Here is a 57,671-nt window from a genome sequence, read left to right as displayed (position 1 = left end):
TGGACTATGTTCAGGAGCCGAAATCAACTAGCCGCCTAGAGCTAACAGCCAACTACTTAGAAAAATAGTTAGAGTGGTGATTTTTTTATTGGCTGCCTAGCTACGATGCCAAATCTATAGCGAAAAAGATGTACTGTGCGAGCTAACAGTCAACTACTTAGAAAAATAGTTAGAATGGTGATATTTAAACTGGCTGTTTAGCTGCGACAGCAAATAAAAAGCATGTGGCTACGACTTAGCGTTACGCGATAGAAAAAATTCAAGGTGAGTGGTTTGTGCTGCTCACCTTTTTGTTTATTAGCTGCTCGTACAACAGGCGTGCAGAGGAGAAGAATCATGAGTCATCCAATTGAACAGTTAGAACAGATCATGGCGACGCTGCGTGACCCCCAGAAGGGCTGTCCGTGGGATCGTAAGCAGACGTTTGACACCATCGTACCGCATACCATTGAAGAAACGTATGAGGTGGTGGACGCGATCCATAATCAAGACTGGTCGAATCTGAAAGAAGAGCTGGGTGATCTATTGTTCCAAGTGATTTTCTACAGCCAGTTGGCGAAAGAGCAGGGATTGTTTGATTTTTCTGAGGTGGTAGAAACCGTTAATGAGAAGCTGACTCGTCGTCATCCTCATGTTTTCTCTGGTGTTGAGTTTGAGTCAGATGAGGCCATTAACGCCAATTGGGAAGCAGAGAAAGCAAAAGAGAAGGCTCAAATAGGCAAATCAGAGCAAAGTATTCTAGACTCAATACCAAATTCTCTACCTGCTTTAATGCGTGCTACAAAGATACAAAAGAAGTGTGCACGCTATGGATTTGATTGGGACTCACTCGGGCCAGTCGCTGACAAAGTACGTGAAGAGTTAGACGAAGTATTGCAAGAGTCGATGCTTGCTGACAGCCAACACGAGAACGTTGAGCTTGAATTAGGTGATTTAATGTTCGCTGTGGTCAATTTAGCACGACATCTGGATACCAATCCTGAGGTCGCTTTAGCGAAAGCGAATCTTAAATTTGCTCGTCGTTTTGCTGGTGTGGAAGAAAAAGTTTATCAAAACGGAAAAAAATTATCAGATTATAGTTTGGATGAATTAGAACAGTTTTGGCAAAAAATTAAGCAGGAATAGCGAGATATAGCGCTGTAATTGAGCGTAATTGGGATAAATTTGACTCATCCCATTTACAAGTTTAATTAATCTGAATCATTCACTTTGATTTGAAGCAAAAAATAATTAATAGTGGTGTGATAGATTTCACGTTGTGGCGGTAAGGGGCTTCTGGTATATTTGCATCCCGTCCAGAAGAAATCCATTTTCCCTCATTCAACCAATTTCAGGTTAAACATGACGACAAATTACATTTTTGTTACTGGCGGGGTTGTATCCTCTCTAGGTAAAGGTATTGCAGCAGCATCTCTTGCAGCTATTCTTGAAGCTCGTGGTCTTAAAGTGACTATGATGAAGCTTGACCCTTACATCAACGTTGACCCAGGCACTATGAGCCCAACTCAACACGGTGAAGTGTTCGTAACAGAAGACGGCGCAGAGACAGACCTAGACCTTGGTCACTACGAGCGTTTCATCCGCACTAAGATGACTAAGCGTAATAACTTTACAGCAGGTCGTGTTTACTCAGACGTTCTAGCTAAAGAGCGTCGTGGTGACTACCTAGGTGCAACTATCCAAGTTATCCCTCACATCACAAACGCAATCAAAGACCGCGTGATCAATGGTTCTCAAGGCCATGACGTAGCGATCGTTGAAGTTGGTGGTACGGTAGGTGATATCGAGTCACTACCATTTATGGAAGCGATTCGTCAGTTAGCGGTTGAAATCGGCCGTGAACGCGCAATGTTCATGCACCTAACTCTAGTTCCTTACCTTGCAGCAGCAGGTGAAGTGAAAACTAAACCGACTCAGCACTCAGTAAAAGAGTTGCTATCAATCGGTATCCAACCAGATATCCTAGTTTGCCGCAGCGATCGTATGATCCCAGCAAACGAGCGTAAGAAGATTGCGCTATTCTGTAACGTGCAAGAAAAAGCCGTTATCTCAATGAAGGACGTAGATTCAATCTACAAGATCCCTCAACTTATCAAGTCTCAAGGTCTAGACGACCTAGTTTGTGCTCGTTTCGGTATCAACGCACCAGAAGCGGACCTTTCTGAGTGGGAACAAGTAATCTACGAAGAAGCGAACCCAACGGGCGAAGTAACTATCGGTATGGTCGGTAAATACATCGAACTACCAGATGCTTACAAGTCAGTAAACGAAGCATTGAAACACGCAGGCTTGAAAAATCGTCTAAGCGTCACTATTAAGTATGTAGACTCTCAAGATGTAGAGACTAAAGGTACTGAAGTTCTAGAAGGTCTAGACGCAATCCTAGTACCAGGTGGCTTCGGTGACCGTGGTATCGAAGGTAAGATCCGTGCAGCACAATATGCACGCGAAAACAAAGTTCCTTACCTTGGCATCTGTCTAGGCATGCAAGTGGCACTGATCGAATACGCGCGTAACGTTGCGGGTATGGAAGGCGCACACTCAACAGAATTTAATAAAGACACTAAGTACCCAGTGGTTGGTCTAATCACTGAATGGGTAGATGCAGAAGGTAAAGTTGAAGAACGTACTGAAACATCTGACCTTGGCGGTACAATGCGTCTGGGTTCACAGCTATGTCACCTAGAGAAAGGTACTAAAGCTCGTGAACTATACGGTAACGCGACGATTCATGAACGTCACCGTCACCGTTACGAAGTGAACAATAATCTTCGTCCGCAAATCGAGAAAGCAGGTCTGAAAGTATCAGGTCTATCAGCGGACAAGAAACTAGTGGAAATGATTGAGAACCCAGCTCACCCATGGTTTGTAGCGGCTCAGTTCCACCCAGAGTTCACTTCGACTCCTCGCGATGGTCACCCATTGTTTGCAGGTTTCGTAAAAGCTGCGGGAGAAAACTCGCGCGGTGAATTGAAGTAAGAAGTAAAAAGGATACGGGCAGTTGCGAAGGTTTGCGACTGCCCTTTAATTTCGACATTTATATTTATACGAGAGGAAACATTAATGTCTAAGATCGTTAAAGTTCTAGGTCGTGAAATCATCGACTCACGTGGTAACCCAACTGTTGAAGCTGAAGTACACCTAGAAGGCGGTTTCGTTGGTATGGCAGCTGCTCCATCTGGCGCTTCTACTGGTTCACGCGAAGCTCTTGAGCTACGTGACGGTGACAAATCACGTTTCCTAGGTAAAGGTGTTCTTAAAGCTCTTGAAGCTGTAAACGGCGCAATCGCTGAAGCTCTAGTTGGTAAAGACGCTAAAGACCAAGCTGCAATCGACGCAGTGATGATCGAACTAGACGGTACTGAAAACAAATCTAAGTTTGGTGCTAACGCAATCCTAGCGGTTTCTCTAGCAAACGCTAAAGCAGCAGCTGCTGCTAAAGGCATGCCTCTATACGAGCACATCGCTGAGCTAAACGGTACTGCTGGTCAGTTCTCTATGCCTCTACCAATGATGAACATCATCAACGGTGGTGAGCACGCTGACAACAACGTTGACATCCAAGAGTTCATGATCCAACCAGTTGGTGCTAAGACTCTTAAAGAAGCTCTACGTATCGGTGCAGAAGTATTCCACAACCTAGCTAAAGTTCTTAAGTCTAAAGGCTACAGCACTGCAGTTGGTGACGAAGGTGGCTTCGCTCCAAACCTTAAGTCTAACGCTGAAGCTCTAGAAGTTATCGCAGAAGCTGTTGCAGCTGCTGGTTACGAACTAGGTAAAGACGTTACTCTAGCTATGGACTGTGCAGCATCTGAATTCTTCGACAAAGAAGCTGGCATCTACAACATGAAAGGCGAAGGTAAAACTTTCACTTCTGAAGAGTTCAACCACTACCTAGCTGACCTAGCTAGCAAGTTCCCAATCGTTTCTATCGAAGACGGTCTAGACGAGTCTGATTGGGCTGGTTTCGCACACCAAACTCAACTTCTAGGTGACAAGCTTCAACTAGTTGGTGACGACCTATTCGTTACTAACACTAAGATCCTAGCTGAAGGTATCGAGAAAGGCATCGCTAACTCTATCCTAATCAAGTTCAACCAAATCGGTTCTCTAACTGAGACTCTAGCTGCAATCAAGATGGCTAAAGACGCAGGTTACACAGCTGTAATCTCTCACCGTTCAGGCGAAACTGAAGATGCAACTATCGCTGACCTAGCGGTAGGTACTGCTGCAGGTCAAATCAAGACTGGTTCTATGAGCCGTTCTGACCGTGTTGCTAAGTACAACCAACTTATCCGTATCGAGGAAGCTCTAGGTGAGCGCGCTCCTTTCAACGGTCTTAAAGAAGTTAAAGGTCAATAATTTAGATTTCTAAGTTATTAGCTTAACGCTTTGAAACGCTCCACCTCGGTGGGGCGTTTTTTTTGTGCTGAAGAACTGAGAATTGGGAACGCTCCGCTTACGGATATGGGAACGGCTTCGCCTTACGGAGCGCTTTGCTCCGGGATTTGCGAACGGGCTTCGCCCTACGGAACGCTGCGCTTACGGATATGGGAACGAGCTTCGCCCTACGGAACGCTGTGCTTACGGAATACGGAATCGAATTTAGTGCTAGCGTTAAGTTTGTCATTCCATAGAGTGCGTTAGCACGAGTAGGGAATCTTGTATTTGGTGAAGTTTAAGATAGATCCCCAATTCACGGGTGAGGATCGTAAGGTTTGAGGCACACTCTCAATTAGTAAAAACCATTGACTCAACTTGTTCTCTAAAAGACAAAATATCCCGCATCCCGCATCCCGCATCCCGCATCCCGCATCCCGCATCCCGCATCCCGCATCCCGCATCCCGCATCCCGCATCCCGCATCCCGCATCCCGCATCCCGCATCCCGCATCCCTATGCGCTCGCTATCGTCTCAACCCTGCGCTTTTCCATCTCTTCACGAATCGCGGCACCTTTAAAACCATCAGCGATGATCTCTTGTACTTGCACGCTTAAGGCAGCTTGAAAAGCGGCTTCGAAAATCGCTTTTTGTGGATAGTCGATATGCTCAAGACCTTTGCGACCTTGATGATCGGCCATGCAGCAAAGCAAGATATCATTGAGGCGTTCTGGCTTGCGCCACACATCGAATTTGTTGAGGATCTTGAGCTTGGTTGCGGGTTTTAGTTCAGCCGCTCTATGGATATTAGAGTGCTGCTCACACACCATTAGCGCGAGATCGCGATACTCGTTGGGCACACGCACGCGCTCACATAACGATTTAATGATTTTAAGCCCGGTATGGCAGTGCATTTTATGGCTTGGCCATTCGCTTTGTGGCGTAACGCCTTTGCCTAAGTCATGCACTTGAGCGGCAAATCTTACCGAAGTCGATTCAGAAAGCAGTGAGGCTTGTTTCGCCACCATTAAGGTATGAACACCAGTATCAATCTCTGGATGCCACTTCTCGGGCTGCGGTACGCCAAATAGACGGTCAATTTCCGGCAATACCACTTTGAGTGCACCACATTCGCGCAATACCGAAAGGAACACTTGCGGATCTTGCGTCGATAGGGATTTATGCCACTCTTGCCAAACGCGCTCTGCGGTGAGATGTTCAAGCTCTCCATCCGCAACAATTTGAGCCATTAATGCCATGGTTTCTGGCGCGACGCTAAAGCCGAGATGTGCGAGCTTAGCGGCAAAGCGAGCGACGCGAAGCACTCGCAGTGGGTCTTCAACAAAAGCCGTTGAAACATGCCTTAGAATGCGATTGTTTAGGTCTTGTTGACCATGATAGGGGTCAATGATATTGCCTTGCTCATCTTGCGCCATCGCATTGATGGTGAGGTCGCGTCGCATGAGATCATCTTCTAATGTGACGTCAGGTGCAAAATGACATTGAAAGCCAGTGTAACCTGAACCGGTTTTTCGCTCGGTTCGTGCCAGCGCATGTTCTTGCTTATTCTTTGGGTGCAAGAATACTGGGAAGTCTTTCCCCACTGCCGTGTAGCCTTTCGCCAACATTTGTTCAGGGGTTGCGCCAACGACAACCCAGTCTTTGTCATACACTGGGAGATTGAGCAGTTGATCGCGTACTGCACCGCCAACAAGGTATTTTTGCACTTTGTTCTCACTCACTATCATCATTGCCTATTGTAGTAGGCAATGGTACTTTCGTTACCAATAAATTCCCAGCGACTAGTGTCATGTATAACCATCATTTCGGATTTGTTGAGCTACCTTTCTCGATTGTTCCTAACTCACGTTTTCTCTATTTAAGTCAGCGTCATAAAGAAGCCATTTATCACCTGCAAGCTGGGCTAGGTGACGGTGGTGGCTTTGCTATGCTGACTGGTGAAGTTGGTACGGGTAAAACCACAGTATCAAAAGCAATGGTGAAGGCACTCGATAGCTCGACCCAGATAGGCTCGATTCTCAACCCGACGTTTTCTAGCCTAGAGCTTTTACAAGCGATCTGCGATGAGTTTAGCTTACCTTATGTTGAGCAAGCTTCGATTAAGCAACTGACTGATACGATCAAACAGTTTTTACTTGAGAGTTACCGTGATGGTAAACAGACTTTAGTTATCATTGATGAAGCTCAGCACCTGTCTGCCGAAGTGCTAGAACAGCTCCGTTTGCTGACGAACTTAGAGACGGAGCAGAGAAAGTTACTTAAGGTACTTTTGATTGGCCAGCCTGAATTGCAGCAAAAATTACAGATGCCGCAATTGCGTCAGCTCGCTCAACGTATTACTGGTCGCTACCATTTGCTGCCTTTAGACAGTAATGAAACCGCCAAGTACATCCAATTTCGTTTACAGCTCGCAGGAGGCAATAGTGAACTCTTTTCTGCCAAATGCTTAAAGCTCATTGCTCAAGCGACTTTGGGTATCCCGCGCCTGATTAATTTGGTGTGTGATGCGGCATTGAAGCGTGCCTATCAAGTTGGCGAACAACAACCAAGCACACAGTCAGTCAATCAAGCGTGTGAAGAGGTCATGAGTTTTCAGCCCGCTTTCTATCAGGCTCATGTGACCAAGCGTCCTCAGGCTAGTCAGAAGTTGAAGTATGCCGCTTCAACTGCGCTAGGTCTGGCATTAGCTAGCGCGAGCTGGTTCTACTTACCCGGTTATATTTCTGCGCCAATTCAAGCGCAGCTGCAGCAGACCTACCCTGAGCAGCCTTTGGTGGTGGAGCGCAAAGAGGTGTTTCCTAGTGAATTAGCGGAATTATTAGAGAGGCCGTCATCACTCGCTGATGGATTAAATGAGCTCTATTATGCGTGGGGTTACCGTGCCTCTGTGGTCGACAAAATGTGTGAAACGAGTGATAGTTCTCGATTTGATTGTGCGAGTTTACAAGGTGATTTCGACCAATTATTGGAGCGTAATTTACCCGTCGTCTTAAGCTTAGAGTTTAAAGGTGAACCGCGTTTTGCTGTGTTGTACCGAGCGACGCCAGAAAGGGTGCAGCTATTAATTGATAGTCAGCGAGTTGAGTTCGAACGCCGTTGGCTTAATCAGATATGGCATGGTGATTATCATCTTATCTGGCAGCGCTTGTGGACGGATACGCTTAAGCCTGGTGTAGTTGGTAATCAAGTCATCAGTTTAGATGCAGAGCTTTCAAAGGTGCTCGAATTGCCTGCGTCCGCTGAGAACACTTACGGTAGTGATCTAAGAGATAAAGTGAGTATGTTTCAGCGTTGGCAAGGCTTGAGTGTTGATGGTATTGCAGGAGCAAAGACTCTCAGACGACTCGAGTGGTTAGCTCAGAATGACAGCGCACCACATTTAACGGTTTTGGAGGGTATCTAATGGCGAACTTAATTCAATCGTTAGAAGAGTCGCAGCAAGGGTATCAAGCTCATCATTCTCGTCACGCTAGCTTTCAGCCGACCCAACAGATTAAAGCTGGTGGCGGATGGGGCAAGTGTGCAGCCTTAGTTGTCTTACCTGTCATGACTGCTTCCCTTGTTGTTTCAGGGATGACATATATTGAAATGCGGAATAATTGGTTAGCGGAGAATGTTGGTGGAGTGGAAGTCGTTGAGTTTTCTCAGCCGATCCAAGCACTGAGTTATCCTGACGTTGGAGTCTTGCGAGATACCCAACGAGAGTTAGTCGCACCGGTAACAAGGATTCCAGCCTCTGTCGCTTCAACAGCAGCGATACAACCTGAAGCTGCGCTTATCAATGCATCATCGAGCGCCGAAACTGGACCAGCGGTTGCTTCTGACGAGCAAGATGATTTGTTAGAGGGGATTGATTTCTCAACGTTATCACCTGATGTTGCCCAGCTCCTTCAGTCAGCAATGGAATCAGAGTCATCCGCCTCAACGTCAGACGATGTGTTCGCTCAGTCACTGTTAACGAATGATGCGAATCTGTGGGCGGGGCGTTTACCGGCTCTAAACTTTCAAACTCATGTTTATTCGTCAAATCCGAACAAGCGCTGGGTGAAAGTGAATAACACCGAATTCCAAGAGGGGAGTTGGCTGGCGGATGGGGTGAAGTTGGTGTCGATAGAACCGCAAGCTTGTGTTATCGAGTTTGATAACCAGCGCATCCAAGTTCCAGCGCTGTATGATTGGCAAGGTTAGCTAGAAAGTAATAAGGTCACCAAGTGGTGACCTTATTGATATCTGCTTATGCCCAGCCCGCTGGAGAGCGTTTTCTGCGTGGGATTACATGTGGAAGAATTAAGCCTAACAGTAAACCGATACCTGCAACGCCACCACCGTAAGTGAAGTACTTCATCAGTAGGTCATCTTTTTGCGTATCTAGCTTAGCGCGCAGATCACGAACTTCTGATTGCGATGCTAGTAATTGCTGATTCATTTCTGAGTTGCTTTTCTTCAACTGAGAAATCTGGCTGTTACTTGTTTCCAGAGAATCTACTAGTCCAGCTTTTTCTTTATCAGCATTCTCGTTCGCGTTTGCTAATTTCGCTTTTACTTCAGTCAATTCTTTTTCAAGGCGCGGTAAACGCGTGGTCATACTTTCTTGTGCAGTCACGAATTTGCTCGATACCCAACCTTTACGGCCGCGGTTATCAACCACTTCGCTGAAGCCATTTTCTTTATTAGTAGAAAGCAGTTTTACTTTTTCACCTGCATCCACGCTGCCAATGATTCGGTACTGATTACTCGGACCTGAATGCATGTAGGTAAATAGATTATCAGAGATATAGCGATCTTGCGCCATTGCAGAAGGTGCTGCAATGATTAGCGTAAAGATCATTAGAACCAATTTTTTCACGGTAAATCCTTTAACAGTCATCAAGCTTTCAGGGAAGGGGTAACCCCGAAGAGCAAATAGTATGAAGTTTCTTTTTATGGTGCAACAAAGAAGGGAGGCTAAGCCTCCCTTTCTGCGTGTTTGAGTCAATAATGACAGTCAGCTTACATTTCACTGACTTATATTTGATTAACCAAACGAGGCCTGAATCGCATAGAAGAACACAACAGCAAGCAATGCACCTGCTGGTAGAGTCACAATCCAAGAAGCGACGATGTTACGAATAACACCCAAGTTTAGTGCCGCAATACCACGAGCAAAACCTACACCAAGAATCGCACCTACAAGTGTTTGTGTCGTTGAGATTGGTAGACCTGTACCAGAGGCAAGTACTACTGTACATGCTGTCGCTAGCTGAGCTGCAAAGCCACGGCTAGGTGTCAATTCTGTAATACCAGTACCAACTGTCGCCATTACTTTATGACCTAGGGTCGCTAGACCAACGACGATACCAAAACCACCTAGTGGAAGAATCCACCAAACGATTTCGCTTTTACCAGTAATTGAACCCATGTGTTCTACTGTTGATACAACCGCTGCTAGTGGACCGATCGCGTTGGCTACATCGTTTGAACCGTGAGCAAATGCCATAGCACACGCGGTGATAACCATTAGTACGCTGAAGATGCCTTCTACGCCGGCAAAGCCGTGATCATCTTCGCGGTTAGCAAATTTCTTCTGGATGTAGAAGTAACCGCCAATCATAACAAGTGCAGAAACACCCGCGCCCCACATCCAAGCTTCGGTGTTGCTTAGGTGTAGACCAACGTGTTTAAGGCCCTTCTTAATTGTTACTAGCGCGATCACCATCGTGGTGATGAACATGTAAACAGGCACAAAACGCTTAGCGTTGAACAGTGGTTTCTCTGTATCGAAGATCAATCGTTGCGCGCTAACAAAAATTACGTAAGCGAAGAAACCAGAGATAATTGGTGTAATGATCCAGCTGCCTACGATACCTTGAACACTGCTCCAGTCTACTGCTTCTGTACCTACTGATACGCACGCAAAACCGATGATTGCACCGATGATTGAGTGAGTTGTTGATACCGGCCAGCCCATATATGACGCAAGCAGTAGCCACGTACCAGCCGCAAGAAGCGCTGACATCATGCCGTAAACAAGCACATCTGGTTGAGAAGCAAATAGAGAAGTTTCAATAACACCTTTACGGATTGTATCGGTTACTTCGCCACCGGCTAGATAAGCACCAGCAAATTCGAAAATCATCGCAATGATGATTGCTTGTTTAACAGTCAGAGCTTTGGAGCCAACTGACGTACCCATCGCATTGGCCACGTCGTTTGCACCAATACCAATTGCCATCATGAAGCCAAAAATGGCCGCAACAATAATCAGGACAGTGCCATAGTTCGCAAGGATATCCATCGTAATACCTAGTTGTTTGATAATAATCGGAGCCAAATTTTAAACACGAGAAAACCCCTTAAGCGTCGAAATACTCATCGCCTAACTGGGGTGTGTCTTAAAGATGTGCTCGTTATTGAGTTAACTTACATTTATGAGCGGGAAAGCATTACTTCTAATCGAGCACCTACACGCTGTGCTTGATCGGCAATACCGCCTACCCATTCTAAAATCTTGTACAGGAACATCACGTCGATAGGGTTCAGATCTTGCTCAATCGCCATTAATTGTTGACGAAGTTGGATCTGCATCGCATCGGTGTCATCTTCGATTTTATCTAGTTGATTAATCATTTCTGCAACTAGAGTAACTTCGCGACCTTTGAATCCTGTTTCTAGCAGTTCATCCAATTCGCTGATCACTTTTTGAGCTTGCTGTGCTGCGTCTAAACAACGCTTCACGTAAGCAATAAAGTTTTCTTGAAGAGGAGCAGGAATAGCGAGTTGGCGGCCATAAACGCGACCGGCAATGTCTTTTGCTAGATTTGCAAGTTTGTCTTGCTGTGTCAGTAGTTCCAACATGTCACTACGATCTACAGGCATGAACAAACCTCGAGGAAGTTTGATACGAATTTCGCGCTTGAGTACGTCCGCTTCTTTCTCTAGATGAGAAATTTGTGCACGAATTTCTGATGCTGTTTCCCAGTCACCTTGAGCACAAACCTCAAAGAAATTAACTAGGTGAGAGCAACATTCGTTAACGCACACTACGTGACGCTGCAAAGGCTTAATAGGGGACTTTGCAAATAACCCCATAATTGTATTTACTGGCATGGTCATTCAACCTACTAAATATAACCCATAAGTAACAATACACCCTTTACGGGCGAAATGTTGTGCGATGGCTATAAAGGCGCGCATGGTAACGCATTAAATCCATCATTAAAACTGTTTTAGATCATCAATTGAGCGATATTTCACTCTTGCCGAGTACGAAATATAGCAATATCCTGTCTCTATCTGCTTTGAAAGGTATAACTATGGAAACCGAGATAGAACTGAAGTTTTTTGTTTCTCCAGATTTTTCAGAAACTTTACGCCAAAAAATTTCTGAAGCAAAGATACTTCAGCATAGCTGTCGTGAGCTGGGTAACACTTATTTTGATACACCAGAAAACTGGCTAAGACAGCATGATATTGGTCTGCGCATTCGCCGTTTCGATGAGGTTTATGTTCAAACGGTAAAAACGGCAGGGCGAGTCGTTGCTGGTTTACATCAACGCCCTGAATACAATGCTGAACATACAGGCAATGAACCTGACTTATCTCTGCATCCTGGTGATATTTGGCCAATGGGCAAAGACATCGACACGCTACAAGCTGAGTTATCGCCTCTTTTCTCGACTAACTTTACGCGTGAGCAATGGCTCATTGCGATGGCAGACGGCAGCCAAGTGGAAGTTGCTTTCGATCAAGGTGAAGTTATTTCCGGAGAAGAGAGAGATACGATCTGCGAAGTAGAGCTTGAACTAAAATCGGGCCAAACTGATGCGTTGTTCACGTTGGCGCGCAGTCTAAGTGATACAGGTGGTATGCGCTTAGGAAACCTGAGCAAAGCGGCTCGTGGTTATCGTCTTGCACTTGGCTACAGTGGCGATGAAGTAAAGGCAATGGAGCTGGTAGCGACAGATAAGAACGACACAGTTGAGTCTTGCTTAATCACGTCACTAGAGCATGCGTTATCTCACTGGCACAATCATGAGCAAATTTATTCTGAACGCGAGTCGATTGACGCTCTGCATGAAATAAAGAACTCTATCAGTTTCATTCGTCAGACCTTGACCATCTATGGTGCGATTGTACCTCGTAAGGCTAGTGCATTGATTCGTCAGGAACTTAAATGGTTGGAACAAGAGCTTGAATGGATTAAGCAGTATGACTATTTAGAAGATCTGTTAGAAGATAAAGGGCATGCATTACGTAAACTTGATGCTCGTAAATTCTTAATTGCTGAGTTGAGTGAGATTCAACGTGAATTGCCTTCACGTGAAGATACCTTGGCGCAATTTAATTCTGCTCGCTATACCGCTTTACTATTAGATTTAAGTCGTTGGATCTTAACTCGTGGTTGGCAACCTTTCTTAGATGATAAATCGCGCCAAGCGATGGCACAGAATATTCAGCCTTTTTCGGTTGAACAACTTGAGCGTACTTGGCATGAGTTAATGGAAGCGTTTCCGCCAGAAAAAGTCATGGCTCCTCAGGATTACATTGAACAGCAATATCGCTTGATGCGTAACCTGTACACTGGCGTTGGTTTTGCTAGTTTATATGATGCAGTTGAACGAAATAGCTTCCGTTTACCATGGGCTGATTTGCTGCAAGGGATTGATGATCTTCTTACTTTAAAACCATTGGAAATGATGGTCGAGAGACTTGAAGGGGAAGAGCGTGAACAATTGGAACGCTGGTTGTTCCGCCAAGAAACATCAATCTTGCACGCGATGGAACAGACTCGCGTAATTTGCATTGAAGCGGAGCCTTATTGGCAAGAATAGCCAGATGAATGGTGTAAAAAAGAGAGCCTAGGCTCTCTTTTTTTATGCGTAGCGTTTTCTGCTGGTTACTTGTCGAGAGATTTGAGAGACGAGCCTTGATGCAGTTTGTCTATGTCCTTACTCATTTTTCTCTCTAGCTTTTCAAGGCGTTGCAGAATCACTTGCTGTTGCTCTAGCAGCATCAGCATCTGCTTTTCCTTCTGCTCCGCTTTTAACGCCTGCATTTTGCTGGGTGACGTGATCACTGACGTAATCAAGCCCGAGATCATACCAAATAATCCGACCCCACTGAGTATGACTGCCGCAGCAACGACTTTACCTAATTCAGTCACAGGATAGTGATCGCCGTATCCCACAGTGGAAATGGTGACGAGTGCCCACCAAAGCGCATCTCCTCCGGTTTTTATATTGGCTTCAGGGGAGTGCCCTTCAGCAAACAGCATGACACTTGAACCAAGGGTCAAAAGCACAACCAGCAGTAGCAGAATTGAAGCAATAGTCGTTTCTTTGCGGTTACTGAGAAGTTGCTGAATGATATTTCGGCTAGAGCGAATGACTAGAATGACTCGCAAAATATGAAAAATGCGTGCGAAGCGTAAAGGTTCGATCATGGGCACACTAGCAATGAAATCGATCCAATGCTTTTTCATAAAATGAGCTCTATCTTCGGCACGGATCAAATCAATCGTAAGTTGTAGAAGAAAAATACTACAAACAATGAAGTCTAAGCCGATAAGAATATGACGTGTCTCGGAGTTTATTGGTAAAAACAATAGGGCTGAGATCACAAATAGCGCCATAAAAGAGAGAATTAGTGACAGCAAGCTCATCGGCTTGGTTTCGTCTTTGTTATCATTTCTTTTCATACGAAGCTCGAAATAATTATAGGTGCTAATACTAAAGTACCACTTTTTTAAAGGCACTTTCCGCCGATGTAGAAAGAATATATGACTTAGTGGAGAACTAACAATGACGACAATGGCATTTAAGCCATGGGAACGAGTGATTACGGATATTCGTCTCGTTCCTAAAATGGCCATGCTGATGGTGTTCAGTACCTTACTGATCGTCGGCAAGCAATTATGGGACGCTGAAACCTTCTACAACTCACTTCTTGCTGCGACAAGTAATGATGCCGTCGCACGAGAACATTATGAAGCATACTTGGTTGATGTAATTTGGCAAACAATTGCCTTAATTGGTGTTTTTATTTTTGTTCTCCTGTTTGCTGCACGAATTATGTTACGTCAAACCAATTACTTAAATGAAGCCATTAAACGCATGGCGAGTGGCGATTTAAGTACACCTGTTCGTCTTGAATGTCGTGATGAGTACGGTGATGTTGCTCGTGAATTAGAGCGAACAAGAACTCAATTACAAGACCTAATCAAAACTCAAGTGAGTTCTTCTCAAGAACTTTCTGGCTTAACGGAAGTAATGACATTGAGCATGTCAGAAACCAAAGAGTCGGCAATGGAAGAATTTCAAGAGATCGATCAACTCGCGACAGCGATGAGCGAAATGACCTCTACGGTACAAACTGTGGCAGACCATGCGCAAAATGCTTCTTCACTAACAGAGAGCGCTTCGAGCCAAGCGGCAACTGGACAGCGTTTCGTGCAAGATACAGTTGGGAAGATTAGTGAGCTTTCTCAAGATATCGCGGCATCAGCGCAAGCGGTAAACCAAGTTGAAGAAAGTGTTGAAAAGATTGGCAGTGTGGTTGGGACTATCCAAGGTATCTCTGAGCAAACGAACTTGCTTGCATTGAACGCTGCGATTGAAGCTGCGCGTGCCGGAGAAGCGGGTCGTGGCTTTGCTGTGGTAGCGGATGAAGTACGCAATTTAGCACAGCGCACTCAGCAAGCGACGGTAGAGATTCAAGATATGATTTCTCAACTGCAAAGTAGCGCAAATTCAGCTGTGGAGTTGATGGAGAAAAGTGTCGTTGAGGCAGCCGAAGGTGTTGAATTGGTCACCAATGCGGGTAGCGAGTTGGATGGCATTGTTTCACAGGTCAACCAAATTAATGATATGAACTTCCAAATAGCGACGGCGGCAGGTCAGCAAAGTAGTGTTGCAGAAGAGATGAGCCAAAATCTTACTAATGTGCGCGAACTGGTGGAAGCTTCGGTGACCGTTGTCTCTGAATTACTCGAAACGTCTGAAATTATGCAGAGAAACGCTGAAGAGTTAGATAAGAAAATTACCGCATTCAAAGTGTGATCTCACAGAGTGACTCAATAAACGCCTGCGAATTGTTTGCAGGCGTTTTTTATTGTCCAAAGTTTGTTATAACTAACTGAACAAAATCAAATAGGGCTGTGCCCCTTCGCTAATCAAGCTTTTCTCAACAAGGAAGAATCATGCCGTTGCCTTCATCTCTTACTTCGATATCGCAATCTGCCTTGGCCAACTTAGAGCATTATCCATTTTCGCAACATTGGCCTGAAGAGGTTGTTCAGCAATTGGAACATGTCGCGGGCTTGAGCCAGTTTGTCATTGAAATTTTGGCAAAAGATGAGCAATTGTGTAATGAACTGCCAGCCATGCTCGAGCAAAAGGAGCGGCATAGTCTTTATCGTGACGTTCTTGCTGCGCAGTTATCTCATTGCAGCGATGAAATGAGTGGGCAGCGGGTATTGAGGCAGTTCCGCAATCGAGAAATGGCTTACATTGCTTGGCGTGACTTTTGTGGTAGTTGGTCCCTTGAAGAAAGCTTAGAGCACCTTTCTCAACTGGCTGAAGCGATGATCTTCGAAACTTATCAATGGCAATATAAAGCCTGTTGTGAGTTATGGGGAACGCCTTGTAATGAGCAAGGTGAAGCGCAGCCGATGTTAATCATTGGTATGGGTAAGTTGGGAGGTGGTGAGCTCAACTTTTCTTCCGATATCGATTTGATTTTTACTTATCCGGAAAACGGTGAAACGCAAGGCGCTCGCCGAAGTATTGCTAACGCTCAATTCTTTACTCGTTTAGGACAGCGCATTATTAAAGCGCTCGATCAGCAAACCTTTGATGGTTTCTGTTATCGCGTTGATATGCGTATTCGTCCATTTGGTGATAGCGGTCCATTAGTAATGAGTTATGCCGCGCTTGAAGATTACTATCAAGAGCAAGGACGTGACTGGGAACGCTACGCCATGATCAAGGCGCGCGTTATGGGGCGTGAAATGTACCCAGAGTACCAAGAGTTGCGTCAGATGTTGCGTCCATTTGTATTTCGCCGTTATATCGATTTTAGTGCTATTCAATCTTTGCGCCGTATGAAGTCGATGATCAGCAGCGAAGTGCGTCGTCGTGGCTTGAGCAATAACATTAAGCTGGGTGCGGGTGGTATTCGAGAAGTGGAGTTTATTGCTCAGGTCTTTCAGTTGATCCGAGGCGGACGTGAACCAAGCCTGCGTCAGCGCGGTTTACTGGTCACTTTAGATGCGATTGACGAGCTCGAATTACTGAGCAAACAAGAAGTCGTCCATTTGCGAGATGCGTATAAGTTCCTGCGACGTCTTGAGAACTTATTACAAGCCATGGCAGATAAACAAACACAAACGTTACCTGATGGCGAGATTGAGCGTTTGCAACTTGCGGTCGCAATGGGCTTTCAAGATTGGTCACAACTGCAGCAGCAAGTTGAACTAAACATGACCAATGTGCACGCAGTGTTTACTCATTTGATCGGTGATGATGAAGAAGAGCAGAGCGAGGTTGCCAAACACTTCAGTGAGTTGTGGGACATGGCGCAGCACAGCGATGTAATTGAAAACATCCTCACCAATGATATTCAGGTCGCTGAACCGGAAAAGATGGCGCAAACCATCATCACTTTCAAACAGGACTTAGCAAAGAAAACGCTAGGGCCGCGTGGGCGAGAAGTGCTAAATCGCTTAATGCCGAAAATATTCCAAGCGATCTTCGCTCATGCGGATGCTGAGTTTGGTTTACCACGAGTCCTGCATTTGTTGCATCGCATCGTGACACGTACCACTTACTTAGAGCTATTGGATGAACATGGCGCTGCTTTGACTCAACTTGTGCGTCTATGTACCGCGAGTCCAATGATTTCTGAGCAGCTTGGGCGCTACCCAATTCTGCTTGATGAGCTGATTGACCCACAGCATTTGTATAACCCAATTCCTCTTGAGTCATATCGTACAGAATTGCGCGATTATCTTGCTCGTATCCCAGAAGATGATATGGAACAGCAGATGGAAGCGCTGCGCCAGTTTAAGCAGATTTGTATCTTACGCATTGCCGCTGCGGATATCGCGGGTGTGTTGCCTGTGATGAAAGTGAGTGACCACTTAACTTATTTGTCGGAAGCGATTGTTGAGTGTGTGGTTAACCAAGCTTGGCTGCAGATGGTGGCGAAATATGGGCAGCCTAACCATCTTAAAGATCGTGAAGGTAAAGGCTTTGCGGTCGTTGGTTACGGGAAAGTTGGTGGGTGGGAGCTTGGCTATAACTCCGATTTAGATATCGTGTTTATGCACGACTGCCCAGTGAGTGCTTATACCGATGGTAAGAAAGATATTGATGGCCGTCAGTTCTATTTGCGTCTTGCACAGCGCATTATCCATATTTTCTCAATCCGTACTGCATCGGGCATTCTGTATGAAGTGGACACTCGCTTACGTCCATCGGGCGCTTCGGGATTATTAGTCAGTCCAACGGATGCGTTTGACGAGTACCAACGCACGGAAGCATGGACTTGGGAGCATCAAGCATTGGTGCGCGCGCGTATGATCTATGGTGATGAACCGCTACAACGAGCGTTCCATGAGATCCGTCATGGGATCTTATGTCTGCCACGTGAAACCGAAGAGTTGAAAAAGCAAGTGGTTGATATGCGTATAAAAATGCGCGATCACTTAGGTGGCAAAAAAGCCGGTCGTTTTATGTTGAAGCAAGACCCCGGCGGGATTACGGATATTGAGTTTCTCGCGCAATACTTGGTGCTTAATTACAGTCATGATAAACCAAAGCTAACGCGATGGTCGGATAACGTGCGTATATTCGAATCGCTCATCGCTCAGGGGATCATGGATGAGTATCAGGCAATGGCGGTAACCAACGCCTATACTTCGATGCGTGACCAAATCCATCACCGTAATTTGCTTAACCTAGATGCCGATGTTGCTGATGATAAATTTACTCAAGAGCGCCAATTAGTCGTGGACGTCTGGCAGCAGTGGTTAGTATCTTAGTGGTTAGATAATCAAAAGGTTTTGACCCTTCTGGCGCTATGATAAACTTTGCCCAGAATTAAATAGTGGAGTTCCATGATGAAACCAATCCTACCTGACTACAGTCAAGCGGGTGTGCTAATTGTTGGTGACGTAATGCTAGACCGTTACTGGTATGGTCCAACCGGTCGTATTTCGCCAGAAGCACCTGTTCCAGTAGTGAAAGTAGAAAACAACGAAGAGCGTCCTGGTGGTGCTGCTAACGTAGCAATGAATATCGCCTCACTAGGTGGACACGCACACATCGTGGGTTTAACAGGGATTGATGAACCAGCTAAAGTGTTGAACGAAACGTTATCAGCACTAAAAGTGAAATGTGATTTTGTTTCACTACCAAATCTGCCAACCATTACCAAGCTTCGTGTATTGAGCCGTGGTCAGCAGCTCATTCGTCTCGACTTTGAAGAACCGTTTGAAGGCGTCGACCCAGAGCCGATCCTCGATCGCATGGAGCAAGCACTGCCAAAAGTCAAAGCCGTAGTTTTCTCCGACTACGCTAAAGGTGCGCTAGAGCATGTGCAGCAATTTATTCAAAAAGCTCGCGCAGCCAACGTCCCAGTATTTATCGACCCGAAAGGTGCCGATTTCGAACGTTACCGTGGTGCGACACTGCTGACGCCAAACATGTCGGAATTTGAGCATGTGGTTGGTAAAGTGAAATCAGAACAGGATCTGGTTGAAAAAGCATTGGGACTGATCGAACAGTTTGATTTTGAAGCGCTATTGGTAACACGCAGTGAACATGGCATGACATTGATCCGCCGTGGTCAAGAGCCATTCCATCTGCCGACTCAAGCAAAAGAAGTGTTCGACGTGACGGGCGCTGGTGATACTGTGATTTCTGTATTGGCGGCTTCTGTATCAGCGGGTAAACCTCTTGATCAAGCGTGTGCGCTCGCAAATGCGGCGGCAGGTGTGGTCGTGGGTAAACTGGGTACTTCAACGCTATCAACGATTGAATTGGCGGAAGCGATTCATGGTAGCCATGACACGGATTTCGGCGTAATTGCTGAGTCAGCCTTGATTGAAGCCGTCAAGAAGGCGCAAGGTCGTGGTGAGAAAGTTGTCATGACTAATGGTTGCTTTGATATTTTGCATGCAGGCCATGTTTCTTACCTGAATCATGCTGCTCAATTAGGCGATCGTTTGATTGTGGCGGTGAATACTGATGAGTCAGTGAAGCGTCTGAAAGGTCCTGGTCGTCCGGTTAACCCAACAGATCGCCGTATGGCGGTGCTGGCAGGCTTAGGCGCGGTTGATTGGGTTGTGCCGTTTGGTGAAGATACGCCACAACGATTAATTGCTGAAGTGCTGCCTGATCTATTGGTGAAGGGTGGTGATTACAAACCGGAAGAGATTGCTGGTGGTAAAGAAGTGATTGCCAATGGCGGTGAAGTAAAAGTTCTCAACTTTGAAGATGGCTGCTCAACCAGTGAAATCATCAATGCGATTAAAGGCGGCAAAGGCTAACTAGCACTGCTAACCCAAATGATTAGACGCTCATCTTTGATGGGCGTTTTTTTTGCTCGCTAGGCGTGTGGCAGGCGTAAAAAACAAAAAAGGAGCCTTGGGCTCCTTTTTTATAATTCAGCTGAAGATTAGTCTTCTAGCTCACCACAGAAGCGGTAACCTTCACCGTGGATAGTCGCGATGATCTCTGGTGTACCAGACACTGATTCAAAGTGCTTACGGATACGACGGATTGTTACGTCAACCGTACGGTCATGTGGCTTAAGCTCACGACCAGTCATTTTCTTCAGTAGATCCGCACGAGTTTGGATCTTACCTGGGTTCTCACAGAAGTGTAGTAGTGCACGGAACTCTGAACGAGGAAGCTTGTAGCTATCGCCATCAGGGCTCACTAGAGAGCGACTGTTGATGTCTAGAACCCAACCGTTGAATTGGTATTTCTCAACACTACGTTTCTCTTCTTGAACTGAACTAGAGTTCATTGAACGGTTTAGTAGGTTGCGAGCGCGGATAGTGAGTTCGCGTGGGTTAAATGGTTTAGTGATGTAATCATCTGCACCGATTTCAAGACCAAGGATCTTATCAACTTCGTTGTCACGACCAGTCAAGAACATCAGTGCCACATTTGCTTGCTCACGCAGTTCACGAGCTAGCAATAGACCATTTTTACCAGGTAGGTTGATGTCCATGATCACCAAGTTGATTTGACTTTCAGTCAAAATATGGTGCATCTCTTCACCGTCACTGGCTTCAAAAACAGCGTATCCCTCTGCTTCAAAAATACTCTTTAGAGTGTTACGAGTTACTTGCTCATCTTCAACGATAAGAATCTGCGGGGTTTGCATCGGCGTTACCTAAACTTGTGAAAAAATGTGCTAATAGAATAAATTCTAGGCAAAAACATTACTTACAGGTAATTGATTTTGACAATATACCAAAGACTATAAAAAAACACTTCTTTACATGCCCGCCATCCTTGGTGTTACTTTCTTTCAAAAGAGGTTCCGTATCCTCATTCATACTATTAAGCGTTTGACTCGGATTTTATAGAGTTAACAGCATGCTAACAATGCACAAATGTTAATTCCATTCACTTTGTTGATTTATATCAAGAGATTCTTTGTAACAGATATTAATAGTAAATGACAGTTGTAAATTTATTGGTTATATGATGATTGATGCTCATTTTTGGCAAGCTTACTGTGATCCATACTTCAAATTTGAAAATAGAATTCCAACTGGTGATTTTGTGATTATTACGGCGAATAATCCAGCGAGCTATAGACTGGAAGAACAGGAAAACCTTATAAGAAATAAATGTTTGCAGTGTGATCTAGCTCCACATATTTTACATAATGTTTTAGTGGGGAATGAGGACTTTTCCTGGTCAGAAGCAAGCTTTGCAAGCTCAATTTCTGTGCAGTTGGCTATTGAGCTTGCGCAAAAATATCAGCAGAATGCTATCTACTTTGTTCAAGATGAACAGCTCAAATTGTTATCTTGCCTACCAGATAGAACAATAATTAACCTAGGGAAATGGGGGCATAGGATCAGATAAGGAATACCTATTTAGTTCATGGAGGAAGACATGAGAGACATTACACCGGACATTTGTGACAAATTTGAAAGCCACGTTAATTACGTAAATTTACCACTTTGTAATTTTGGGCAACGTACTGCTTTTTGGGGAAAAATTGTTACCATACGTTGTTATCACGATAACTCTAAAGTGCGTGAAGTATTAGGGCAGGATGGCACTGGAAAGGTTTTAGTGGTAGATGGTAATGGCTCGTGTCAACGAGCTTTACTTGGTGATCAATTAGCTATTTTAGCGATAGAGAACAATTGGGAAGGTATCATCATCAATGGTGCGATCCGTGATGCTGCAGTTATTGCTGAAATGGATATTGGTGTGCAAGCTTTAGGTACTTGCCCATTTAAAACCGAAAAGCGAGGTGCGGGTGACGTTGATGTAATGCTTACTATCCATAACCAAATGATCCAGCCTGGAGACTATATCTACGCGGATTGGAATGGCGTGCTTACGTCGAGTGAATTACTGAATTGGTGTTGATAGTCAGTTAGAAGCGAAAACCAATCCCCACTTCAAAACCTTGTTGCCACTCTTGATAATCGAGAGTGGCATGTAGATCAAGATGTTCAGTTAAATGAACACGACTTGATACTTCTGCGGCAATACCGTTTTCTTGCCCTTCAGGGGCGTCTTCATTGTTATAAGAGTGCAAGGTACTCTTTAACGATAAACGCGGAGAAACTTGGTACTTCAGTCCACTCAGAAAACCACTTTCCTTGTTTTTATCCAGTCGAGTACCGACATACACATCAACTTTATCAAATAAGTTATAGGCATAACCACTGTCTATAGTCCAAGAGTCAAAGCTATGCTGATTGCTATCACTGGATAGAAATAGTTTGTGTGGAGACTTTTCAGAGTCGATTTTTAGCTCAGGAAGATCGGCAGCAAACGCCCCCCAACTAAGAAGGGTAAAGGTAAGGCTAATTAGTATTCTCATAAGCCGCCTCAATCCGAAGGTTGAAATCAATTATTCCACTGCATGCACAATTAAAGCATAGATCTCACTCATTGGTCGTAGTTTTTAACTAAAAGCGATCAAATTTGCTATATACGTTGGGTTTGTATGCGATTTCAGTCGTTAAATCGAGCTTGATTGGTTGGTTTTTATGCTTGAAAAATAAAGTTTTCGTTGACTAGATGTTGTTAAATAAGGTAAACGTAGAGGTAAGCAAACATACAGCAGCGAAATTTACATGCGAATCGACAGCCTAAACGTAATGACCACAACCATTATTATTACCGACACTACGCGCGTTGGGGCAGGCTGCTAAGCGTAAAAAATCAAAAAAAAGGCCTGTATCCCAAACGGACACAGGCCTTTTTTTATACCAATTTATCGAGAATTCGGAGGAAGGGATGCGAGTTTTAAAATTTGGTGGTTCATCACTAGCCGATGCTGACCGCTTTTTGCGAGCGGCAGACATAATTGCTAATAATGCCCAACAAGAAGAAGTAGCTGTAGTGCTATCAGCACCAGGGAAAACCACTAATAAGTTAGTGGCCGTTATCGAAGCTGCTTTGAAAGGCAGTGATGCCGAATTACAAATTGCCGAAATCGAGGATTTATTCCGCGGACTATTAGCTGAAATTCAGCAATCAGTACCTAATTTGGATGCGAATGGTTATAACCATCAAGTTAAGAGTTCGTTGACGCAATTGCGTCAGTTTGTCAGTGGCATTAGCCTTTTGGGTATGTGTCCTGACAATGTAAACGCGCGTATTATCAGTAAAGGTGAACGAGTTTCTATCCAGTTAATGCAAGCGGTGTTAGAAGCGAAAGGACAGCCTGCGAGTTTAATCGACCCTGTTGAATACTTGCTTGCGCGAGGTGACCACCTTGAAGCTATGGTTGATGTTGAAATTTCTACCGAAAACTTCCGCGCTAAGCCACTGCCGCAAGGGCATGTAAATATTATGCCGGGCTTCACGGCTGGTAACGCTAAAGGTGAGTTAGTGACATTGGGCCGTAATGGTTCGGATTATTCAGCAGCAGTCCTTGCGGCGTGTTTACGTGCAGAGTGTTGTGAAATTTGGACTGACGTGGACGGCGTCTACAACTGTGATCCGCGTTTAGTGGATGATGCGCGTTTACTTAAATCACTGAGTTACCAAGAAGCGATGGAGCTTTCTTATTTTGGTGCATCAGTGCTGCATCCTAAGACGATTGCACCAATCGCTCAATTCCATATCCCATGCTTGATTAAAAATAGCTTTAACCCGCAAGGCGCGGGCACTTTGATCGGTCAAGACACAGGTGAAGACAAGTTAGCGATCAAAGGCATTACTACACTAAGCGATTTAACTATGGTCAACGTTTCAGGCCCTGGCATGAAAGGGATGGTTGGCATGGCAAGTCGCGTATTCGGTGCGATGTCATCTGCTGGTGTATCAATTGTGCTTATCACACAGTCTTCTTCTGAGTACAGCATCAGTTTCTGTATCGAAGCGGAAGATAAAGCTTTAGCAGAGCAAGCGCTAAAAGATGCCTTTGAACTTGAACTTAAAGATGGGCTGTTAGAGCCTGTTGAATACATCAATAACGTGGCTATTGTAACGCTAGTGGGTGATGGCATGCGCACCTCTCGTGGTGTGGCTTCTCAATTCTTCTCGTCTTTGGCTGAAGTCAACGTCAACATCGTCGCGATTGCGCAAGGTTCATCGGAGCGCGCGATTTCTGCCGTGATCCCAGAAGATAAGATCTCTGAAGCGATCAAAGCGTGTCACGAAAATCTATTCAACTCCAAACACTTCCTTGATGTGTTTGTGGTCGGTGTCGGTGGCGTAGGTGGTGAACTGGTTGATCAGATCCAACGTCAACAAGCCAAACTGGCCGATAAAGGTATTGTGCTGCGCGTATGTGGTTTAGCGAACAGCAAAGGCGTATTACTTGATGGCCAAGGTTTACCTCTCGAGCATTGGCGTGATCGCCTCAACGGCGTTTCTGAGCAGTTTAGCTTGGCGAGCCTTAAGTCTTTGGTTCAGCGCAATCATATTATCAACCCTGTGCTGGTGGACTGTACGTCAAGCGAAGCCATCGCTAATCAATATGCTGATTTCTTAGCAGCGGGTTTCCATGTTGTAACACCAAACAAGAAAGCCAATACCGCCAGCATGTCTTACTACCATCAACTGCGTAATGTTGCGCGTAGCTCTCGTCGTAAATTGATGTACGAGACAACGGTAGGCGCAGGTTTACCTGTAATTGAGAACCTGCAGAACCTAATTTCAGCGGGTGATGAGCTTGAGCGCTTTACGGGTATATTGTCGGGTTCGCTTTCTTATATCTTTGGTAAGTTAGATGAAGGCATGACGCTAAGCCAAGCAACGAATATCGCAAAAGACAACGGTTTCACTGAACCAGATCCACGTGATGATCTATCTGGTATGGATGTGGCTCGTAAGCTGCTTATTCTTGCTCGTGAAGCAGGCATGGCACTTGAGTTAGAAGATGTTGTGGTTGATCAAGCACTACCACCGGGTTTTGATGATTCAGGCAGTATTGATGAATTCATGCAGCGTTTGCCGGAGGCGGATGCCTACTTCCAAGAGCAAGTTGCGAAAGCTCGCGCAGAAGGCAAAGTACTGCGTTATGTCGGTGAAATTGCCGATGGGCAATGTCGTGTAAGTATTGCGGCAGTGGATGAAAATGATCCAATGTTTAAGATCAAAGATGGTGAAAATGCATTGGCGTTTTATAGTCGATACTACAATCCAATCCCACTGGTATTACGTGGCTATGGCGCGGGTACAGAAGTAACAGCAGCCGGTGTATTCGCTGATGTAATGCGTACACTTGGCTGGAAACTGGGGGTATAACCATGAGTCGTGGTATGGATGTAGTGGTTTATGCGCCAGCATCAATTGGTAACGTCAGTGTTGGTTTCGATGTGCTGGGAGCTGCAGTGTCACCCATTGACGGCACTTTACTTGGCGATCGTGTCTTGGTTCGCCAAGGTGAAGAAGCATTTTCTCTTAACACTGCAGGTAGCTTTGTTTCTAAGCTACCCGCCGATCCGAAGGAAAATATCGTTTACGATTGTTGGCGAGTGTTTGCGCGTGAATTAGATCGTAAGGGTGAAGCGTTACTTCCGGTCGCAATGACACTCGAAAAGAACATGCCGATTGGCTCAGGGCTTGGTTCAAGTGCTTGTTCGATTGTCGCGGCACTTGATGCGTTAAATCGCTTCCATGGCGAACCATTAAGCGAGATGGAACTGCTTGCTCTGATGGGAGAAATGGAAGGACAAATCTCTGGTGGTATTCATTATGACAATGTAGCGCCTTGCTACCTTGGTGGGCTGCAATTGATGCTGGAAGAGCTAGGGATTATTAGTCAAGAAGTGCCATGTTTTGATGAGTGGTACTGGGTGATGGCCTATCCGGGGATTAAGGTATCAACCGCTGAAGCACGCTCGATATTACCTTCACAATATCGACGCCAAGATGTGATTGCTCATGGGCGTAACCTAGCTGGTTTTGTTCATGCGTGTCATTCCAATCAGCCAGAACTTGCTGCAAAAATGATCAAAGACGTGATCGCAGAACCTTATCGTGAGAAACTATTACCGGGTTTTGCTGATGCGCGCAAATACGCCACTTCAGCGGGTGCTCTTGCGACAGGTATTTCAGGTAGTGGTCCGACACTATTTAGTATTTGTAAAGAGAAAGACATCGCTGAGCGTGTTGCTCAATGGCTCGAACAAAATTACGTACAAAATGAAGAGGGATTCGTTCATGTTTGTCGTTTAGATAAACAAGGTTCGAAAGTGACAGGAAGTGAGCTATGAAGCTGTACAATATAAAAGAAAATGACGAACAAGTATCCTTTGGTCAAGCTGTTCGCCAAGGGTTAGGCCGCAATCAAGGTCTGTTTTTTCCATCGCAACTGCCACAGTTTGACGATGTTGATGCGCTTTTAGATGAAGATTTTATCGCGCGTAGTACTAAAATTTTGTCAGCATTGATCGGTGATGAGCTTGCTTCAGAGCAGGTAAATGCCATGGTTGATGCTGCATTTCAGTTTCCAGCACCGATTAAACAAGTCAAGCAGGGCGTTTATGCTCTAGAGTTATTCCACGGTCCGACACTGGCGTTCAAAGATTTTGGTGGCCGTTTTATGGCGCAGTCTTTAGCGGCGGTTTCTAATGGCGGGAAAATTACCATTCTAACTGCAACGTCAGGTGACACTGGTGCGGCTGTCGCTCATGCTTTCTATGGTATGGAAGACATTAATGTGGTGATCCTGTACCCGAAAGGTAAGATCAGCCCGCTACAGGAAAAGCTATTCTGTACATTAGGTAAGAACATTCATACTGTCGCGATTGATGGCGATTTTGATGCTTGTCAGGCGCTGGTGAAGCAGGCATTTGATGACGCAGCGCTGCGTGAAGAGATTGGTTTGAACTCAGCAAACTCAATCAATATCAGCCGTTTAATGGCGCAGATCTGTTACTACTTTGAAGCAGCAGCGCAGCTAACTAAGCAGCAACGTGAAAATCTCGTTGTGTCTGTACCTAGTGGTAACTTTGGCAACCTAACGGCCGGTTTGTTGGCGAAAGCAATGGGGCTACCAATTAAGCGTTTTATTGCTGCGACTAACGTTAACGACACCGTTCCGCGTTACCTAGAAACAGGTCAATGGGATCCTAAACCGACAGTGGCAACCACGTCGAATGCAATGGATGTCAGCCAACCAAACAACTGGCCGCGTATCGAAGAGTTGTGCCAAATCAAAGGTTGGGGATTAGATACACTCGGTAAAGGTGCGGTAACCGATCAGCAGAGTGCGGAAGCGGTGCAAGAACTTCACCAGTTAGGGTATCTATGTGAGCCACATGGCGCAATTGCGTACCGAGTTTTAGGAGAGCAATTAGCGGAAGGCGAGACAGGTTTATTCCTATGTACCGCACATCCAGCTAAGTTCAAAGAAGTTGTGGATGACATTCTAAGTAGTGATATCGATTTACCTGCGCCACTTGCTAAACATGCGGCGATGGAGCTTCTATCGGAAGACCTGGCTAATGACTTTGAAGCCTTAAAACAAGTACTGAGAAAAGTGCAGAAATAGAAAAAAGGTCGCGAAAGCGACCTTTTTTAATGGATGTGGGAATTGGGAACGCCAATAAATGGCTTACAGAGCACAAAGCGGTAAACCGCTTTGTTTACGGAAATTACGAACTTTTTCCAACTTCCCGAAGTTCAGCTAGGCTGAGCGTTCTCGAAACGAGGCATTTGCCAAGTGTTCCCGCCTCCCGAAGCACTGCGTTTTAAGTATTAAACCTATATTGCAGAAGAACTCGGTCTGAATTAGCTCTTTCCCGTAGCGAAGCTTTGCTGAGCGTTTTCGAAGCGAGGCATTAGCCGAGTGTTCCCGCCTCCCGAAGCACTGCGTTTTACGCATTAAAGCTATATTGCAGAAGAACTCGGTCTGAATTAGCTCTTTCCCGTAGCGAAGCTTTGCTGAGCGTTCTCGAAAAGAGGCATTTGCCGAGTGTTCCCGCCACCCGAAGCACTGCGTTTTACGCAGTGCGTTCTCTTAACCTTTCAGGTTAACGATTCAATGCAAAAATAGGCAGAGACAAATGCCAGCGAATTGCACCTAAACGAATCACCAGTGTTGAGATAACACCTACTAAAAACGCCGTGTCATTGCTGCAACCCATAGCTAACGCTGAGGTATGGAATCCACCTCCGATAATACACGCAGTGGCATACACCTCGCTTCTGAGTACCATTGGTACTTCTCTGGCGAGCACATCGCGAATAATACCGCCGCCACACCCCGTGATTACGCCCATGATGATGGCAACCAGCGCTGAATCTTGAAACATCATCGCTTTTTCTACGCCGATGCCCACAAATACGGCTAAGCCAACCGCGTCACAGACCGGTAAAATCCACCACGCTAGGCGCTTAGGTCGACGAACAATCAACATAGTAAGCAGGCAGGTGACAAAGATAACCCACAAATAGTTAGTATCGGTTATCCAAAAAACTGGTGTGGCGCCAAGCGACATATCACGAATAGTACCGCCCCCAATTGCCGTAACGCTACCGAGTACGACAACACCAAACGGATCCATCTTAAGACGACCCGCAAGTAAAACCCCTGAAATAGCAAAAATGGCAGTGCCAAAAAGGTCAATTATGTAAATCAACAACGAATCCATGATGGAAGGATCTCAATAGTTATAAATAAAAGTAGTGTTAGCTAACGAGCAAAAATCGGCGCGCATATTACGGGATTACTCACGCAACCGTTAACGCTTTTGTCTCACTGTTTCGAAGAGCTCACAAACTTGCTCAATCGCGCGTAAAGTTCGTTGTGTAGGGCGGTTTAACCAGTCTGAGTTTAAGACCCATATTTGTTCATTTTGTAGTGCTTGAAGTTGTTCTTTCCATGGCTGCCACATGGTGGTGTTATCAATTGCGTGGCGTGAAGTAAAAATGACCTCGGGGTTGGCCAAGATAACTTGCTCTAGGCCGACTTGTGGATAAGATGCTGAACTTTCTGCAAAGACATTTTTACCACCACAGAAAGAAAACACTTCGCTTGGCCAATGACCATTGGCTACTGTGATGATTGGTTTTTCACTCAGTTGGTAGAAGTAACTGACGGGCTGCTCAGTGTGGTATTTTTGTTTTAACTCTGCCAGTGATTGGCGGAAATTTTGTGCTGCTTTTAAGCCAATACTTGGATCGTCAGCGTATTGACTGAGTTGCTCGATGTTACGAGCAATATCGTCAAGGGAGGTGGCTTGTGAGTCATAAAACGTGAAGCCGAACTGACGCAGTTTCGCTAAGTCTTTAGCCGGGTTCCCTGATGGCCAAGCGATGATTAAGTCCGGTTGCAGGGTAATAATTCGTTCGATATTGATACCCTGATAGTTGGCCACTTTTTCTAAATCTTGGGCAAACTCAGGATAGTCACTGCGGTCGCTGACCGCGATAAGTTTATCTCCCAATCCTGCGGCATAAGCGAGTTCAGTGGCGGAAGGCGCCAAGCTGATTACTCGCTCAATCGTTTGCGCGTGAAGAGAGAAGCTAGCTAACGTTAGTAGTAGAGCGAATCGAAACATTACAATCCTTGGTAAATTGCACCCATGATAAGGCTTTGTAGGGAAACCCATAGCCATAAGCGGCTAGTTAATAGTTTGCTTAGCTGGGCAAAATGAAAAGCGGCAGGCGCGATACGTCCACCGAGTTTGGCTCGAACTGCTTTTCTACCGTTATAAATAGCAGGGCCAGCGAGTGAAAGTTCGAGTTTAGAACCACAAGCAATCAGCAACCATGAAGGACCGGGTAGCGGCCATGATGCGGCTTGTTGTTTTAATAGGGTTAGTGAAGCTTGAGCGCGATTGCCGAGTAAAATCATCAAAGCAAACAGTCGCAAAGGGATAAAGTCCAGCACTGCGAGGATTCTGACTGCTGGTATGCCAAACGGCATAAATTGTTGGCGTGAAGGTGACCAAGCTCGCGCTAATTCCATTGCCATGCGGTACATGAATGCGCCTATTCCGCCAGCCAAGGCATACCAAAATAGGACGGCAACAACATTGCGTCCCAAACCCATGATGAGTGTTTCACTGCCTGCTTTACCCAATCCGAGCAAAGAGAGTGATGCGGTATTGCGGTTGACTAAAGGTGCGAGCTGCTTTTTTGCTGCAGCGCTGTTTTCATTAGCTAAAAACTGAGTAAATTGAGTGGCAAAAACGTGATTGTTGCGCCAATCAAGCGCTAGAAGTAGAAATGCTAATTCGTAGAGTTGGGGTTGCCATACCAGAGTTTTGAGCGCCCCAAGTACTATGAGCATTGGTAGCATCATTAATAACCAGGCGAGGATGCCAGCGGTCAGGCTTTGCGAATAATGACCCGGTGAGTTGACCTTATTAGCCAACTGCTCGGCAAACTTGCGCCATAGAACGGCTGGATGGGCTTCACGTGGTAGAGGAAGAACCCAATGGCAAAGTAGTGCGCCCCACATAACGAGGAGCGCACCATTACTAAATAGCTGATTAAAAAGTTCTTCCATGAGCGTTAAGCATTTATGCCTTTAGCAATTCAACCATCTTAATAACCATTTCTGATGAGCTTTGTGCTGCAAGTGGTAGGAACTCATCAAAGCTCATGGTTGCTTCTTTATCTGCTACGTCAGAGATAGCGCGAACAACAACAAACGGTACGTTGAATTGGTGACAAGTTTGTGCAACCGCCGCTGCTTCCATTTCTACTGCTACAACAGAAGGGAAGTGCTTGCGGATAAACTCCTGACGCTCAGCGCTCGCGACGAAAGCGTCACCTGTACAAATTAGACCACGTACTGCGTGTTTATCTTTCATTTGCGCAAGTGCTTGTTCAGCGATGTCCATCAATTTTGCATCAGCGATGAACGCAGCTGGCTGTTGAGCCATTTGACCGATTTCGTAACCAAATGCCGTTACGTCTGCATCGTGGTGGCGAACTTCAGTTGAGATAACCACATCACCTAGGTTTAGGCTTGAGTCAAAACCGCCAGCAGAACCTGTGTTGATCACAACATCTGGTTGGTATTCATCCAGCAAAATAGTAGTACCGACTGCTGCAGAAACTTTACCGATACCAGATTGAAGAAGAACAACTTCAACGCCGTTTAGTTGACCAGAGAAGAAAGTACAACCTGCTTTCGTCACTTGTTGGCAGTTGTCGATAGAGTCTTTAAGGATGGCAACTTCTTGTTCCATCGCACCGATGATACCGATTTTCATAGGGAATCCTGTTTATTCGAATAGCTAAATTTTGATGGCGTAAGTGTACCAGAAAAGGTGGGAATGGGAACGTTCAGCAAACGAAGCAGAGCTTCGTTTGTGGAACGCACAGCAAGGCTGTGCTCACGGATGCGGGAACGTTCGGCTGTGCCTCACTGCGGGAGGCTCACTGAACTTTGATAATAGAGAGTCGAGAAACAAGTGCGGCTAGTTGTCTTATCGTATAAAAGCACAGTATTTACTTCCCGAAGCCCAGTTATACTGGGCGTTCTCGAAGCAAAGCTTCGCTTTGCGTTCCCGCCTCCGTAGCGAAGCTTACTTCGCGTTCTTTTTGCCAAGCTTCGCTTTGCAAAAGCTATTGCTTAACCTCTGTACATACCCTATAATTCGCGCTTCTCGTACCAGCTGAATCAGAGATTGGCTGGTACAAATATTAACCTACTCTTTTATTAGGAGAGAATTATGTCTCTGAATGCAGAAACTAAAGCAGCAATCGTTGCAGAATACGCACAAGGCGAAGGCGACACTGGTTCACCAGAAGTTCAAGTAGCTCTACTTACAGCTTCTATCAACCACCTACAAGGTCACTTCAAAGCACACAAAGGCGATCACCACAGCCGTCGTGGTCTTCTACGTATGGTTTCTCGTCGTCGTAAGCTTCTAGATTACCTAAAAGGTAAAAATCTAGCTCGCTACCAAGACCTAATCAAGCGTCTAGGCCTACGTCGCTAATAAGCGACTGCATAGCAGTTTGTTTAAAAGGGGCTTTATGCCCCTTTTTTGTTGGCTAAATTTAGCCAAATCCTACGAATGCCGTTATACTACGCACGGCTGAACCTCGTTTCGGGGTTTTCTCTATAGTTCATTGCATTACAGTCAACCACGTCGACCAAAAGGTCGCGACTATTAAAAGGGAACTTACATTAGTTTCTTTTCACTAGTCGCGATTCGTAGTGCCTTGAGCTTTTATTTACATATTCTGAGCGTTGCTCAGAGACAAGGATTAACAATGTTCGAAAAACCAGTTGTTAAAACGTTCCAGTACGGTAACCACACGGTTACTCTAGAAACTGGCGTTATCGCACGTCAAGCTACGGCTGCAGTAATGGTTACAATGGACGATACAGCAGTATTCGTTTCAGTTGTAGGTAAGAAAGAAGCGGTTGCAGGCCAAGACTTCTTCCCACTAACAGTGAACTACCAAGAGCGTACTTACGCGGCAGGTAAAATCCCAGGTGGTTTCTTCAAGCGTGAAGGTCGTCCTTCTGAAGGCGAAACACTAACGGCTCGCCTAATTGACCGCCCAATCCGTCCACTGTTCCCAGACGCATTCAAAAACGAAGTTCAGGTTATCGCGACAGTAATGTCTGTAAACCCAGACGTTCAGCCTGATATCGTAACAATGATCGGTACTTCTGCTGCGCTTGCTATCTCTGGTATCCCGTTCAACGGTCCTATCGGTGCTGCACGTGTTGGTCACGTTGATGGTCAACTAGTTCTAAACCCAAGCAACACTGAGCTAGATGCATCTAAGCTTGACCTAGTAGTTGCAGGTACAGAATCTGCAGTACTAATGGTTGAGTCAGAAGCTGACAACCTAACTGAAGAAGAAATGCTAGCAGCGGTTGTTTATGGTCACGACCAACAACAAGTTGTTATCAACGCGATCAACGAATTCAAAGCTGAAGTTGCTACTCCAGCTTGGGATTGGGTTGCTCCTGAAGAGAACACAGCGCTTAACAACAAGATTGCTGAACTAGCAGAAGCGAAACTTGTTGAAGCTTACCAAATCACAGAAAAGATGGCTCGTTACGACCGCATTCACGAAATCGCGGCAGAAGTAAACGCAGTTCTACTTGCTGAAGATCCAGAAGCTGACGCTAAAGAAATTCACACTATCTTCCACGATCTAGAGAAGACAGTTGTTCGTCGCAGCATCATTGCTGGTAACCCACGTATCGATGGTCGTGAGAAAGATATGGTTCGTGCGCTAGACGTACGTACTGGTGTTCTTCCACGTACTCACGGTAGCGCGCTATTCACTCGTGGTGAAACTCAGGCGATCGTTACTGCGACTCTAGGTACGCAACGTGATGCGCAAATCATTGATGAACTAACTGGTGAGCGTAAAGATCACTTCCTACTACATTACAACTTCCCTCCATACTGTGTAGGCGAAACGGGTTTTGTAGGTTCTCCTAAGCGTCGTGAAATCGGCCACGGTAAACTAGCGAAGCGTGGTATTGCAGCAGTAATGCCATCTGTAGATGAGTTCCCATACACTGTACGTGTTGTATCAGAAATCACTGAATCTAACGGTTCATCTTCAATGGCTTCTGTTTGTGGTACTTCTCTAGCACTTATGGATGCTGGTGTGCCAATCAAGGCTTCTGTTGCGGGTATCGCAATGGGTCTTGTTAAAGAAGGCGATGATTTTGTTGTTCTTTCAGATATCCTTGGTGACGAAGACCACCTAGGTGACATGGACTTTAAAGTAGCAGGTACAAACTCTGGTATCACTGCACTACAAATGGACATCAAGATCGAAGGTATCACTAAAGAGATCATGCAAATTGCGCTTAACCAAGCCCAAGGTGCACGTAAGCACATCCTATCTGTAATGGATCAAGCTATCTCTGGTGCTCGTGAAGATATCTCTCAATTCGCGCCTCGTATTCACACAATGAAGATCAGCGCAGAGAAGATCAAAGACGTTATCGGTAAAGGTGGTGCAGTTATCCGTGCTCTAACGGAAGAAACTGGTACAACTATCGAAATCGAAGATGACGGCACAATCAAGATCGCAGCAACTGAAGGTGCAGCGGCGAAAGAAGCTATCCGTCGTATCGAAGAGATCACTGCAGAAGTTGAAGTTGGTCGTATCTACACCGGTAAAGTTGCTCGTCTAGCTGATTTTGGTGCATTCGTTACAGTACTGCCAGGTAAAGACGGTCTAGTACACATTTCTCAAATCTCTGAGAAGCGTGTTGAGAAAGTGTCTGACTACCTAACTGAAGGTCAAGAAGTTCAAGTTAAAGTACTTGAGATCGACCGTCAGGGCCGTGTACGTCTAAGCATGAAAGAAGCAGTTGAAAAGCCAGCAGAAGAAGCTGAAAAGCCAGCTGCTGACGCTGAGTAATCTGGTATCCTATTAGCCTAGACGGCTAAAAGCATGCTATAAAGGGGGCTGTGAGCTCCCTTTTTTTATGCCTTAGGAAAACATGTCAGGCATAAATAATTATAACGTCACGCTAGTAATAAGGCATTTGAACTTCAACTAGACGTGTGACTCTTAGGGTATAGACTCATAATAAGTAGGTAATAGGAGTACGTATTCGTGAAATGGTTTCAAACCGTAACGCTTGGCTTAAGCATGTTGATCGCTACAGGGTGTGCTTCAACAGCGGATAAACAACAGTGGTTTTATCCACCAATGGCAGTGCCTCTACAAGCGAGTATGCAGCAAGAAGTGCAGATTGCGCGTTTGTCTCAATTACTCCTGCGCCCTAATCTCTCTGATGAATTACGTGCAAAGATGCTGTACGAGCGCGGTAACTACTATGATAGTGTCGGCCTACGAGATTTAGCACGTTTAGACTACACGCAGTCGTTACAAATTAATCCTGCTCAATCAGACCTGTTTAATTTACTTGGTGTGTACTACACGCAAGTGGGGGAGTTTGATGCTGCTTATGAAGCGTTTGATTCGACGATTGATCTCGATCCAAGTAACTCTTATGCGGTACGTAACCGTGCGATAGCACTCTACTACGGGGATCGTATTGAGCTGGCTTTAGAAGATATTGAAGCGCATTATGCTGAAGATCCTAGCGACCCATTTCGCGCGCTCTGGCTTTATCTCATTAAGCTTGAGAAAGATCCGCAAGCAGCTCGTAAGCAATTGCTCGAGCAATACCAAGCCCGTGATAATCAATGGGGGTGGGTCTTAGTCGCGATAACTTTGAATGAAGTATCTGAAGAACAAACCTTTAAAGCGATTTTTGCCGGAACTCGTGACAACACTGTTTTAGCTCAACGCCTAACAGAAGCGTATTTCTATTTGGGCAAGCGCTATCAATATCAAGGCGATTTTGCGAGTGCAATTTCGATGTATAAACTGGCGATATCATTCAACGTTTACGAATATGTCGAGCATCGTTATTCATTCCTTGAACTCTCGCGTATCTTTAATAAAGTTAAAGCCGAGCAGTTAGCGAAAACGAAACTAGAGCAAGCCTCTCAAGAATAGCGCAACTGCCTTTGATGATATTCTGAATTTAAACCACCTTCGGGTGGTTTTTTATTGCACGATTCTCCAAAATCACTAAAATAGTTAGCCTTGCTAACTAATAGGATCCTAGTATGCATTTAGAAGAGAGTTTGATGGACTTAGAACGCTTTTGCTCTAAGGCTTGGCGACAGCATGGAAATGACGATCCTATGTGTCAGTTGAGCTTTAATGAGTTCGATTACTTGAAAGTTATCCAGCAGTACCCTCAAGGTGTGCGGATTACGGACTTAGCACAGGAGCTCTGTGTCTCTAAGCCTTCAGCTTCGAACATGGTCACTCGATTAGCGAAAAAAAACTTGGTTAGTACCATTGCTTGCAATGAAGACGCACGAGCTAAGCGCGTGGTGTTAACCGACTGGGTGATCGAGAATATGTCGTTTGAGCGGGTGGTATACCAACAAATTGCGACGGATTTGAATGCTCAATTGAGTGAACAAGAAGCGCAGCAATTGGTGCAATTGCTTAATAAAGCACTTAAAAAATAAAAATTTATCCATTTAGTTAGCTATGCTAACTAGTGTCGTAAGACACTCTTTCTTGGTGAGAAGATGCAAGTATCTATTTATAAACAGTTTTGGCGTTATGCCATTCCCACTGTTGCCGCTATGTTGGTCAATGGCCTTTATCAGGTCGTAGATGGAATATTTATTGGGCGTTATGTGGGCGCGGAAGGTCTCGCGGGGATAAACGTTGCTTGGCCCGTGATTGGTTCCATTCTAGGTATCGGTATGCTGGTAGGTGTTGGTACCGGAGCGCTTGCCTCCATTAAGCAAGGCGAAGGCAATCAGGTTGGTGCCAGAGCCACTCTTGCGACGGGACTTTTGCTACTGCTTGTTTTGGCGCCTATCGTGTCGTTTGTTTTATATACGTTTGCCGATAGTTTTCTGCTATGGCAAGGTGCACAAGGTCGGGTACTTGAACTTGGTTCGCAGTACTTACATATTCTGATCTTCGCTTGTGTATTTTCACTTGGTTCTATTGCAGCGCCATTTTTGCTGCGAAATGATGACAGCCCGAATTTAGCAACGTTACTCATGGTTGTTGGTGCGGTAGTCAATATTATCCTCGACTATGTGTTCATTGCCCACTTAGGTTGGGAGCTCGAAGGCGCTGCGATAGCAACCGCTATTGCACAGATGGTGGTGACTATTCTTGGCGTCGGTTACTTCTTCTCAAGCAAAGCCAAGATGCGTTTGCGCTTGGCTGATCTGCGTATTCAGTTCAGTGAGGTACCACAAATTGCGGCTATCGGTGTTTCAAGCTTCTTTATGTATGCTTATGGCTCAATGATGGTGGCGCTGCACAATAGTTTATTTGCAGAGTATGGTAGCTCGGTACTCATTGGTGCGTATGCGATTTTGGGTTATATCGTAACGGTTTACTATTTGGTTGTTGAAGGCTTTGCTAATGGTATGCAGCCTTTGGTTAGCTATAACCATGGTGCGCGAAATCAAGATAATATTCGCAAACTACTTGGTGTGGCGATGGGCAGTGCAGTGTTCGGCGGTTTAGCTTTTGTTATCCTGCTTAACTTGTTCCCGCGTGAGTTTGTTTCGGTATTTAACTCAAGTGACGCTAGTTTGATGGACAACGCAGTGATTGGTATTCGTTTACATATGTTTGCTATGTTCCTCGATGGTTTCTTAGTGGTTGCGGGCGCTTACTATCAGTCAATCAATAAGGGCAGCAAAGCGATGTTTGTCACGGTGGGTAACATGGTTATTCAATTACCATTCTTATTCATTATGCCAAAACTAATGGGTATTCCAGGTATTTGGATTGCTTACCCATTGTCGAATGTGGCATTAAGCTTAGTTGTTGCTTGGATGCTATGGCGCGATGTGAAGCGCATGATTCTGCCACCAACACCGCCACCAGCGGAGCCTATGACTCTAGCCAACTAACAATCAACAAGGGATAAGGAAACTTATCCCTTTTTACTATGTGTAATGGTGTCATTGTTCAACTGTGCCACCATGGAAGAGACAGAGTGCGCTGACGATGCGAGTGATGAGGTTACTCTTGGAGTATGAACCAGTAAATAGTTGTGCAGGTAGCGATATATCGTTTGCCATTGCTGAACTCGGGTGGCACTGAGTTTGCTGGCGTAGCTATCAGGTAACCACAACTTGAACGGCTGGAAAAAGCGTTCAGCTACATTGATTTGGCTTGGCAGTAATGGTTTGAGTTGTTCCGGACTCTTATCGGCTTGCGAGGTCAGAACCCCCAGTCCCACTTGATATGCTGCTTGTTTATCATTGACGAATAGCTTGTACCATTTTTCATTCCACCAACTCAAAGTGCGTTGTTGATTGGCTGACTCAGTTTGCTGACTATTGAGCGCATAATGATAGTAGTAAAGTGCAGTCGTACCAGAGTTAACGCTTGCGCAAAACGAGGTAATAGCGGCGCCACGAATAAAACTCTCATGCTCGAGTAACCAGTTCAGTGTGACTTGTTTTGGCAGATGTTGATACAAGTTTTGCATATGCGCATGGGCAGCATATACCGGTCTTAATAATGCGTTGGGTGTGTGTTTATCGAGCTTCAGTTGTCCATGTTGTGGCTTGCAATAGGCAATCTGATCAAACTGGCTACGGGCTAAGATTTTTTGATAGGTTTGCTCAGCGCGATTGAGCACATCAGGATCATGGCTTAGTGATGGCTCTTCTGTCTTTGCTTGATACTGAGCGTCTGCCTGCCAATTCGCTGGTGAACTAGCATTGCCTTGGTTATTGAGCCATGCGTTATCGGAGATCAGATAGACATAACCGGTTTGACTATCAAGGGTGCAAAGCGTCCATAACTGGGTGGCATGATGCTGTTTTGTGCTTGCACTTAAGCCCGAGCGACAAGTTTGTCGATAAGTAAAACTGTGCCAATTGAGAGTCATCGTCTGTGATAATAATTTTTGCTCAACCGAACGAGAGTACTGGTTAAGCAACTGACTGAGTTTCTGTAAATGCTGATTGAAAATTTTGTTGGTTAATCCGAGATGCGACTGTAATTTCTCTGGCGTGATACCTGTCATCAAGGCATCTAGCCAAGGCTGTAATCTTTTCGCAAGTTGGGTGGGGTTAGGTAGGGTATAGACCTGCATACAGCACTGACATTGAATACGTTGACTGCCTGTCGGTGTGTGACCATAACGTAGCCAAGACGGTGATTCGCAATCACAACGCTTGCTTGGATAGAGGGGAAATTGTTGCTGCTGAAGTTGCTTAGCCAGCGCGAGGATTGGCTCATTTAACAGCATAGGTGGATAGGCACCACATAGGTCGCAGTGCCATGCCGGATAGCCAAGTCGCTTTGAGAATTGATATAGGTCTTGATTAGGGTTGCCACAATTGCGGCAACCGTATGTCTTACAACCGTTATAGTTCAGGCGAAAGGACAAGGCTAGTGATCTCTATGATTTAGTCTTGACGGCTGATATCCACTTGGCGGCCAAGATCAGGAACAGTAATGTTCTTGCGTTGTTTAAATTGCTCAATTAACACTTGCATCACCGGTTCACCTTGAGAGAGTGGCTTTCCTTCTGCAAACACATGATAACCATCACCACCACTTGCCGCATACGAGTAGGTTGCGACGCTGTATTGACGGCTGTCATCAATAGGTTCACCGTTAATATTAAGGCTAATTAAGCGCTGTTTTTCAGGTTTAGTACTGTCGTATTTCGCTTCAATACCAGAAAATTGCGCTAGACCATAAGGCAGAGTGTAGCTGTACTCAAGTAATTGTTTTACTTGTTTTCCGCTGATTGATACTACGGCAAGTTTATCGGTAAATGGGAACACGTTCATTACATTTTCCAAGGTGACATCACCTTGGTTTAAGTCGACACGGATACTGCCTGAGCTCATCATGGCGATATCAGCTTCAGCCGCATTGCGCATCATATCTGCGACCAAGTTACCTATATTTGATTCACGGTAGTAACGACGGAACGCTGTATCGTCGATAGTGGCGATCGTTTGGTTTAGCTCTGGGAATTGCTTACGTGCATTATCGATAAGCTCACCGGTTTTCTTATCGCGTTTGAGTTTATCGGCTTCAACAGGGATAAGTTTGCCATTGAGGAATTTTACCGAATTAGTTTCTGTATCAACCTCAAATTTGGTATAGCCAAGGTATTTACCTTGTCCAAAAGTCAAACCAACCACTGTACCGGTTTCAGGGTGTACAACCGGTTTCCACAGACCATGATCGGAGTGGCCACCAAAGATGACATCGACATTTTTTAGCTGACCTGCCATGGCGTAGTCTTCATCAAATCCGCGCTGCACTTCAGGATCGGCTTCTTTGTCGGTTTGCATTGGCGCGGTTTTGTTTTGGTGGGTCAGTACTACGACCATATCCACTTCGTCATGGATTTTATCAACCCAAAACTGCGTGACAGCAATTGGATCATCGATGGTCAAACCCTTGCGATTGCCTTTCCACATGGTGTTGTAGAACGCATCAATTCCCATAACACCAACCACACCTATACGCACACCATCACGTTCAACAATGGTGTATGGCTGAGAGAAAGGTGCATCGTTTTGCTCAAATTTGATGTTGGCATTCAATACTGGATAAGCCGCACGTGGCATGGTTTCTTTTAGCGTTTTCCAGCCATATTCAAATTCGTGGTTACCTAGAGTAATCGCGTCGTAGCCCATCGCGCTGTATAGGTCGAACGCCAGTTTACCCTGGGTTTTCTTTGACAGTGAGCCGGTAAAAATATCGCCGGCATCAAATAAGAAGCTGGTCTCTTCTTCAGCTTGCACTTGTTTAATCAGTGAAGCTAGGTAAGGGATACCACCAATACGGGTAATATCAGGATTCCAAAACGCATCAACAGGTTCGTAGACACTTTCGATGTCGTTGGTATGCAGTAGAGTGATTTCCTTTACTTCAGCCTGTGCGGAAAAAGAACCAGTCATCATAAGCGCGCCTAGGGACAAGGCTAGGCGAGTTTTAGTTAGAGTTTTCATGTTTCAACCAAGAAATTGCAAGCAGATTAATGGCGCAGAATATAAATAACCCGTAAGGCTTAATTAGTGAGTGAAATCACAATAAAAAGCAATCGTTTGCTTTTGGTTGGGTAAAGTTTCCATATTTGTTGGTGGGTAAAGAAAGCGAGAATTGAGAAAAGAGAACTGAGAAGCAGGAAAAGATAGAAAAAAACCAACCCGAAGGTTGGTTCTTGTATCAAATAAGCGCGAGCTTAAGACTGGATTCCTAGGCCGGCGAGACGGTGCCAGTAGCCATTACATTGGCGGTCAGCAATCTTTATTGGGCTTTGGCCTTGCTCATTGGCGCGGAAACGGTCCAACTCTGAGAAGGTATCTAAACCAAGTGGACTTAAGCGAACCACATCAACCAAACCTTCCATGCTTGGGAGATCGTTGATCAGGTTGTAGCAGTAACCAGACTGAGTTTGGATGCCGTTAAGGTTAAACACTTCCTGACCTTCTTGGCTGCTTACTTGAATGCCCGTTGGGTATTTAATACAGCAAGTTTCGCAGTCGTCTTTGGCTTTGTTTTCTGCGCGCGCAGTAAAGCAGCGTGCTGAGTAAGCCAATGGTAGGTAACCATGGCTAAACACTTCTACTTCAAATTTATCGCGAATACCCAGAGTTTCACACTGAGTCATAACGTTACTTAGCCATTCACGAGAAAGCTCGACAGGCATACACCAACGCACCATACCTTGTTTTAAAAACAGGTTTAGAGTGTGCGCGTTGTAAGTGTTGATCGCCGGACCAACCACGAAAGGTACTTTGTTCTCAAATGCGAGCTGTACACCGGATACATCGTTGGCTTCAATCGTGAAGTCACCATTGTCGATGTACTTTTTCATCACGTTGACTTCGCTTGGTGCTTCTAACAGCGCCATAGTCGACAGAACGACTTGTTTGCCTGAGTCTGCCAAGTCTTTGGCAATTTCAAACCAATGAGCAGGTTTCATCTCACGACGCTTAGAGCAAACAGTTTCACCAAGATAGATAATATCGGCTGAACTGTGTTTCGCTTGCTGGTAAAAGCTTTCTACATCTTGCTTAGGCCAAAAGTAGAGAAGTGGGCCAAGTGCGTATTTCATCAATATCTTCCTAAACTCTTATTGCCATTTACGATGGTAAGCACCAAGTGTGGTCTGGGTACCCTCGGATACGTTAGCCAGTGCTGCATCCCAAGCGGCATCAACATGATACGCTTCTGGGTTAGCTTGGTAACGATCAATCGCCGCACGCCAAGTACGCGTTACTTGCTCGACATAAGCAGGGCTGCGTTGACGACCTTCAATTTTCACCGATGCAACATTGGCGGCGAACAGCTCAGGCAGCAGTGATAGGGTGTTTAGGCTGGTTGGTTCTTCAAGTGCATGGTAACGCTTAGCTTCGCCTTCAATATCAGCCACAAAGCGCCCCTTACACAGCGTTGGGTAGCCGGTGTTCTCGCCGTCACTATAGCGATCGATAAGGATATCGTTCAGGCGTGTTTCAAGACCTTGTGGAGTCTCTTGCCAGCGCACATATTTTGCTGGCGAACAAGCACCAACAGTGTTTGGTGATTCACCCGTCATGTAAGACGATAAGTAGCAGCGTCCTTCAGACATAATGCAGAGACTACCAAAAGCAAACACTTCCAACTCAACGTCGCTGGTCATATTACGCGACAGCTGTTTTACCTGGTGGATTGATAGTACGCGCGGCAGTACCACACGTTTAACATTGAAGTTGTTCTTATAGAAATCAATCGCCGCAACGTTAGTTGCAGAAGCCTGAACTGAAAGGTGAAGCTCTAGGTCTGGGTATTTGCGTGATGCGTAATCCAGTACCGCGATATCGGCTACAATCAGGGCATCTACGCCAACATCAGCAGCGCGGTCAACCGCATTGGTCCAACGTTCAAAACCATCTGGGTGCGCAAAAGTATTTAACGCAACGTGGATTTTTTTATTGTTGTCGTGCACATACTGCACCGCTTTATCCAGTTTCTTACCGGTAAAGTTCAGACCAGCAAAGTGGCGGGCGTTGGTATCGTCTTTGAAGCCGATGTACACCGCATCAGCACCGCAATCAATAGCGGTTTTTAAAGCAGGTAAATTACCTGCAGGGCATAGGAGTTCCATTGCTTACAAAATTCTATTACTTCTGTGATTGTCCGCATTTTATGAAGGATTGTGAATGGCAAATTTGATGTAAGGCAGGTTTAAGTGAGTTAGCCGACCAGCAAGTTAAAAAAAGTCGGCTAAACGTTAAATTAATTCTTATGACGACGGTTTTGCACAAACAATTCTTCTACTTCTTGTTTCGGTTGCGGACGATAGAAATGGAAGCCTTGAATCGAGTTACAGTTGAGATTAGAGAGTAGGGTCGCTTGTTGTTGAGTCTCAACACCTTCTGCTACCACGCTTAAATTGAGCGATTTACCTAAGTTAATAATGTTCTCAATTACTGTCACTTGTTTTGGCAGGATATCGATTTCATTGATAAATGCGCGGTCAATTTTTAGTTCGTCCAGTGGGAATCGAGCCAAGTAGGCCAGAGATGAATAGCCGGTACCAAAATCATCAATGGAAAGAGCAAAGCCAAGCTTTTTAATCGCATTAAGCATTTGCAGAGTATGCTCACTGTCACTCATTACGGCACTTTCGGTTAATTCAAAAGTGATACAGCTTGGATCAAGTTCAGTACTGCGCAGCAGTTTCTCCATGTAATCGATTAACATCGGATTACCAAATTGCTCTGGGGAAAGGTTGATAGCCACACGACCAGGAAGGATACCTTGCATTTTCCAGCGCTTAACGGTGGTGAACACTTCGCGCATCACCACGCGGCCAAGGTTCTCAATCAGACCGGCTTTTTCGGCGACAGGAATAAATGCCCCGGGACTAATGTAGCCCTCTACCGGGTGTTTCCAGCGAACCAGTGCCTCGGCGCCGTTAATACTAAAATCACGAGCGTTAACTTTAGGTTGATACCATACTTCGAGACCATTTTGCTGCAATGCTTTTTGTAGCTCAATTTCGAGCCAAAGACGCATGCGCGCTTCTTTGTTCATCTGATCATTGAATTTGATCAGGCGATTACGGCCTCGCTCTTTGGCTTCGTACATCGCAGTATCCGCATTTTGCAGCAAAATACGTGCATCGTTGCCATCACCAGGGTAATTCACGCTACCGATAGAGCAAGCTAAGCGCTTACTAAAGTGGTGCAAATCAAAAGGTTGATTGATTAGTGAGATAATTCGATCGGATAAGGTTTCTGCCATACGATTATTTTCAGGCTCAGGCAGTATTAAACCAAACTCATCCCCTCCTAAATGCCCAAGCACCGCTTGTTGCGGCAATAGACGTTTAAGACGTGACGAGACTTCCTTAATGACTTTGTCGCCAATATGGTGTCCAAGTGAATCGTTGATGTTCTTAAAATTATCAATATCTAAGTAGAGCATGATCAACGGCGTCTCATTCTTTACCATTTGCTCAAGGCGTTTGGTAAAACCGAATCGGTTGTAGAGGCCGGTGAGAGAATCGACATGCGCATCTTCATGAACAGAAGAATTGATTTTTTTCGGTGACTTATCGTTATCTTGAATTAAGACTAATTGCGACTCATTGCCAAGAATGACCGTTTTTGCCGATTGCAGTAGGACTTTACGCTCGAAACTACAGCGTGGTCCAGTAAGACAGCGTAGAGGTGTGTCGTGCAGAAGTATTGATAGTTTATTGTTGAATACAGTCTTGGTGTTTTCATCAATAAATAGTGTCGTGAGTTCTTCACCTAAGAGAATATTGACCGAATCAAAACCGAGTATGCGCGCCGCGGCTGGGTTGGCAGAAATAATGCAGTCGTTTTCGACTAGCAATAAGCCATCAGGAAGTAAGTGAGTCAGTACTTTGAACTTGTTCTCAGACTCTTCTAATGAACGGACTAATAATTGCTTCTCTGATGTGTCAACCGCATGGAAAGCAACGTATTGAATGTGATCGTCGTATTTCACCGGAGAGAAAGTACAAGCTAGGCTAGTTTCAATATCCAGATTGAGTAACGATATTTCAGTTTCTAAGTATTGCCCTTCAAATGCGAGATCATAATATGGCTTCAATTGTTGGTATAACTGATGACCTAAAACAGCGCTATCGCACATACCAGTTAACTCAGCATGTTCGAGTCCAGATATATCGCAATAGCGGTCGTTAACCATCACATAGTTGTGTTGGCTATCGATAATGGCCGAGAAGAAAGGTCCTTTGGCCGTGATTTGTTGAAACCAATGCTGAAGTTGTTGCGGTGGCATTTAAAGGTTACCAATTCTCCAAAGATAGAAACAAAGTGTGAATGTGCGGTTAAAGGTAATGGACTAATATAACTTTGTTCTCAAAGAGATTAAAGAGTCACAGCCATGTGGTTATTTATTGATGCACAACAGGTCACGCAAAGATTTGTTCTATTATCATCCTGACATCATTTACAAAGTAACGGATAACCTGCGTGATTAACAAGATTCGTACTCAATTAGTTCAAAATGCAGCATCAATTTTGCGATCTCCAGTCCACTTATTGCCGCAATCTGTTCAAAAAAAAGCCTTGCTTGATGGGCTTAAATTGGTATTTAAAGAAGCGCTTGAGGATGGTGACTTTGAATTCCTCGAAGATAAGTGGTTAAAAGTTGAAATCAAAGATATGAACTTGTCTTGGTATATTAGTTATCAAGATGAAAAGCTGGTGGTGGCAGATAACCCAGTAGCAGAAGACGTGTCTTTTAGCGGTAACCTGAATGACTTGGTGCTAATTGCAGGTCGTAAAGAAGATCCTGATACACTTTTTTTCCAACGTCGACTTTCCATTGAAGGTGATACAGAGTTGGGATTGGAAGTGAAAAACTTGATGGATAGTGTTGATCTTGAACTTCTACCGAAACCTGTGCAAATTTTGCTTAATCAACTGGCTGACTTCGTGCATAAAGGCGTACAATCGCCAGCAATGCAAAAAGAGGTAGCACATGCTTATACGAACTGAAGCGCCAGCGGATATTCTGGTTATTGATCGCTTGCTCAAAGAGACCTTTGAAACTGAAGCGGAAGCGAACTTAGTCATGGCATTACGAGAAAACAGCAAATTAACTTTGTCGCTGGTGGCTTGTAATGACGAGGGTGAAGTTGTCGGTCACGCCATGTTTAGCCCGGTGACGCTTGAAGGCGAAGACCTCAACTGGCAGGGTTTAGCACCATTAGCGGTACGCCAAGATGTTCGTAAGCAAGGTATCGCGGAAAATATGGTTCGCGAGGGCTTAGAGTCGCTACGTGATTTTGGTTACCCAGCTTGTGTGGTGTTAGGCGATCCTGCTTATTACTCACGCTTTGGTTTCAGTGCCGCAGAACAACACAACTTCCGTTGTCAGTGGGATGTACCAGCAGGTGCATTTCAAGTGCTAGCGATTGCGGCGGATGAGTTCGCTGAACGTGGCGGTCTTATAGAATATAGCGCTGAATTTACCGATTTATAGTTCGGTTAATTGAACGATGAAAAGGGGCTACGGTCCCTTTTTTGTTGTGTGTTGATTTGTGATAGCATTAGCAACCAATTTATAGAGAACAGCACTCATGCAAACAGATCCAATGGCATATTTATCCGAAATGGGTATCGACCAGTATCAGTTGATTCACGCACAGCGTTTGTCTGGCTATCAATCTGAATCTATTACCTTGCCGTCTGATTGTAAGTTGTTGTTGGTTTCACCTGTATTTCCTCAAGGTAGCCAAGCAGAGTTTTTGCAACGTGTATTGAAAAGTATGCAGTTGACTCTGGAGCAGGTTCGCCATATTTATCCCCAGCAGTTGGCTCAGGTAGAGTCGCTCACAGAATGGATATGGTTTGCTGGCTGCCCAAGCTCTGAACAAGTTAGTACGCTTCAATCAAGTAAGGTACTTAATTCACTGCTAATCAGTGAAATCGATGGTAACAATGAGCAGCGCAAAGCGTTGTGGCAACAAATCTGTTCCTTTTCCTAATTAATTATGACACTACAATTTCTTTCTCTTGCCGCTGAACATCTTGATGATGTTTGGGCAATCGAGCAGCAGGCGCATAGCCACCCATGGGCAGAATCGATGATTCGTGATTTAAACAGTCGTGGGGCTTCTCATCATGTATTACTTGAGAATAACCAAGTCGTTGGTTATTTCTATGCGCAGAATATCGTCGGTGAAGTAACGCTACTTAACATTGCGATTGCGCCACAACATCAAGGTAAAGGTTACGGTAAGGCTCTATTAGAGCACTTTATTGATGTGTGCGAAAACGCTCAAGCCGAGAGTGCTTGGTTGGAAGTTCGTGAGAGCAACCATAAAGCATTTTCTCTTTACGAGTCGGCAGGTTTCAATGAAGTGGATCGCCGTAAAAACTACTATCCAACCGCTAGTGGTAACGAAGATGCGATTATCATGAGCTATTTATTCCTTTTCTGATTTGCCCCGCAAAGGAATATGAGCGAAAATACCGCGCAAAATTGAATCGAATCCCGTTTGTTTAGAGTTTAAACAAGCATCCAGACAGAAAAGAAGACCAGTTTCATGTCAACGACACCATTTATTGGCGAAGTTTCTAAACGTAGAACGTTCGCAATTATCTCGCACCCGGATGCGGGTAAAACCACTATTACAGAAAAAGTTCTGTTATTCGGAAACGCGATCCAGAAAGCGGGTACAGTTAAAGGTCGTGGCTCTAATCAGCATGCGAAATCTGACTGGATGGAGATGGAAAAAGAACGTGGTATCTCGGTTACTACATCTGTGATGCAGTTTCCATACAACAACTGCCTAGTTAACCTTCTCGATACTCCGGGACACGAAGACTTCTCGGAAGATACTTACCGTACTCTAACTGCAGTAGACTCATGTCTAATGGTTATCGATGCGGCGAAAGGTGTCGAGGATCGTACTCGTAAACTGATGGAAGTTACGCGTCTACGTGACACACCAATCGTTACCTTTATGAACAAACTTGACCGTGATGTTCGTGATCCAATGGAAGTGTTGGATGAGGTAGAAAACGAACTGGGTATGATGTGTGCGCCAATCACATGGCCAATCGGCTGTGGTAAAGAATTTAAAGGCGTGTACCACATCCACCGTGATGAAACGATCCTGTATGAATCAGGTCATGGTCACGAGATCCAAGAAGTGCGCATCGTTAAAGGCCTTGATAACCCTGAGCTTGATGAAAAAGTCGGTGCAGACCTAGCAGCAAGTGTTCGTGAAGAGCTTGAACTCGTGATGGGTGCATGCCCTGAATTCGATCTAGAGTTGTTCCTACAAGGCGAATTAACACCAGTTTACTTTGGTACCGCACTGGGTAACTTTGGTGTTGACCACATGCTAGATGGTTTGACTGAGTGGGCGCCAATGCCAAAAACTCGTCAAGCGGTTGAGCGCGAAGTTGAAGCGACTGAAGACAAGTTCTCTGGTTTCGTATTCAAGATCCAAGCGAACATGGATCCTAAACACCGTGACCGTATCGCATTTATGCGTATCGTCTCGGGTACTTACACTCAAGGCATGAAGATGAACCATGTTCGTCTTGGCAAACAAGTAAGTATTTCTGATGCAGTAACCTTTATGGCGGGTGATCGTTCTCGTGCCGAGCACGCGTACGCAGGCGACATTATCGGTCTACACAACCACGGTACGATTCAAATTGGTGATACCTTCACGCAAGGTGAAGCACTGAAGTTCTCAGGCATTCCAAACTTTGCACCAGAGCTGTTCCGTCGTATTCGCCTAAGAGACCCACTGAAGCAGAAGCAACTGCTAAAAGGTCTAGTACAGCTTTCTGAAGAGGGTGCAGTACAGGTATTCCGTCCGCTACAAAACAACGATCTTATCGTTGGTGCAGTAGGTGTTCTACAGTTTGACGTAGTTGTGGCTCGCTTGAAGTCAGAATACAACGTAGAAGCCATCTACGAAGGTGTAAACGTAGCAACCGCTCGTTGGGTTGAGTGTGGCGATGGTAAGAAGCTGGATGAGTTCCAACGCAAGAACCAAGCAAACCTAGCGCTAGATGGTGGTGATAACCTAACGTACATCGCGCCAACGATGGTGAACTTGAACTTAGCGCAAGAGCGTCATCCGGATGTTCAGTTCCGCGCGACTCGCGAACACTAATATTCTTCGTATTTGGTGTGATAACTGCGTTGGCTGCGTTAATTCACACCAATCACATAGTTGACTATGCTCATGGCGATGAATGAACTTGTCGCCTTGCTCTAACACCAACTACTTTGAATATGGATTGGTGGGAAAGTTAGCTGCCTAGCCACAACGGCAACTATTTAGAATATTGTTATGTTCTAAATGAAGCTGTTGATGCTCATGGCGATGAGTGAGCTTGTCGCCTTGTTCTAACACCAACTACTTTGAATATTGCTGGATACAAAAATACCGCCCTTGAGGCGGTATTTTTTTGCGAACGCATCGCGCTAGCGCTTCCGTCTTCCGTCTTCCGTCTTCCGTCTTCCGTCTTCCGTCTTCCGTCTTCCGTCTTCCGTCTTCCGTCTTCCGTCTTCCGTCTTCCGTCTTCCGTCTTCCGTCTTCCGTCTTCCGTCTTCCGTCTTCCGTAAGCGAAGTGTTCCATTTTCCGTAAGAAAAAGGCTGATGTTTTCACATCAGCCTCTCTATTATCTCAAAGCGTAGCGCTCTCAATTGTTAAAGCGCAGCGTTCTCAATTACTTCTTCTTCGAAGTTTTCTTTTTCACTTTCGCTTTAGTTGCCGACTTTTTCTTGTCGTCTTTTTTCTTTTTCTTAAACACAGGTTTTTTGTGTGTTGGACGCATTTCTTTGATAAAGCGCTCTTTGATGTCTTCTTTCACGTAGCGTGCTACGCGGTCTAACATTTGTTGGTCATGCGCTTCAACAATTGAAATTGCGTTACCTTTTTTACCTGCGCGAGCGGTACGACCGATACGGTGTAGGTAAACATCTGCGCTACGAGGCATATCGTAGTTAATCACGTGGCTTACGTCTGGTAAGTCGATACCACGCGCGGCTACGTCAGTCGCTAGCAGAACGTTAACGCTGCCATCGCGGAAACGAGCAATCGCATTGTTACGGCGATCTTGTGGCATTTCGCCTTGGATCCATGCGCAAGGGATTTGTGCTTTCTCTAGTTCAGTGCGCAATTCCGCAAGACGTTCACGAGTTTTCAAGAACACGATAGAGCGTTCTGCTTGCTCAGTAATAATTTTCTTCAATAGCGCCAGTTTGTGCTCTGCATTATCAGCACGGTGGTACCACTGAGTAATTTTCTTACGTTCACTGCGAGATGGCTCAGCATCGATTTCTGCCGGATCTTTCAGTAGGTCTGCTGTAAAGCCTTCAACCCCTTTACCCTCAAGTGTTGCAGAGAATAGTAGGGTTTGTTTACGCCAGCGACATTCTTGAGATAGACGGTCTACTGTTGGGCCAAAGCCCATATCTAGCATGCGGTCAGCTTCATCTAGGATCAGCCATTCGATAGCGCGGCAGTCAAAACGCTCTGCTTGAATGTATTCCATTAGACGACCTGGTGTTGCCACTACGATATCTTGAGTCGTTGCGAGAATATCTGCGTGCTCTTGGTATTGCACACCACCAGTAATGGTAAAGATATTTAGTTTCGTGTTCTTTGCTAGCGCACGAGCTTGATCGGCTACTTGCATTGCAAGCTCACGAGTTGGTGTCAAAACAAGCACGCGCGCAGGCCCAGGCTTACGGCGTGGAAAATCTTGTAGGTATTGCAATGCTGGCAATACAAACGCGGCTGTTTTGCCTGTGCCAGTTGGTGCAGAAGCTAGGATATCTCTGCCATCAAGAGCTTGAGGGATCGCTTGAGCTTGCACCTGAGTTGGGCGCTTAAAACCCATTTCTTCGATTGCGCTAAGCAGGTTTGGATCTAAATCGAGTTCTGCAAAATTTTTGATCACAGTGAGTTCTCCACAAGCCTTTCGGCGAGATTAACAATATTAAGCGGCAGACAAATTACTCAGTCCCAGCGGACTAAGTCAAAAATTAGACCGCATAGTATAGTTGTATTGGTGATTAGGATCACACCTTATTTCTACATCTTTAAATAAAAGTCTTGAGTTAAGGCTGTAAATTCTGCGCTGTAGCCGAGATTACCACGGATCGTAAGGTGTTGAGTGTTGCTTTGACACATTTGCTGGCTAAGTTCAATCAGCAGGCGATTTTCGACTTTGCTCTCTGTCGGTTTGACTCGGCATAGGCGTGATAGCGTCCAACCTTGCTGTTGAGCAAGTTGAATAAATGCTTCGCCCTCAACCACCGGTAGGATAAAGCTTGCACGCCCTTGTGGTGAAAGTAGAGTTTTGCAACGAGCGAGCAGTGATAAGTGACTGAGTGTATCGGTATGTCGAGCGGTAGCCCGCTGTTGAGTGTGCGACTGTTCACCGCTATTGAAATAGGGTGGGTTGCAGATGATAACGTCAAATGGCGTTGGATAAGTGACGGCATTGATGTCACCTAATTCGACACGAATGCGTTCAGCCCAAGGAGAGTTCGCCACGTTCAGCTGTGCGGTTACCGCTGCACTTTCTTCAATATCGACAGCCCAAATAATAGCGTTCTTTTGGCGCTGGGCACACATTAGAGCCAGTAAGCCAGTACCCGTGCCGATATCCAAAATAGTTGAAGCAGTACTAACGTTACACCATGCACCCAACAGCACGCCGTCGGTACTGACAGGCATGCCACATTCGCCACCTTCGATGGTGAACTGCTTGAAGCTAAATCCTTTGGTTTTATGAATTTTTTTGTTCATTAAATATCCGGTTAAACTTTATAAATGCAGAGGTTTTTACTGTTGTATATAAATTGTATAAAACATTGCTCTATATATAGATGGTATTGTTAATAATTTTATTGGATTAATATTCTGTTTTTAATTTTCAAACTGGTGTTATCAACTGGTTTTGAGTTGTCGAGATAAATTTATATGGTGTTTTTCGCTTTGCTGTTGCGAATAGTTGAGTATTTGGTCATTATTCGGTTCTAAATTAAATAGTCCAGAGAGTGATCTAGCTCATCTGAACAGACACAACATCAATCATCAGTACAAGGGTAATTCTGTGAAGCAGTCGTTAAAATTAACAGATATCACAGCGTTAGGCTTCATGCTTTTCGCCTTCTTCTTGGGTGCCGGTAATATAATCTTCCCACCGCTAGCAGGTCAGCTTGCAGGTGAGAACGTGCTACCAGCTATGTTTGGTTTCTTATTAACAGCAGTAGGTCTTCCTCTTGTTACCATTATTGCTATTGCTGTTGCTGGTGGCTCTTGGGAAAAGCTAACCAAAGATTTGCCAGTGAAAGCGGCAACCATTATGGCCGTTCTGATTTTCATCATCATCGGTCCTGCATTTGCTGCGCCTCGTACTGGTCTGGTCGCTTATGAGATGGCGGTGAAGCCATTCTTTGCTCATGCAGAGCAGATGCATTTAACGATCTTCTCAATTGCTTTCTTTGCCATCGCGATGTTCTTTGCATGGTCACAAGGTAAATTGATCGACATCATCGGTAAGGTGCTAACACCAGTACTATTTATTGGTCTGATTGTACTTGCTGGTGCTGTATTCTTTTTCCCTCAAGGTGAAATCGTCGCTGCGCAAGGCGAATACCTAACGCATCCGTTACAAAAAGGTTTCCTTGAAGGTTACAACACCATGGATACGTTCGGTTCTCTGATGTTCGGTGTACTGATTGTTGACGCACTACGTGGTAAAGGCATCACTGAGCATAAGCCGACAACCAAATACCTAATTTGCGCGGGTATTATTGCTGCAGTCGGCCTAACATTTGTTTATGTATCACTATTCTACCTAGGTGCAACCAGTTCAACGCTCGCTGTGGGTGCTGATAACGGTGGTGTGATCCTAAGCCAGTATGTGCAAGCGCTGTTTGGCTCTTACGGTCAAATTGTACTGACTATTATTGTATTGCTAGCGTGTTTGACTACCGCGATCGGTCTGATCTCAGCATGTTCTGATTACTTTAGCTCACTAACTAAACTTTCTTACAAACAGTGGGTAGTGATTAATGGCGCTGCATGTGCGTTTGTTGCCAACGTAGGTCTAGCTCAGCTAATCGCGCTGTCTGTTCCAGTGCTATTTGCTCTATACCCAGTTGCTATCGCGCTAGTGGTACTGACGTTCCTACGTAGTAAACTACCAAACCCACGTATCGCTTACCGTGCCGTTATCTCAGTGTCATTGGTATTTGCACTGATTGATGCAGCTAAAGTTGCGGGTGTTGATGTATCAGCGTTTAACTTCCTACCACTATTTGAAGTAGGTATGGGTTGGTTGCTGCCAACAGTTGCTGCAACCGTTGGTGTGTTCTTCATTGGCAAATCTAGTCAGCCAACGTTAGTCGAAGATGTGGCTTAACCTCAGTTTAAAGTAAGCTAAGTTTCTGATAACAATCCCTCGTCATGCATAGCATGGCGGGGGATTTTTTCTATATACGAGTTCTATGTTTGAGCCAAAAAAATTCCTGTATCTCCGTCACACTTTTCAGTACAATTCTTCGGTTAAATTCTACTCATAAATATTGAGCAAGCATGTTTGAAATCAATCCAATTAAAAACCGTCTACAGGATGTGTCTCAGCGCACAACAATCCTGAGGGGGTATCTTTGACTACGACGCTAAGCAAGAGCGTCTAGAAGAAGTAAACGCAGAACTTGAACAACCAGATGTATGGAACGAACCTGAGCGTGCGCAAGCACTAGGTAAAGAGCGTGCATCACTCGAAGCGGTTGTTGAAACTATCAATCAACTAGAGCAAGGTGTGGAAGACGTAGAAGGTCTTTTAGAGCTTGCAGTTGAAGAAGAAGACCAAGAAACGTTTGACGAAATTGAACCAGAGTTAGCGGAGCTTGAAGACAAGCTGGCTAAGCTTGAATTCCGCCGCATGTTCTCAGGGGATCACGACTCATCTGATTGCTACATCGACTTGCAAGCAGGTTCGGGTGGTACAGAAGCGCAAGACTGGACCAATATGCTACTTCGCATGTACCTACGTTGGGCTGAAGCGAAAGGCTTCAAGACCGAGGTTATCGAGGTATCTGAGGGTGAAGTTGCCGGTCTTAAAGGCGCAACAGTTAAGATCTCTGGTGAGTACGCTTATGGTTGGTTACGTACAGAAACCGGTGTTCACCGTTTAGTACGTAAATCACCGTTTGACTCAAGTGGTCGTCGTCATACGTCGTTCTCATCTGCGTTTGTTTACCCAGAAATTGATGACAATATTGCAATCGATATTAACCCTGCCGATCTACGTATCGACGTGTACCGCGCTTCTGGTGCCGGTGGTCAGCACGTAAACACCACAGAATCGGCGGTTCGTATTACGCACGTACCAACTAACACAGTGGTACAGTGTCAGAATGACCGTTCTCAGCATAAGAACAAAGATCAAGCAATGAAGCAGCTACGTGCAAAACTGTTTGAACTAGAAATGCAAAAGCAGAATGCTGAGAAGCAAGCGAATGAAGATGCCAAATCTGACATCGGTTGGGGTAGCCAGATCCGTTCTTACGTTCTGGATGACTCTCGTATCAAAGATCTACGTACTGGCGTTGAGAACCGCAATACCCAAGCGGTACTTGATGGCGACCTAGATAAATTTATTGAAGCTAGCCTTAAATCTGGCCTTTAAGCTTTTCACCGACCAAAACAGGATACATCGAAAATGACTGATGCTGTTCAAAACGAAACCGTACAAGAACCTTCTGCACAAGAAGAGAATAAGCTAATTGCTGAGCGCCGCGCGAAACTGGACGCGATCCGAAAGAGCTGCAAAGCAAATGGTCACCCAAATGACTTCCGTCGTGATGCACTAGCGGGCGACCTGCAACAAGAGTTCGGTGAAAAGTCGAAGGAAGAGTTAGAAGAGCTGAACCACGTAGTGGCAATCGCTGGTCGTGTAATGGCTAAGCGTGGTCCATTCCTGTTGCTACAAGAAACGTCTGGCAACATCCAAGCTTACGCAGACAAAGAAGTACAAAAAGTACTGAAAGACCAATACCACGGTCTTGATATCGGTGACATCATCGGTGTTAAAGGTGCACTGCACAAGTCTGGTAAAGGCGACCTATACGTAAATATGGAAGAGTTTGAACTGCTAACTAAGGCACTTCGTCCACTACCAGAAAAATTCCACGGTCTAACTGACCAAGAGATGCGTTACCGCCAACGTTACGTTGATCTAATCGTGAACGAAGATTCTCGTAACGCGTTTAAGATCCGCTCTCAGCTAGTATCAGCGATTCGTCGCTTCATGGAATCAAAACGCTTCATGGAAGTAGAAACTCCAATGATGCAAGTGATCCCTGGCGGTGCATCTGCGCGTCCATTCATCACTCACCACAACGCACTGGATCAACAAATGTTCCTACGTATTGCTCCAGAGCTATACTTGAAGCGTCTAGTGGTAGGTGGTTTTGAGCGTGTATTCGAAATCAACCGTAACTTCCGTAACGAAGGTCTATCTCCTCGTCACAACCCAGAATTCACTATGATTGAATTCTACATGGCTTACGCAGACTACAAAGATCTGATGGATCTGACTGAAGAGATGCTAAGCACTGTGGCTCTAGAGGTTCTAGGTGCGACGTCAATGCCTTACGGCGACCAAATGGTTGAATTCGGTGGTCAATACGCACGTATGACTATGCTTGAAGCTATCAAGTACTACAACCCAGAGCACGAAGTAATCCAAGCGCTAACGGAAGAAGGCGTTCAAGATCGTGATCTAATGGTGTCTATCGCAAAATCTCTAGACATCTACGTAGAGAAATTCTGGACTTGTGGTCAGCTTCTTGAAGAGATCTTTGGTGAAACAGCTGAACCAAAACTAATCCAGCCTACTTTCATCACGGGTTACCCAGCGGATATCTCTCCACTAGCTCGCCGTAGCGATGACAACCCGTTCTTTACTGACCGTTTCGAATTCTTTATCGGTGGTCGTGAAGTAGCGAATGGCTTCTCTGAGCTTAACGATGCAGAAGACCAAGACAACCGCTTTAAAGCGCAAGTTGATGCGAAAGACGCAGGTGATGACGAAGCGATGTTCTACGATGCGGACTACATTACTGCACTAGAGCACGGTCTACCGCCTACAGCGGGTCAAGGTATTGGTATCGATCGTCTAGCGATGCTATTTACTAACACGCACACAATCCGTGACGTGATCCTATTCCCAGCGATGCGTCCACAAGCATAGTTTTTAATTAAATAAACTTGATTTGACTAGCAAAACCACCTTCGGGTGGTTTTTTTTTACCGCTTTTTTTTTGTTAATGAATATGCATCTATAACAATATAGCGATGCCATTTGGCTTCTTAGCAACTAATTCACCTAAATAGAGGGATTTTTGCAGTAAATAATGAAGTATCAATCGCATTTAAAAATGTCGTATTGATGGAATGTAGTCTAGTCTTATTTTTGAGACAGATTATTGAGGCAAGCTCTTATAGTGTAGTAGGTGCTTAATTGATGTGCTGGATGGCACATATAACTATAAATTTTATGCAATTTAAAAGGAAGAAGCTTAATGGGTAGTCAATTCCGAATGGATTCTGTCCCGGGATCACTAGTCGTAGTTGGTGGTAGCTACGAACCATGGCTCTCCGTACTTGAGCAAGTGGGGTGGCGTTGCACCCAATGCGCGGATTTGCGTAAAGCGAACACTTTGTTTACAGAAACGGGCCCATGTATTGGTATCGTCGATCTCAGTCACGATGAATTTAGCCTTAATGGTATCGCAAACCTTGTTAGTTCTCACAAGCAAGTACGTTGGATGGCGTTTATTCGTGAGTCTCAACTAAGCTCTGACACGATTTGCCAATTTATCGTCAACTTTTGTGTTGATTTCTTCACCGCTCCAATTCCAGATGCTCAGCTGTTAAGTTCGATAGGACATCAGCTCGGTATGCTTAAGTTGGAGAAGAAGGTCTGGCCTCATTATGGCAACAACAATGATATGGGATTAGTAGGAGAATCTATTCCCATGAAGCGTCTACGTGATCAGATCAAACGTATCGGTCCGACAGACGTCAGTATCCTTATCTATGGTGAAAGCGGTACCGGTAAAGAGACGGTCGCACGAGCAGTGCACAAAACATCAGCTAGAGCACATAAAGAGTTTGTGTCAGTTAACTGTCGAGCGTTGTCTGAGCGCCGTATCGAGAGTGACTTATTCGGCATCAATCGTGATGAAGCGGATGAACCGTCGCTGTTAGAGCAAGCCGATGGCGGAACGCTGCTTTTGAACGACATTTTGACCTTACCAAAATCTCAGCAAATTAACTTACTGCGTTTCTTACAAGAAGGAACTGTGGATACTCTCGATGGACCCAGAGAAGTAGACGTGCGTGTCCTCGCTGCTAACTCTGCTGATATAGAGAAAGCATTGATTGATGGTGATTTTAATGAAGAGCTTTACCATTATATCAATGTACTGCGCATTAATGTCCCAAGCCTAAAAGAGCGTGCCGGCGATATTGCCATCTTGGCTCGTCACTTTTTGATGGATTACTCGCGAGAATATAACGCTCAAGCGCGTAGCTTTACCGAAGAAGCCGTAAGGGCACTAACACGCTACCATTGGCCGGGCAACGTACGTGAATTGATGAACCAGATTAAGCGGGTTGTTTTGATGTCAGACAGCGTGATGTTAGACGAAGTAAACCTTGATTTGCCTAAGCGCAGCGATGGTAAACGTAGTCTTAAGAGTATCCGTGAACGTAGTGAGCGTGATGCTTTACTTTTGGTTTTAGAGTCTCATGCTGGCCAAGTGTCTATGGCAGCAAAAGAGTTAGGTGTATCTCGCGCAACAATGTACCGACTGCTTAATAAGCACAATTTAATCTCTGATAGCACAGTTTAATTGCTTATTGAACATCAAAACAAAGCCATGGTTGAAACCATGGCTTTCAGACTGCTGACAAAGGTCTAGCTTTCGAGCTAGACCTTTGATCTAATAGGGGTATCGAAATATGGATACTCCGATATGCTTCAAGAACCGACTCCGCAACAATACGAACTGGAAATGGTAACGATGGA

Annotated in this window: 46 protein-coding genes and 1 other annotated feature; of the genes, 28 read left to right on the top strand and 18 right to left on the bottom strand. The window is 45.1% G+C overall.

What is annotated here, in order from left to right:
• Nucleotides 1-336 precede the first annotated feature (336 nt).
• The 3 genes from mazG to eno all read left to right on the top strand — a co-directional run bounded on the left by mazG (nucleotide 337) and on the right by eno (nucleotide 4,362).
• Nucleotides 337-1,125, top strand: coding sequence for a nucleoside triphosphate pyrophosphohydrolase (gene mazG, locus IRQ95_RS13625; protein WP_194437447.1), 789 nt, complete (start codon nucleotides 337-339; stop codon nucleotides 1,123-1,125).
• Between the two features lie 216 nt (nucleotides 1,126-1,341).
• Nucleotides 1,342-2,979, top strand: coding sequence for a CTP synthase (gene pyrG / locus IRQ95_RS13620; protein WP_194437446.1), 1,638 nt, complete (start codon nucleotides 1,342-1,344; stop codon nucleotides 2,977-2,979).
• 84 nt (nucleotides 2,980-3,063) lie between these two features.
• The gene (eno, locus tag IRQ95_RS13615) at nucleotides 3,064-4,362 is read left to right on the top strand and encodes a phosphopyruvate hydratase (RefSeq protein WP_194437445.1); all 1,299 of its coding nucleotides are present in this window, start codon (nucleotides 3,064-3,066) and stop codon (nucleotides 4,360-4,362) included.
• A 533-nt stretch (nucleotides 4,363-4,895) separates the two neighbouring features.
• On the opposite strand, the gene IRQ95_RS13610 is transcribed toward eno, so the two are convergent.
• Nucleotides 4,896-6,107 (bottom strand): multifunctional CCA addition/repair protein, encoded by a 1,212-nt coding sequence (locus IRQ95_RS13610; protein WP_194437444.1) that lies wholly within the window; start codon nucleotides 6,105-6,107, stop codon nucleotides 4,896-4,898.
• Between the two features lie 83 nt (nucleotides 6,108-6,190).
• On the opposite strand from IRQ95_RS13610, the gene IRQ95_RS13605 reads away from it, so the two are divergent.
• Together IRQ95_RS13605 and IRQ95_RS13600 are read left to right on the top strand one after the other, a co-directional pair.
• Nucleotides 6,191-7,804, top strand: coding sequence for an ExeA family protein (locus tag IRQ95_RS13605; RefSeq protein WP_194437443.1), 1,614 nt, complete (start codon nucleotides 6,191-6,193; stop codon nucleotides 7,802-7,804).
• Nucleotides 7,804-8,589: a general secretion pathway protein GspB gene (locus IRQ95_RS13600; RefSeq protein ID WP_194437442.1), complete on the top strand. Its 786-nt coding sequence runs from the start codon at nucleotides 7,804-7,806 to the stop codon at nucleotides 8,587-8,589. The genes IRQ95_RS13605 and IRQ95_RS13600 overlap by 1 nt, the downstream gene beginning before the upstream one ends.
• A 46-nt stretch (nucleotides 8,590-8,635) precedes the next feature.
• On the opposite strand, the gene IRQ95_RS13595 is transcribed toward IRQ95_RS13600, so the two are convergent.
• From IRQ95_RS13595 to IRQ95_RS13585, 3 genes are all read right to left on the bottom strand, one after another.
• Nucleotides 8,636-9,247, bottom strand: a complete 612-nt coding sequence (locus tag IRQ95_RS13595; RefSeq protein ID WP_194437441.1) for a TIGR04211 family SH3 domain-containing protein — start codon at nucleotides 9,245-9,247, stop codon at nucleotides 8,636-8,638.
• Between the two features lie 168 nt (nucleotides 9,248-9,415).
• Nucleotides 9,416-10,675, bottom strand: coding sequence for an inorganic phosphate transporter (locus IRQ95_RS13590; protein WP_194437440.1), 1,260 nt, complete (start codon nucleotides 10,673-10,675; stop codon nucleotides 9,416-9,418).
• Between the two features lie 131 nt (nucleotides 10,676-10,806).
• On the bottom strand, nucleotides 10,807-11,487 hold the full coding sequence (locus IRQ95_RS13585) for a TIGR00153 family protein (RefSeq protein ID WP_194437439.1): 681 nt from the start codon (nucleotides 11,485-11,487) through the stop codon (nucleotides 10,807-10,809).
• A 206-nt stretch (nucleotides 11,488-11,693) separates the two neighbouring features.
• Here IRQ95_RS13585 and IRQ95_RS13580 point away from each other — a divergent pair, with 206 nt between their 5' ends.
• Nucleotides 11,694-13,211 (top strand): CYTH and CHAD domain-containing protein, encoded by a 1,518-nt coding sequence (locus tag IRQ95_RS13580; protein ID WP_194437438.1) that lies wholly within the window; start codon nucleotides 11,694-11,696, stop codon nucleotides 13,209-13,211.
• Nucleotides 13,212-13,276: 65 nt separating this feature from the next.
• Here IRQ95_RS13580 and IRQ95_RS13575 read toward each other — a convergent pair whose 3' ends face one another.
• Nucleotides 13,277-14,077 (bottom strand): potassium channel family protein, encoded by an 801-nt coding sequence (locus IRQ95_RS13575; protein ID WP_194437437.1) that lies wholly within the window; start codon nucleotides 14,075-14,077, stop codon nucleotides 13,277-13,279.
• Between the two features lie 103 nt (nucleotides 14,078-14,180).
• On the opposite strand from IRQ95_RS13575, the gene IRQ95_RS13570 reads away from it, so the two are divergent.
• The 3 genes from IRQ95_RS13570 (at nucleotide 14,181) to hldE (ending at nucleotide 19,930) form a co-directional block, all read left to right on the top strand.
• On the top strand, nucleotides 14,181-15,437 hold the full coding sequence (locus tag IRQ95_RS13570; RefSeq protein WP_194437436.1) for a methyl-accepting chemotaxis protein: 1,257 nt from the start codon (nucleotides 14,181-14,183) through the stop codon (nucleotides 15,435-15,437).
• Nucleotides 15,438-15,577: 140 nt separating this feature from the next.
• Nucleotides 15,578-18,421, top strand: a complete 2,844-nt coding sequence (gene glnE / locus IRQ95_RS13565; RefSeq protein ID WP_194437435.1) for a bifunctional [glutamate--ammonia ligase]-adenylyl-L-tyrosine phosphorylase/[glutamate--ammonia-ligase] adenylyltransferase — start codon at nucleotides 15,578-15,580, stop codon at nucleotides 18,419-18,421.
• A gap of 78 nt (nucleotides 18,422-18,499) precedes the next feature.
• The gene (gene hldE, locus IRQ95_RS13560; RefSeq protein WP_194437472.1) at nucleotides 18,500-19,930 is read left to right on the top strand and encodes a bifunctional D-glycero-beta-D-manno-heptose-7-phosphate kinase/D-glycero-beta-D-manno-heptose 1-phosphate adenylyltransferase HldE; all 1,431 of its coding nucleotides are present in this window, start codon (nucleotides 18,500-18,502) and stop codon (nucleotides 19,928-19,930) included.
• A gap of 128 nt (nucleotides 19,931-20,058) precedes the next feature.
• Here the strand turns inward: hldE and arcA are convergent, their stop codons facing one another.
• Entirely contained in the window at nucleotides 20,059-20,775 is a 717-nt protein-coding gene (gene arcA / locus IRQ95_RS13555; RefSeq protein WP_194437434.1) for a two-component system response regulator ArcA, read from the bottom strand.
• Nucleotides 20,776-21,101: 326 nt separating this feature from the next.
• Between arcA and IRQ95_RS13550 the strand changes: the two genes are divergently transcribed.
• Both IRQ95_RS13550 and IRQ95_RS13545 read left to right on the top strand, forming a co-directional pair.
• Nucleotides 21,102-21,488 carry a DUF3293 domain-containing protein gene (locus tag IRQ95_RS13550; protein WP_348541610.1) on the top strand — a complete coding sequence of 129 codons (387 nt, stop codon included), beginning with the start codon at nucleotides 21,102-21,104 and terminating at the stop codon, nucleotides 21,486-21,488.
• Nucleotides 21,489-21,518: 30 nt separating this feature from the next.
• Nucleotides 21,519-22,004 (top strand): putative 4-hydroxy-4-methyl-2-oxoglutarate aldolase, encoded by a 486-nt coding sequence (locus IRQ95_RS13545; protein ID WP_194437432.1) that lies wholly within the window; start codon nucleotides 21,519-21,521, stop codon nucleotides 22,002-22,004.
• A gap of 7 nt (nucleotides 22,005-22,011) precedes the next feature.
• Here IRQ95_RS13545 and IRQ95_RS13540 read toward each other — a convergent pair whose 3' ends face one another.
• On the bottom strand, nucleotides 22,012-22,464 hold the full coding sequence (locus IRQ95_RS13540; RefSeq protein ID WP_194437431.1) for a ribonuclease regulator: 453 nt from the start codon (nucleotides 22,462-22,464) through the stop codon (nucleotides 22,012-22,014).
• 269 nt (nucleotides 22,465-22,733) lie between these two features.
• Nucleotides 22,734-22,853, top strand: a sequence feature (Thr leader region).
• 30 nt (nucleotides 22,854-22,883) lie between these two features.
• Here IRQ95_RS13540 and thrA point away from each other — a divergent pair.
• The 3 genes from thrA to thrC are packed head-to-tail and all read left to right on the top strand — an operon-like array spanning nucleotide 22,884 to nucleotide 27,594.
• A complete protein-coding gene (thrA, locus tag IRQ95_RS13535) occupies nucleotides 22,884-25,343 on the top strand; it encodes a bifunctional aspartate kinase/homoserine dehydrogenase I (RefSeq protein WP_194437430.1) in 2,460 nt (819 codons plus the stop codon).
• Between the two features lie 14 nt (nucleotides 25,344-25,357).
• Nucleotides 25,358-26,314 carry a homoserine kinase gene (thrB, locus tag IRQ95_RS13530; RefSeq protein ID WP_194437471.1) on the top strand — a complete coding sequence of 319 codons (957 nt, stop codon included), beginning with the start codon at nucleotides 25,358-25,360 and terminating at the stop codon, nucleotides 26,312-26,314.
• Complete coding sequence (gene thrC, locus IRQ95_RS13525) at nucleotides 26,311-27,594, top strand: threonine synthase (protein WP_194437429.1); 1,284 nt, start codon at nucleotides 26,311-26,313, stop codon at nucleotides 27,592-27,594. Before thrB ends, thrC begins: the two co-directional genes overlap by 4 nt.
• A gap of 481 nt (nucleotides 27,595-28,075) precedes the next feature.
• Here the strand turns inward: thrC and IRQ95_RS13520 are convergent, their stop codons facing one another.
• The 4 genes from IRQ95_RS13520 to mtnN form a co-directional block, all read right to left on the bottom strand.
• Nucleotides 28,076-28,696: a TRIC cation channel family protein gene (locus IRQ95_RS13520; protein WP_194437428.1), complete on the bottom strand. Its 621-nt coding sequence runs from the start codon at nucleotides 28,694-28,696 to the stop codon at nucleotides 28,076-28,078.
• A gap of 90 nt (nucleotides 28,697-28,786) precedes the next feature.
• Nucleotides 28,787-29,605 (bottom strand): vitamin B12 ABC transporter substrate-binding protein BtuF, encoded by an 819-nt coding sequence (gene btuF / locus IRQ95_RS13515; RefSeq protein ID WP_194437427.1) that lies wholly within the window; start codon nucleotides 29,603-29,605, stop codon nucleotides 28,787-28,789.
• Nucleotides 29,605-30,558, bottom strand: a complete 954-nt coding sequence (locus IRQ95_RS13510; protein WP_194437426.1) for a cobalamin biosynthesis family protein — start codon at nucleotides 30,556-30,558, stop codon at nucleotides 29,605-29,607. Before IRQ95_RS13510 ends, btuF begins: the two co-directional genes overlap by 1 nt.
• 13 nt (nucleotides 30,559-30,571) lie before the next feature.
• On the bottom strand, nucleotides 30,572-31,270 hold the full coding sequence (mtnN, locus tag IRQ95_RS13505) for a 5'-methylthioadenosine/S-adenosylhomocysteine nucleosidase (RefSeq protein ID WP_194437425.1): 699 nt from the start codon (nucleotides 31,268-31,270) through the stop codon (nucleotides 30,572-30,574).
• A gap of 462 nt (nucleotides 31,271-31,732) precedes the next feature.
• Between mtnN and rpsO the strand changes: the two genes are divergently transcribed.
• The 5 genes from rpsO (at nucleotide 31,733) to IRQ95_RS13480 (ending at nucleotide 37,465) form a co-directional block, all read left to right on the top strand.
• Complete coding sequence (gene rpsO / locus IRQ95_RS13500; protein ID WP_005380094.1) at nucleotides 31,733-32,002, top strand: 30S ribosomal protein S15; 270 nt, start codon at nucleotides 31,733-31,735, stop codon at nucleotides 32,000-32,002.
• Nucleotides 32,003-32,279: 277 nt separating this feature from the next.
• Nucleotides 32,280-34,409 (top strand): polyribonucleotide nucleotidyltransferase, encoded by a 2,130-nt coding sequence (gene pnp / locus IRQ95_RS13495; protein WP_194437424.1) that lies wholly within the window; start codon nucleotides 32,280-32,282, stop codon nucleotides 34,407-34,409.
• A 198-nt stretch (nucleotides 34,410-34,607) separates the two neighbouring features.
• Nucleotides 34,608-35,519 carry a lipoprotein NlpI gene (gene nlpI / locus IRQ95_RS13490; protein ID WP_194437423.1) on the top strand — a complete coding sequence of 304 codons (912 nt, stop codon included), beginning with the start codon at nucleotides 34,608-34,610 and terminating at the stop codon, nucleotides 35,517-35,519.
• Nucleotides 35,520-35,632: 113 nt separating this feature from the next.
• Nucleotides 35,633-36,046: a MarR family winged helix-turn-helix transcriptional regulator gene (locus tag IRQ95_RS13485; protein ID WP_194437422.1), complete on the top strand. Its 414-nt coding sequence runs from the start codon at nucleotides 35,633-35,635 to the stop codon at nucleotides 36,044-36,046.
• 63 nt (nucleotides 36,047-36,109) lie between these two features.
• Nucleotides 36,110-37,465 carry an MATE family efflux transporter gene (locus IRQ95_RS13480; protein ID WP_194437421.1) on the top strand — a complete coding sequence of 452 codons (1,356 nt, stop codon included), beginning with the start codon at nucleotides 36,110-36,112 and terminating at the stop codon, nucleotides 37,463-37,465.
• Between the two features lie 23 nt (nucleotides 37,466-37,488).
• On the opposite strand, the gene IRQ95_RS13475 is transcribed toward IRQ95_RS13480, so the two are convergent.
• From IRQ95_RS13475 to IRQ95_RS13455, 5 genes are all read right to left on the bottom strand, one after another.
• On the bottom strand, nucleotides 37,489-38,958 hold the full coding sequence (locus IRQ95_RS13475; protein WP_194437420.1) for a hypothetical protein: 1,470 nt from the start codon (nucleotides 38,956-38,958) through the stop codon (nucleotides 37,489-37,491).
• 19 nt (nucleotides 38,959-38,977) lie between these two features.
• Nucleotides 38,978-40,495 (bottom strand): bifunctional metallophosphatase/5'-nucleotidase, encoded by a 1,518-nt coding sequence (locus IRQ95_RS13470; RefSeq protein WP_489114237.1) that lies wholly within the window; start codon nucleotides 40,493-40,495, stop codon nucleotides 38,978-38,980.
• Between the two features lie 281 nt (nucleotides 40,496-40,776).
• Nucleotides 40,777-41,652, bottom strand: a complete 876-nt coding sequence (locus IRQ95_RS13465) for a U32 family peptidase (RefSeq protein ID WP_194437418.1) — start codon at nucleotides 41,650-41,652, stop codon at nucleotides 40,777-40,779.
• Between the two features lie 18 nt (nucleotides 41,653-41,670).
• Nucleotides 41,671-42,684 carry a ubiquinone anaerobic biosynthesis protein UbiU gene (ubiU, locus tag IRQ95_RS13460; protein WP_075651407.1) on the bottom strand — a complete coding sequence of 338 codons (1,014 nt, stop codon included), beginning with the start codon at nucleotides 42,682-42,684 and terminating at the stop codon, nucleotides 41,671-41,673.
• A 131-nt stretch (nucleotides 42,685-42,815) separates the two neighbouring features.
• Nucleotides 42,816-44,855: a bifunctional diguanylate cyclase/phosphodiesterase gene (locus tag IRQ95_RS13455; RefSeq protein ID WP_194437417.1), complete on the bottom strand. Its 2,040-nt coding sequence runs from the start codon at nucleotides 44,853-44,855 to the stop codon at nucleotides 42,816-42,818.
• 194 nt (nucleotides 44,856-45,049) lie between these two features.
• Here IRQ95_RS13455 and ubiT point away from each other — a divergent pair, with 194 nt between their 5' ends.
• The 5 genes from ubiT to prfC all read left to right on the top strand — a co-directional run bounded on the left by ubiT (nucleotide 45,050) and on the right by prfC (nucleotide 48,720).
• Entirely contained in the window at nucleotides 45,050-45,577 is a 528-nt protein-coding gene (gene ubiT / locus IRQ95_RS13450; protein WP_194437416.1) for a ubiquinone anaerobic biosynthesis accessory factor UbiT, read from the top strand.
• Nucleotides 45,561-46,064 carry a GNAT family N-acetyltransferase gene (locus IRQ95_RS13445; RefSeq protein ID WP_194437415.1) on the top strand — a complete coding sequence of 168 codons (504 nt, stop codon included), beginning with the start codon at nucleotides 45,561-45,563 and terminating at the stop codon, nucleotides 46,062-46,064. The genes ubiT and IRQ95_RS13445 overlap by 17 nt, the downstream gene beginning before the upstream one ends.
• A gap of 97 nt (nucleotides 46,065-46,161) precedes the next feature.
• Nucleotides 46,162-46,569: a DNA polymerase III subunit psi gene (locus tag IRQ95_RS13440; protein ID WP_194437414.1), complete on the top strand. Its 408-nt coding sequence runs from the start codon at nucleotides 46,162-46,164 to the stop codon at nucleotides 46,567-46,569.
• Nucleotides 46,570-46,575: 6 nt separating this feature from the next.
• A complete protein-coding gene (rimI, locus tag IRQ95_RS13435; protein WP_194437413.1) occupies nucleotides 46,576-47,025 on the top strand; it encodes a ribosomal protein S18-alanine N-acetyltransferase in 450 nt (149 codons plus the stop codon).
• A 105-nt stretch (nucleotides 47,026-47,130) separates the two neighbouring features.
• Complete coding sequence (gene prfC / locus IRQ95_RS13430) at nucleotides 47,131-48,720, top strand: peptide chain release factor 3 (protein ID WP_194437412.1); 1,590 nt, start codon at nucleotides 47,131-47,133, stop codon at nucleotides 48,718-48,720.
• Nucleotides 48,721-49,280: 560 nt separating this feature from the next.
• On the opposite strand, the gene srmB is transcribed toward prfC, so the two are convergent.
• Nucleotides 49,281-50,516 carry an ATP-dependent RNA helicase SrmB gene (gene srmB / locus IRQ95_RS13425; RefSeq protein WP_194437411.1) on the bottom strand — a complete coding sequence of 412 codons (1,236 nt, stop codon included), beginning with the start codon at nucleotides 50,514-50,516 and terminating at the stop codon, nucleotides 49,281-49,283.
• Nucleotides 50,517-50,650: 134 nt separating this feature from the next.
• Complete coding sequence (locus IRQ95_RS13420) at nucleotides 50,651-51,370, bottom strand: tRNA1(Val) (adenine(37)-N6)-methyltransferase (RefSeq protein ID WP_194437410.1); 720 nt, start codon at nucleotides 51,368-51,370, stop codon at nucleotides 50,651-50,653.
• Between the two features lie 307 nt (nucleotides 51,371-51,677).
• Between IRQ95_RS13420 and brnQ the strand changes: the two genes are divergently transcribed.
• The 4 genes from brnQ to vpsR all read left to right on the top strand — a co-directional run bounded on the left by brnQ (nucleotide 51,678) and on the right by vpsR (nucleotide 57,495).
• Entirely contained in the window at nucleotides 51,678-52,991 is a 1,314-nt protein-coding gene (gene brnQ, locus IRQ95_RS13415) for a branched-chain amino acid transport system II carrier protein (protein WP_194437409.1), read from the top strand.
• Between the two features lie 173 nt (nucleotides 52,992-53,164).
• Nucleotides 53,165-54,263, top strand: a protein-coding gene (prfB, locus tag IRQ95_RS13410; RefSeq protein ID WP_194437408.1) for a peptide chain release factor 2 whose coding sequence is annotated in 2 segments (ribosomal slippage) — nucleotides 53,165-53,239 and nucleotides 53,241-54,263 — 1,098 coding nt in all. Because the reading frame shifts where the segments join, the coding sequence is not laid out codon by codon here.
• Between the two features lie 33 nt (nucleotides 54,264-54,296).
• Nucleotides 54,297-55,829, top strand: a complete 1,533-nt coding sequence (gene lysS / locus IRQ95_RS13405; RefSeq protein ID WP_194437407.1) for a lysine--tRNA ligase — start codon at nucleotides 54,297-54,299, stop codon at nucleotides 55,827-55,829.
• A 331-nt stretch (nucleotides 55,830-56,160) separates the two neighbouring features.
• Nucleotides 56,161-57,495 (top strand): cyclic-di-GMP-binding transcriptional regulator VpsR, encoded by a 1,335-nt coding sequence (vpsR, locus tag IRQ95_RS13400; protein WP_194437406.1) that lies wholly within the window; start codon nucleotides 56,161-56,163, stop codon nucleotides 57,493-57,495.
• Nucleotides 57,496-57,671 lie beyond the last annotated feature (176 nt).

This window comes from Vibrio fluminensis (assembly GCF_015278125.1).
Taxonomy (GTDB): domain Bacteria; phylum Pseudomonadota; class Gammaproteobacteria; order Enterobacterales; family Vibrionaceae; genus Vibrio; species Vibrio fluminensis.
The sequence above is the reverse complement of the archived record's forward strand: the minus strand, read 5'-3'. Positions and strand labels throughout refer to the sequence as shown.

What these genes read in the sequence shown, in the direction of transcription:
- mazG (WP_194437447.1), top strand. Translation starts at nt 337, where the DNA reads ATGAGTCATCCAATTGAACAGTTAGAACAGATCATGGCGACGCTGCGT.
- pyrG (WP_194437446.1), top strand. Translation starts at nt 1,342, where the DNA reads ATGACGACAAATTACATTTTTGTTACTGGCGGGGTTGTATCCTCTCTA.
- eno (WP_194437445.1), top strand. Translation starts at nt 3,064, where the DNA reads ATGTCTAAGATCGTTAAAGTTCTAGGTCGTGAAATCATCGACTCACGT.
- IRQ95_RS13605 (WP_194437443.1), top strand. Translation starts at nt 6,191, where the DNA reads ATGTATAACCATCATTTCGGATTTGTTGAGCTACCTTTCTCGATTGTT.
- IRQ95_RS13600 (WP_194437442.1), top strand. Translation starts at nt 7,804, where the DNA reads ATGGCGAACTTAATTCAATCGTTAGAAGAGTCGCAGCAAGGGTATCAA.
- IRQ95_RS13590 (WP_194437440.1), bottom strand. Translation starts at nt 10,675, where the DNA reads ATGGATATCCTTGCGAACTATGGCACTGTCCTGATTATTGTTGCGGCC.
- IRQ95_RS13585 (WP_194437439.1), bottom strand. Translation starts at nt 11,487, where the DNA reads ATGCCAGTAAATACAATTATGGGGTTATTTGCAAAGTCCCCTATTAAG.
- IRQ95_RS13580 (WP_194437438.1), top strand. Translation starts at nt 11,694, where the DNA reads ATGGAAACCGAGATAGAACTGAAGTTTTTTGTTTCTCCAGATTTTTCA.
- IRQ95_RS13575 (WP_194437437.1), bottom strand. Translation starts at nt 14,077, where the DNA reads ATGAAAAGAAATGATAACAAAGACGAAACCAAGCCGATGAGCTTGCTG.
- IRQ95_RS13570 (WP_194437436.1), top strand. Translation starts at nt 14,181, where the DNA reads ATGACGACAATGGCATTTAAGCCATGGGAACGAGTGATTACGGATATT.
- glnE (WP_194437435.1), top strand. Translation starts at nt 15,578, where the DNA reads ATGCCGTTGCCTTCATCTCTTACTTCGATATCGCAATCTGCCTTGGCC.
- hldE (WP_194437472.1), top strand. Translation starts at nt 18,500, where the DNA reads ATGAAACCAATCCTACCTGACTACAGTCAAGCGGGTGTGCTAATTGTT.
- arcA (WP_194437434.1), bottom strand. Translation starts at nt 20,775, where the DNA reads ATGCAAACCCCGCAGATTCTTATCGTTGAAGATGAGCAAGTAACTCGT.
- IRQ95_RS13550 (WP_348541610.1), top strand. Translation starts at nt 21,102, where the DNA reads ATGATTGATGCTCATTTTTGGCAAGCTTACTGTGATCCATACTTCAAA.
- IRQ95_RS13545 (WP_194437432.1), top strand. Translation starts at nt 21,519, where the DNA reads ATGAGAGACATTACACCGGACATTTGTGACAAATTTGAAAGCCACGTT.
- IRQ95_RS13540 (WP_194437431.1), bottom strand. Translation starts at nt 22,464, where the DNA reads ATGAGAATACTAATTAGCCTTACCTTTACCCTTCTTAGTTGGGGGGCG.
- thrA (WP_194437430.1), top strand. Translation starts at nt 22,884, where the DNA reads ATGCGAGTTTTAAAATTTGGTGGTTCATCACTAGCCGATGCTGACCGC.
- thrB (WP_194437471.1), top strand. Translation starts at nt 25,358, where the DNA reads ATGGATGTAGTGGTTTATGCGCCAGCATCAATTGGTAACGTCAGTGTT.
- thrC (WP_194437429.1), top strand. Translation starts at nt 26,311, where the DNA reads ATGAAGCTGTACAATATAAAAGAAAATGACGAACAAGTATCCTTTGGT.
- IRQ95_RS13520 (WP_194437428.1), bottom strand. Translation starts at nt 28,696, where the DNA reads ATGGATTCGTTGTTGATTTACATAATTGACCTTTTTGGCACTGCCATT.
- btuF (WP_194437427.1), bottom strand. Translation starts at nt 29,605, where the DNA reads ATGTTTCGATTCGCTCTACTACTAACGTTAGCTAGCTTCTCTCTTCAC.
- IRQ95_RS13510 (WP_194437426.1), bottom strand. Translation starts at nt 30,558, where the DNA reads ATGGAAGAACTTTTTAATCAGCTATTTAGTAATGGTGCGCTCCTCGTT.
- mtnN (WP_194437425.1), bottom strand. Translation starts at nt 31,270, where the DNA reads ATGAAAATCGGTATCATCGGTGCGATGGAACAAGAAGTTGCCATCCTT.
- rpsO (WP_005380094.1), top strand. Translation starts at nt 31,733, where the DNA reads ATGTCTCTGAATGCAGAAACTAAAGCAGCAATCGTTGCAGAATACGCA.
- pnp (WP_194437424.1), top strand. Translation starts at nt 32,280, where the DNA reads ATGTTCGAAAAACCAGTTGTTAAAACGTTCCAGTACGGTAACCACACG.
- IRQ95_RS13485 (WP_194437422.1), top strand. Translation starts at nt 35,633, where the DNA reads ATGCATTTAGAAGAGAGTTTGATGGACTTAGAACGCTTTTGCTCTAAG.
- IRQ95_RS13480 (WP_194437421.1), top strand. Translation starts at nt 36,110, where the DNA reads ATGCAAGTATCTATTTATAAACAGTTTTGGCGTTATGCCATTCCCACT.
- IRQ95_RS13470 (WP_489114237.1), bottom strand. Translation starts at nt 40,495, where the DNA reads ATGATGACTGGTTCTTTTTCCGCACAGGCTGAAGTAAAGGAAATCACT.
- IRQ95_RS13465 (WP_194437418.1), bottom strand. Translation starts at nt 41,652, where the DNA reads ATGAAATACGCACTTGGCCCACTTCTCTACTTTTGGCCTAAGCAAGAT.
- ubiU (WP_075651407.1), bottom strand. Translation starts at nt 42,684, where the DNA reads ATGGAACTCCTATGCCCTGCAGGTAATTTACCTGCTTTAAAAACCGCT.
- IRQ95_RS13455 (WP_194437417.1), bottom strand. Translation starts at nt 44,855, where the DNA reads ATGCCACCGCAACAACTTCAGCATTGGTTTCAACAAATCACGGCCAAA.
- IRQ95_RS13445 (WP_194437415.1), top strand. Translation starts at nt 45,561, where the DNA reads ATGCTTATACGAACTGAAGCGCCAGCGGATATTCTGGTTATTGATCGC.
- IRQ95_RS13440 (WP_194437414.1), top strand. Translation starts at nt 46,162, where the DNA reads ATGCAAACAGATCCAATGGCATATTTATCCGAAATGGGTATCGACCAG.
- rimI (WP_194437413.1), top strand. Translation starts at nt 46,576, where the DNA reads ATGACACTACAATTTCTTTCTCTTGCCGCTGAACATCTTGATGATGTT.
- prfC (WP_194437412.1), top strand. Translation starts at nt 47,131, where the DNA reads ATGTCAACGACACCATTTATTGGCGAAGTTTCTAAACGTAGAACGTTC.
- IRQ95_RS13420 (WP_194437410.1), bottom strand. Translation starts at nt 51,370, where the DNA reads ATGAACAAAAAAATTCATAAAACCAAAGGATTTAGCTTCAAGCAGTTC.
- lysS (WP_194437407.1), top strand. Translation starts at nt 54,297, where the DNA reads ATGACTGATGCTGTTCAAAACGAAACCGTACAAGAACCTTCTGCACAA.
- vpsR (WP_194437406.1), top strand. Translation starts at nt 56,161, where the DNA reads ATGGGTAGTCAATTCCGAATGGATTCTGTCCCGGGATCACTAGTCGTA.